The organism is Dyella sp., assembly GCF_035685805.1.
Lineage (GTDB): Bacteria > Pseudomonadota > Gammaproteobacteria > Xanthomonadales > Rhodanobacteraceae > Dyella_A.
The window spans coordinates 1-56,249 of sequence record NZ_DASSAB010000057.1; the positions used below are offsets into that span (position 1 = coordinate 1).

The window sequence follows — 56,249 nt, forward strand, 5'->3', positions numbered from 1 at the left end:
GTGCGGGTGCGCCACAGCGCGGTGGCGTAGGCCAGGCCCATGCAGAAGATCATCAGCCACTCGGTCGGCCCGCGGTCGAGCCGGTAGATGTGGTTGAGCACGAAGTAGCCGGCCGAGAACGCCACGAAGGCGAGCCCGCGACGCCAGCGGATGCCCGCCGCGCGAAACCAGAACCCGCGCGCAAGGATGTCCTCCGCGATCGACGGCACGAAGGTCGACAGCAGCAGCATCGGCAGCGCGGTGCCGAGCGCGGCGAAGCCGGCTGCGGTGAACGGCGCACCGGTGGCCACGTAGATGCCCAGCCGCTCGCCCGCGCCGATCGCGGTCGCCTTGGCGATGCAGGCCACCAGCAGCCCCGCACCCAGCCATGCGAAAGAGGCCGGCGCGCAATCCAGCGCATACGCGCCGTAGCCGCGGTAGCCGAGCCAACGCGACAGCGGCCACGCCACCACCACGCAAGCGATCATCAGCACGCCCTGCGCCAACGCGCTGTGCAGCACCCGCGCGCCAAGGCCTTCGGCGCCCTGGTACAACGCGAACAACAACACGAACACCACGCCTGCGCGAATCGCCTGCGTTCCCATGCCCGGCCCCCTTTGCGTGATCCGCGCGCAGTGTAGCCACACGCACCACCGCCGGTACGCACGATAGCTATCCCGTCAGTTGCGACCTCAGCACCGCAGCTGCGGTGCCGCCGCGCGCAGCGGCGGGTAAGGCCCGCCGCTGCGGCTTATCCCATGCATTGCGGGCGCGGTGCCGGACACTACCGCGCGGCTGCCGTCAGGCAGACCGGGCGGACGCGTCGCCCTTGGGCGGTACGGCCTGGGGACACCAGCGCAGCGCCTCGTCGAAGCGGCCTGCCCGCAGCGCCAAGGCGAAGCGCGCGCCGGCGAAATCGCGTACCGGTGGCCACTCGCCCACCGGTCGCGCGTCCGCCGCGGGCGAGGCCACGGCGGGCGAAGCGAGTCGCGCCTGCACCGCACGGTTGGCGGCAAAGCGGACGCGATGACGGCGCAGCAGCTCCGGCCGCGCATCGTCCACGTGGGCGAGCAGATACAGCCACTGACGCTCCTGCACCTCGCGCGCAAACGTGGGCTGGTGCGTCTGCAGAAAATCGATCAGCTCGCTGCGCCTGCCGCACTCCGCCAACGCATGCGCCATGGCGAGCTGCTGCAGCGGCGCGCGCAGGTCGCCGTGCGCCTGTTGCAGGGCAAGTGCGGCGTCCACCTTGCGCTGCTGCAGCAGCAGGGCAAACCACTGGCTGCGTTCGGCGGGCTGGAGCGGGTGCCCGGCCTGCTGCAGCGTGGCGAACGCGGCATCGGCTGCGGCTGCATCTCCGGTTGCGATGGCTTGCTGTGCAAGAGCACGTTGTTGCACGGCACCCGCGGGGCTTGCCACGAACACGTCCTGACGGCCTGCGCCGGCATCGCGCATCCGGCACGTGGCGTCCGGCGCGGGCGCGACGGCATCGCCAGCCAGCTTGCGCAGAAGCAACGGAGCTTCCCGCGGCGTCGCGGACCAAGCCCGGACGAGAGCGCGGTGGGCGAGCGACGGCCGCGAGCCGGCGCGCCGCCGCGAATCTGCGGCCGCCAGCGGTGCTTCACGCATTGCGCCGCCCATGGTCGGCGGCACCAGCGTGAGCGGCAGCATGATCAGGTTACGCGCCGCGCCGCGGCGCACCCGCCGCACCCGTACGTCCGGCGCGCCGGAGGCATGGGGCTCCCGTGCCGGTGCTTTCAGGGTGCAAGACCACGCAGGCGGGCACGCGGCCGCCGCATCCGGCACGTCCGGCGTCCCGGCCCGCACACACGCGAGCAGCCAGCGGGCCAGCCGCCCCAGCGGCCGCATGAACCGGTCCAGCTCCCCGGCCCCGCCCCGCTCGTGGCCGCTCCCCAGGGCGTACGCCGGCCCCAGCCCCACCAGCCGCCAACTCCTGTCCCGACCCTTGCTGTCCATGGCGCCATCCCCTGTGCTGCAAAGCAACTTCACGAGGAATCTACGAAGCGATACCGGCGGCGCAGTTGATCTTTATCACCTTGCCGTCACATTTTTGCTGATCCGGCCCGCCTACGTGGCACGCCAGGCGGCAGCCGCGAACCGCGCCACCTCAGCGGTCGTCGCGTGTCCAGATCATGCCGTCCTCCTCACGCACCGGAAAGGTGGCGATCGGCTCGTACGCCGGCGGGCAGGTGACCGCGCCGGTGCGCAGGTCGAACCGCGCGCCGTGACGCACGCACTCCACCTCGAAGCCGTGCACCTCGCCGCCGGCCAGTTCGGCGCCGTCGTGGGTGCAGACGTCTTCCACCGCGTAAAGCGTGCCGTCGATGTTGTACACGGCGATCGGCGTGTCGCCGTCCCAGGCGATCTTGAACTCGCCCGGCAGGATCTCGCTGCGCGTACCCACCTTCACCCAGCCTTCTGGCGCGCTCATGCCGTCACCTCGCCCAGCGGCTTTTCCAGCACCTCGAAACGCAGGTCGTCGCGCCGCGGAATGCCGAAGCGCTCGTCGCCGTAGGGGAACGGCTTGATCTGCCCGGTGCGGGCATAGCCGCGACGCTCGTAGAAGGCGATCAGCTCCTCGCGCTGCACGATCACCGTCATGCGCATCCGATCCACCCCCCACTGCGCGCGCGCGACCCGCTCGGCCTCGGCGATCACGCGCTTGCCGATGCCGCCGGTCTGGCGCGTGGGGTCCACGGCAAACATGCCGAAATACGCCGCGTCACCCTGCTTCTCCAGATGACAGCAGGCAAGAAGCACTGCGTCGCGCTCGGCCAGCAGCACCAGGCTGTCGGGGCGGGCGATCGCCTCGCCCACGTCCTGTGCATCGGTGCGCTGGCCGTTGAGCAGGTGGCTTTCGGTGGTCCAGCCGCGTCGGCCGGATTCACCGCGGTAGGCCGATTCGACCAGCGCCACCACGGCGGAAATATCGGCGGCGGTGGCCGCCCGGTAAACGAGTTCGTCTGCGTGCATCCGCCGATGATAATCCGCCGTCGCCCGGCATCACATGCTCCGGGCAGCCGCGCGGGCCGGTAGCGCCGCTGCGGCTCACCAATGCAGGCGCCCTCGCCGTTGGGCGTGTGGCGCAGCACCTGTGTCGCCAGCGTGCACCGTGGTTCACCGGTACGGCGAGCCGCTTCCTTTTGCCGCCAGTGGCTCTCGCTACGAGCGCATCTTGCGCAGGCTGCCAACGCGGGCGAACGGCTGGCCAATGTCCACGCCCCTTCAGACGCAACCACTTCACGAGCAAAAGCGCGCCCGGTCCCGCTGGGACCGTCGCGGGGCGGCGGTCTCCGACACCGTCTCCCAGGTGGCCACGCCGATGGCGGCGGCGACCTGCGCCAGCAGGGGTGCCTCGGCGACGTTGACCAGCCGCAGGTAGTGCATGGCCGCCATCGGCACGACCACGGGCAGAACCACCAGCAGGAAGAACAGCGACTTGGTCACGGGATCTCTCCGGAACACGCGCGCACGGCTCCGCCGTGCCACGCGCGGTGGCACGAAGTGCGCAGGGAGGTGAGGAGGTGAAGCCGCGCCGGCGGCGGAGCGTGCGCCGGCGCGTGTGCCATGCGGGCCGCAGGACGCGGCCGCGGCGGCGATCAGCCGATCTTGCGGGCGACCGCGAAGTACACCAGGTTGCCCAGGCCGGTAGCGCCGGCGAGTACGGCGATCATGCCGGGGGTGAGCTGATGCCAGTCGCCCTGCTGGATCAGCGCGAAACCTGCGGCCAGCGCCACCAGGATGATCCCCCAGCGCAGCGAGGCGTGGCGGCGGCGCACTTCCTCGCCCTGCAGCAGCGAACGGATCAGCTCTTCCGAGCCGCCGGCGCCGACCATCTTGTGGCGGAACCGCGCATCGACCACCGTCTTGATCGCATAGGTGATGCAGAGAAACAGGACGATGGGAATCAGGTTGCCGTCGATCATGGGGTGCTCCTTTGGGTTGGGTGACGGGGCCATGGATACGGGCAATGCGGCAACGGTTGCATCGCTCGAGTGCCAGCCTCGCGGTCACACCGCTCACCGCACCCGGATGGTGGCCGCGACAGATACCTGCCACGTGGTGGGTCGCGAGGACGGCTCAGCGCGCTGAGCATCGATGGTCGCTCAACTGACACCCCTCCTCGACGTCATTCCCGCGAAAGCGGAAATCCATGTTGCTCTCTGCCAAGAGAGCTGACACCCCTCCTCGACGTCATTCCCGCGAAAGCGGGAATCCATGTTGCTCTCTGCCAGGATCAGGGTCGATGACCGGCATACGCCGTTGAAAGGCTCCTCCCGCTTGCGCGGGAATGACGACTCTGAAGTGGCGCGCCGCGGGCTCCAGGCCAAAGCCATTCAGCCCCGAAGGCGAAGGACGGCAGCCCTCCCTGCGAAAGTCACCCCCGCCCATGCAACCGTTCGGCACATGCGCGTATCCATGCCCCGATGGAAGCTCGCGCCCAATGACCGACGACCGCAACCTGGTGGATGCCGCCCTGGCGAATGCGCCCGGCGCCTTCGCGCGCCTGGTGCGCGAGTACCAGGGCCTGTGCTGGCACATCATCCAGCGCATGGTGCGCAACCCGGAGGACACCCGCGAGCTGTGCCAGGACACCTTTCTCAAGGTGCACCAGAACCTGCACCAGTACCGCTACGAGAGCGCGCTGAAATCGTGGATCGGCCGCGTGGCCTACACCGTCGCCCTGCGCCACCTGGAGCGCAAGCGCATCGCGCTGGTCGATCCGCACATCGGTGACGACGAGGATTTCTCGCTGCTGGACACCATCGGCGACGGTTTCGACCTGGAAGCGAGCTGCGCCGACGAGGAAATGAGTACGCACCTGCACGCGGCCATCGACGCCCTGCCCCCGCTGCCGCGCACCGTGCTCACGCTCTACCATCTGGACGAGCTGAGCATTCCCGAGATCGCCCAGGTCACCGGCCTGGCCTCCGGCACCATCAAGAGCCACCTGTTCCGCACGCGCCTGAAACTGCGCGAGACGCTGGAAACCCGGTTGGGAGTCATGCCATGAACAAGCACCGCGATATCGATTTCTTCAACAGCCCTGCCGCCGCCCGCGAGTGGCAGGCGCAGGAGGCGGCCGCGCAGGCCGCGCGCGACGGGCGCGCCCCAGCCGATGCCCGCGAAGCCAGTTACCGGCACGTCCACGCGGCGCTGCGAGCAGACGACGCCATCGGGCTGCCGGCCGATTTCGCCGAACGGCTCGCCGCCAGCGCCGGCCCCGTGCCCACCGCCATCACGGCGCCGGAAACCGGCCTGGAAAAACAGCTCACCCGCCTGCTGCTGGCTGCGCTGGTGATCGCCGGCCTCGCGTTCGCGATGTTCGAGGGCGGCAGCTGGTTCCAGGCCGACCCGGCCGCATGGTCGGTGGCCGGCAACCCGTGGGTGCTGGCGTTGCTGGCCTGCCTGGGCGCCTCGCAGGGGGCGGAACTGCTGCGGCGGCGGATGGGCTGACCGCCCTCAGCACGGGCTCTATACATGGGCGCCCCGCTTGCGCGTTTCGCCGGCGTACGCATCACTGGCTACCGTGCGCCAAGCACATACGGGATGGCCGAATCATTCCCGAATGATCTCCACGGAGAGCTTGGCCCCAGCCACTGTCCGCCGCCACATGACGGCAACCTTTGCAGCTAACGGAACAGCCCGTTCTGGTGGAGAGCCGCGGGAATGAGATCGGCTACCTCGTCGGCGAGCGCGCTGCGCTGGGGGTTGGGCGCAAGCGTGATGGCGATCGGAATTTCCGGAAACTTCCATTCCCCAAGCACCTGCACCAGCATCCCGCGATCGACATAAGGCGCGGCGATGAAGCGAGGCAGCACGCCGAAGAGTGCCCCGCCAAGCACCGCATCGCGGATGGTTTCGTGATGTTCCACCACCAGCGGCCCACCGCATACAAGGGTGGCCCGGCGGCGCCCGCGGGTCACCGTCAGGATCTCCCACGGCGTACGCATCACCAGCATGTCCGGCGTCAGGTCCGCCAGGGTCACCGGCGCGCTCCGCTGGGCCAGCAGCGAAGGCGCGGCGTAGATCTCGCGCCGGGAGTAACCCGCCACGCGAGCACCCGGCGGTGGTCGGCCCGACGGGTGCGCCGAGATGCGGATGTCCACGTCGGCATCGCGCACCGGATCGAAGTCGATCGTGCTCCTCACCTCGATGGTGATCACACGCTCGCGCCGCAGCAGCTCGCCGGCGACACTGCCGACGATGTTCTGAGCAAGCAGCGGCGGCGCCGAGATCACCAGACGCTGCGCGACCGCAGCATCGACATTGCGCACCGCGCGCGCGCCGTCTTCAAGCAGATCCAGCGCGTGCGACACCCGCTCGTACAGAAGCTGCCCGGCCGAGGTCAGGGCAACCCGGCGCGTAGTGCGCTTGAACAGAGACTGCCCGAGCTTGGCCTCCAGGTCCGCCAGCCGCTTGCTGACGGTGGAGCGCGGCAGGCCCAACTCAACCGCCGCACGGATCAGGCTGCCGCGCTCCGCGATGGCGCGGAAAACGCGGAACTCGTTGAGGTCGTGCATGGCGCGTCACACCTTATTCGGAGCCAGCGCACGCCGGCTGATTGTTCGGGGGAATGTTCAATCAAGCCATCTTTGCCGGGCTAATCAAACCATATCGTTGCACCTATCGTCTTCGCATCCGGACGGGGGTCCGGCATCACCCGAGGATCGAAACGATGTTGAGGACCACCGTATTGCTGGCGTGCCTGCTGATCGCCGTGCCCGCTTCGGCCGCCGCGCCGGCACTTTCTTCCAAGACCCTGGCACGTATGGCGCAGGCCGCGGATCGTTCTGAAATTGTCGAGCTCAGCGCCCACTTCGACAACGCACTGGACGCCGAAGACCCGGCCAAGTTCGTCGGTACATTCACGCCCGATGGCGAACTGATCGGGTTCTGGGGCACCTCCGAGGGGCCGCAGGGCCTGCGCAAGGCATTCGAGTTCATGGTGTCCACTTTTTCCAAGGACAAGCGCCACGTCGTCACCAATCACGAGGTCACCATCCAGGGCGACCACGCCAGCATGTTCTGCTACCTCACCGTGTTCGACCGCAAGTCGCTGGCGGTGACCGGCACGGCCACCTTCACCGACGAACTGGTCAAGCACAATGGCGAGTGGAAGTTCGTGCGCCGCACGCTGCGGGCCGATCCGAACGTCGATCCGATCATCAAGTCGCTGTCGGCGGAGCACTGAACATGCGCGGCGCCATCGTGTGCGTATTGTTCGCGCTGGCAAGCGCCGGCGCGGTAGCGAGCGAGCCAGCGCGGCTGGATGTGTCGATCCCCGGCGTGGTGCCCGGCTCACGACTGCCGGAGCACTTCGCGTTCTGCCGACCCGACGGCGCGGGCCGCGTCGCGCCGGCGCCAGACCGCAGCCCGCCGGTGCATTGGAGCGCCGGCCCTGCCGCCACGCGCTCCTACGCGGTGGTGATGAGCGATCCGGACGTGCCGGCCGATGCCGCACTGGTCAACCGTGCCGACACGGTCATTGCACCGTCGGCCGCCCGCGTGAGCTTCTACCACTGGCTGCTGGTGGACCTGCCGCCATCGATGCGTTCGCTCGAGGAAGCCGCCGACAGCGAGCAGCGTGTCGTGCATGGCAAGCCGCTGATGCGTCGCGGCGAGGGGCGCCGCGGCATCAACGACTACACCGGCTTTTTCGCCGGCAGCGCCGACATGCGTGGAACTTATGCCGGCTACGACGGGCCGTGCCCGCCGTGGAACGACCTGCGGCTTCACCACTACCGTCTCACGGTTTACGCACTCGATGTCCCCTCGCTGCCGCTCGCCGACGGCTTCGACGGACGCGCACTGGTCAAGGCGCTGCAGGGGCACGTGCTGGCCAGCGGCACCACCGACAACACGTTCTCCACTCACGCGACGCTGGCGCCTTCCGGTGAGGTAGCGCACTGATGGCCCGCTTCGCGCACGGCCCAATGCACGGCTGGATGATCAACACCTACGGCTCGCCGGAAGACCTCACCCTGCTGCCGATCCAACTTGCCCCACCCACTGGCGCGGCGCTGCTGATCAAGGTGGAAGCTGCCGCACTCAATCCGCTCGACATCAAGCTGATGACCGGAGTGCTGTCCAGCTTCATGCCGACGAACTTTCCGTTCGTCCCCGGCAGCGATGTCTGCGGCCGCGTGGTCGGTGCCGGCCCCGACGCCGACTTCAGCCAGGGCGAGCGGGTGGTGGCGATGACCTCGGCACACGGCGCCATGGCCACGCATGTGCTGTGTGACGAATCGGCGTGTGTGGTGCCAGCACCGGAACAACTGTCGGCGCGGAGCCTGGCCAGCCTGCCGGAGGCGGGCATGACCGCCATGGCGGTGTTGCGCGCGGCCGGCTCGGTCGCGGGGCGCACCGTGGCGATCGTCGGTGCCACCGGCGGGGTCGGGCTCATCGCCTGCCAGCTCGCGGCCTCGCTCGGAGCCACCGTCCTCGCCACCGTGTCCCGTGCCGAGGACGAAGCGCTGGTGCGCGGCTGCGGTGCCAGCCACGTGCTGGACTATTCCCGCCTTGATGCAATCGACGCGCTTAAAACGGCGTGGCCGGACGGTGTGGACGTACTCGTCGATCTCGTGCACCAGTCCGAGGAGCTAGTGCGCTGCGCCGGCGCCGTACGCAGCGGCGGCAAGATGGTCTGCACCCTGCCCGGACCGGACCCGGCCGCCTTCGTCGGGGTGCAGGTCAGTTACGTCCGGCTGGCGCCGCACGCCCGCGACCTCGCGATGCTGGTGCACGACCTCGAGGAGAAGCGCATCACCGCGCAGGTTACGCGCAGTTTCCCGTTCCTGCGCGTGCGCCAGGCGTATGCCGCACTGGCCGCCGGTGGCGTGCGGGGCAAGCTCGTGGTGGACATGCCCTAGCTCCCTCGGGAAGCCCGCCACCCCACCCTACCCGGCCGCGTCATCGCCGCCGGGTCTCCATTCAACAGACTCCACGGAGACACCCCATGCCCGGTAGAGCACTGTCCGCCGACGATGCGGCACTGATCCTCGTCGACTTCACCGAGAACCTGTTCGGCATGTGCCGCCCTGGCACCGCCGGGCGCATCCGCCACGGCGCTATCGCGCTGGCCAAGATCGGCAAGCTGTTCCAGCTGCCCACCATCGTGCTCGGCGAGGGTGTCGGCATAGCCGGGCCGCTGGTGCCGGAGATCAACGACATGCACCGCGACGCGACGCACGTGCAGCGCAGTTCGTTCAGCGCATGGGACACATCGGCCTTCGTCGATGCAGTGAAGGCCACTGGGCGTCGTCAGATGATCCTCGCGGGCATCGCCACCGACGTTTGCGTGAGCCTCACCAGCCTGGACTTGCTGCGGAACGGTTACGAGGTGTTCGTCGTAGCCGATGCTTCCGCCGCGCCCACCGAGCAGGCGGAACTGGCTGCTCTGACCCGGTTGGCCCACGGCGGCGCGGCGCTGGTGTCGTGGGTGGGGCTTGGCGGCGAGCTCATGCGCGATTGGAAGTCGCCGCACGCCGCAGGGCTGGAGGCAATCTTCCAGGCGCACATCGGCCCGATGCTGGAGGCGCGATGAGCCTGGTACGCATCAATCGACTACGCTGCCTGGCTGGTCGCGAGGACGTGCTGGAGTCGCGACTCGCGCAGGCGCAGGATGCGGCGCAGCGCGAGCGCGGCTGCATCGGCTACCGCTGGCTGCGCTTATCCGGTGGCGACTATCTCGGCATCAGCGAATGGGCCGATGAGGCCGCCTGGACAGCGCATCTGGCGTCGCCGGCGTTCAAGCACTTTTTCGCGCTGGAGCAGGCCTCGCCCTGCACCGCCGGGCCGCCCGAGCACGACTCGGCCACCGACATCGGAGCCATGCCATGATCGACCTTTACACCTGGGGCACACCGAACGGGCAGAAGGCCTCGATCATGCTGTGCGAAACGGGACTGCCGCATCGCGTGCACCCGATCGACCTGCGCACCGGCATGCAGCGCGCACCCGCCTACCTGGCGATCAACCCCAACGGCAAGATCCCGGCCATCGTCGACCACGATCCACCGGCGCCGGTGACGCTGTTCGAGTCCGGCGCCATCCTCATCTACCTCGCCGAAAAATCCGGCCGGCTTCTCGGCGACAACGCGCGCCAGCGTGCCGCCGCCATCGCCTGGACCTTCTGGCAAGTCGGCGGCATTGGTCCGATGCTCGGCCAGTGGATGCACTTCAGTCGGGCTGCACCGGAGCCGCTGCCGTATGCCGTGGACCGGTTCCGGCAAGAGGTCGATCGCCTGCTCGGCCTGCTTGACCAGCACCTGGGTGAGCATGAGTACCTGGCCGAAATTTTCTCCATCGCCGACATCGCCAATTTCACCTGGGCGACTGCTGCCATGCGACTGCTTGGCGCTGCTGACCCCAACGCCACGGCCGGCTACACGCACATCGCACAGTGGCTGGCTCGGGTGGGCGAGCGACCGGGTGTAATCGAGGGCATGGCCATACCGGCCGTGGCCTGAGCGCGTCGCGGATGCACCGGCCGCGGCGGCACGCCGGTCGGCTCGCCCTGCCGGCGACCACTCAGTGGGCCGATGGCTCCTCTCACGTGCCCTCCCGTCGCTTCGCCGCCCTGCCAAACGATTGCCGGCGAGTGAACTGCGCTCGCCGCCGGGTCATGCCATCGGCGCCTGACATCTGTCACCGCAGCCGCCTTGCGATGCGCACTGGCCGGCAGGTTGCACACGCGCGATGCTCCCGGCCACCAATGAGGGGAGCACGCGATGGCAAGGAACCACACCCGCATCCAGCCATGGGTCGACATTGGGACCCTGGTGGGGTTGGCGCTGTTGCTGTTGCCATTGCTCACCATGGCGCACGAGCTGCTCGGTCACGCCGTCGTGTGCGTTGCCACCGGGCACCAGCCCAGCGAGCTGGGTGCGTATTACATCGAGTGTCCGGGCACCCAGGGGTGGTCGACGCGGTGGGTGGCGATGGCCGGTACTTGCGTGGATGTCGTGCTGGCTGCGCTGGCCTACATGTTCTGGCGTCGGGCGACCCGGCCGTTGCCGCGCGTGGTGGCCTGGATCGTGTTTGCCGTGAAGGGCATGGTGGCCGCCGGCTACTGGATGTTCTCCGGCGCCACCAACCTCGGCGACTGGGGGCCGGACGCGGGCGGCGGCGTGGGTCCGCTGCCGTGGCCGTGGCTGTGGCGCGCCGGGCTGTTCGTGATTGGCCTCGTTGCCTACGTCGGGGTGGTGCGCGTCGCCATCCGCATGCTCGGTGCCATGCTCGGCGGCGGTGACCACGCCGCGCGCGTGAAGCGGCAGATTGCCATGACGGTGTACGTGGTCGGCGGCGCCAGCGCGCTGCTGGTCGGCCTGTTCAACCCGCATGGCCTGGTGATCACGCTGACCTCGGCGGTGGCCGCATCGTTTGGTGGCACCGCCGGATTGTTCAACGTGGCCTACTCCCGCCGGCCGGATCTACCGGCGCAGCCGTTCGTCATCGAACGCCGTCCGGCGCTGCTCGTCCTGGGCGTGCTGGTCACCGCGGCTTTCGCGGCCGTGCTCGGGCCGACGCTCTACTTGCACTAGCGACGCGCCCAAAAGCGCGCGCCGACGCCCGCATCCATCGCGCCGGCACTCGTTCAACACCGCACTCTCACCACCCCGCCCTCCGACGCAGCACCCTCGCCACCGGGGTGGAGAGGGTGCCGCCACCGGCACGCACTTGCGTGATGGTGACGCCGCGGCGCCCTACTCCCCGCGACAGCGGTCGTCGTCGTGGCCAAAGCCGTGGCCGCGACCGTGCCCGCGACTGAACCGCTGCGGCTGGTAACCCGGCAGGTCCGCGTCCTCGAAGCCGAACACGAAGAAGCGGTTGGGGTTGTCCACGCCCTGCGGGTAGACGTCGTCGGTCACCGTGGCGAGGAAGTCGTTGTCGTTGGCGACAAACAGCGTGTGCACGCGATGGCCGTCGCGCATCACGTCCGGGCCAAACGCGATGCCCTCGATCTTGGCCGGGATCGCCTTCGGCGCCAGGCCGTGGGCGCCCAATGCGGCCACCAGGTCGAGGAAGTCCTGCTTGCTCACCGCCGCCGCGCCCAGCGCATTCGCACCGCTGAGCTGGCTCACCTCCTGCGCGTGACTGAGGTCGATACGCATCAGGTGCTTGAACACCGCGCTGCTGCCGTCGCCCAGGCCCTTGCCGTCGCGCTCGTCCACCAGGAACTCGTGGTCGTTGATCGCCACGATCTCGCTCACGGTGGTGTACTTGGGCTTGCTCGCGCTGCCCACGTTGGTCAGCGGGTAGGCGTACTGACGCGTGCGCCCGGTGGCCAGGTCCAGCTGCACGATGCGCGTGGTGGCGGCCTTGGTGCCGCCGTCCTGCAGCAGCGGGCTCTGCATGATGCCGGTGAGCGTGCGGCCGTCCGGAGAGATCGCCAGGCCTTCCATGCCCTTGTTCGCCACACGGCCGCTGGTGTTGCCGTCGATCTCGGCATCACCGGTGGGCGCGGTATGCGCCACGCCCAGCATGTCTGGCAGGCGGTAGGCCATGGTGCGCACGCCGCTGCGGCGGTCGAAGCGGTAGATGTACGGGCCGTACTCGTCGGACACGTACACCGACTCGCCGTCGGCGCTCACGCGGATGCCTTCCGGATCCAGCCGCCCGTTGAACGGCGAGCCCGAAGGCTGGCCCGGCATGGCGTTGTCCGAGCGCCCGGTGAAGTAGTTGCGGAACGGTCGGTTCAGCGCGGGCCGACCATTGGGCAGGTTCACCGCGGTGCCGTCGCCGTAGTACAGCGGAAACAGATCAGCCAGCAGCGTGGTGTCGCGCAGCCGCGGCGACAGCGTAAACGGCAGCGCCGCGCCCGGCGCGCTGGGCGAGAGCGTCATGCGCAGCGTCTGGAAGCGGTCGATGTACGAGGCCGTGTCGTCCGAGAGCGCGTTGTAGGGCGTCGCATTGGGGCCACGATCCGGCAGCGCCAGGAAGGTGTCGCAGCCGGCATAGGCCAGCCCCGAACCCAGCCCACCAAGCACGTTGCCCGGCACGTTGTTCTCAAGCACCCGCGCGGTGCGGTGCGCCAGGTCACCACCGTGACCGTCGAGCTGGCCCGCGGCGATCAGGTCCACGCCGGCAAACGCGGGACCGGCCATCGCCAGAGCAAGGGCCGCAAACAAGGCAACACGCGTGCATCGGATCATCGTGCATCTCCGCTGGAGGGGAAAAGTCCAGCGAGCGTGCATCGGGTGTGTGGCAGTGGGATGACCTTGGGGCTACGGGGCGGGAGGTGCAGCGAAAGAGGAGCTGGGGAATGGGGGCTCACGCGCCCCGGGCGGCAGGGGACGGGCCATTGCTTCAAAAAAGTACACTCTGACCCCTGTTTCGCAGGACGCGGAACCGCACTATTAGTTGCGACGCCTTGTTCCCTGACCCATTTGCGGAGAGCGTGATGTAGAAGGACGCAACACCGCACCAAGGCTGTCACTTAATGAGACGCGGGGGGTCTGGGTTTAGTGATTTTGGATGCCCTATACACGAAGTCAACCGAGCAATAAACTGACCCAAGGACGACAAACAGGGAAGCGCCGGACTATGAACATATATTTCTCAGACTACTTCTCCATATCACCAGAGGTAATGAAGGAGTATGGCGCATTTAACATTTCACTAATCAACGATTTACCAGTGTTTATAGACCCATTCCTGTTGTTTAACAGCGAAAAACCAAAATATCGAGATCTTCATCAAAAGATAATTGATTATCTCAAGTTCCTTAGAGAAATGTCAGGCAAGGGCGCAATATCTAGCGGTCTGATAAATCAATGGTTTGTATTCAAGGAAGTCAAACAGAACTGGCTCGGCTACAGCAAAGTGGGAAATAACGGATCAGGACTAGGCGCAGGCTTCGCATCGGCACTCAATGAAAATTTGACCGGAATTTTTCACAATTTCGGCGACGAGCAGATAACTAAAGGCAGCCACCTAGAGAAACTCTGCTTAATTAAAGATGGAGTAGGAAAAGACAGCATTAGCGACTTCACAACCAGCCTGATAAAAGGCTTCCTTTGCGAATATACTCAAGAATTTGCCAAAGCGCACCTCAAAAAGAGCCAAACAAAGAAAGTAAACGTCCCCCACACGGAATTCAATTACACCCTACGAAGGTGGATGCCGAGATGGTTTGATCTTCCTTTCATTGACGGCGACTTTGTACTTCTAACACCAAGAGATATCCTCACAAAGGATGATTCGTGGATAAATAAGAACGACATTATTGGAGATTTCGATGACATCGTCCTCGCGATTCCAAACGAGCAGCTTCGCGCCCAGATTAACGAGTATTTCATTCGACAGCTCCCAGAAAACCCCAGACAGCGTGAAGTCAACAAAGCAGTTGCCCGAACCCTCAGGGAGTTTCCACGCCTGATCGACCAGTACATCCGGCTCAAAGAAGATCATGGAGATAAGGCAACAGCTATAAGCGACGCAAAACTGAGGGAGGTTGAGTCGCTTTTCGTATCCAAAGTCTCGGATTTGGTAGCCGAACTTAGAGAAGGCGGTGAATTCTACAAGGAAGTTGGAGACACGTTTGAAGAAGCTTCGAGGCGGGTTGCCTTCCTGAAGCAAGTCATCGAGAACAACGATGGATATAGATTTTTCTACGTCAAGGGGCAACCTGTTAAGCGTGAATCGGACCTCCAGCTCATATTTAGATTGACTTGGTACGCATCTGATGATGACGTCAACTCTGAGGTAAACAACGGCCGAGGACCGGTCGACTACAAGATTTCGAGAGGATCCAAAGATTCCACACTGGTCGAATTTAAGCTCGCCAGCAACTCCAAGCTACGACAAAACCTGGCAAATCAGGTAAAGGTGTATGAAGCTGCGAATCAAACAAAGAAGTCAGTTAAAGCAATCCTTTATTTTTCGCACTCAGAGTACGAGTTGGTGAGGAAAGTGATGCGTGACCTAGGGCTTAAAGAAGGCCCAGATTTCTTTCTGATAGATGCACAGCGCGACAATAAGCCTTCAGCTTCAAATGTAAAGTAACGCCAAAACACAGGTCAGAGTCGACTTTCGAGTGCCTGCTTCGGCCGGAAGGCAACATCTACGGCGAATTCTGCTCCGCCTGCTCCAGAAACAAACTCTGTAGATCTCCCGCCAGATCCCGCCCGTCGCTTATCAGACGAAACTGGCACTCCTCGCCGCCGAGCGGGCAACTGCCGTCGATCACCCCGAGCACGTTGGCGGTGGCATCGATGGTCACCTGGCGGGTCAGCTCCAGAAGCACCTCCCGCTGATCGGCGGACAGATCGCGGAAGACGCTCAGCACGCGTCGCCAGTACGGATCGGAGGCCCGATCGATGTCGGTGTTCAGCAGCAGGTCGCGGTAGATGGCGTGATTTTCCTCCACGACGGCCGCGTTGAGTTGCGCTACGAAGTCGCGGGGTGTCATGAAGCCTCCAGAGTTCCGTCGCCGCTCGTCCCCGGACCGGGGGCAGGCCCCGTTATCCCACATCTGCCTCGGGTTTAGGCCGGCGCCGGGGCGCCCTGGCGAACCGGCAGTCAGTGCGCGCGCACTGCGAAGCACCGGAGCCTGACTCAATCTTCCCTGCTTCGACTCAGCGTTTGCGTCGCAAGGGGGCGCACCCGGGGCTGAGCCCGCACCGTGTTCGGCGCGGCGCCATCCACAACAAGCCCGCGGCCCGGCCCAGAGCCAGGCACACCTTCACGCCCCCACTCCCTCCAGCATCTCCACCGCCTCGGCGAAGCGCAGCTCGTCGATGTGCTGGTGCAGGCGCACCAGGGGTTCTTCGCCCAGGCGCACGGCCAGCGGGGGGAGTAGGGCCTGGAAGGCAGCGATGGCGCCGAGGTCGAAGTTGCGCAGCTGGCGCAGCAGGGCACCCAGTGCGGCGGGGTCGAGTGGGGGCTGGTCGGCACCCGGGACAGATGGCGAGAGCGCAAGCGGCGGGGCGTTGCCGAGCATGCGGCGAGCGGAGCGCTGCAGGGTGCGGAACTGCTCGCGCAGCGCGGCCATCGCGCGCGTGAGGCCCAACGCGTGGCCGCGCTCGAAGCTGGCTTCCACCTCCCCCGCCAGTCGTTCGAGGCCGCGTGCGCCCAGTGCGCCCGCGCAGCCCTTGAAGGCGTGCAGGCGCGGCGCCCACGTCGTGGCGTGTTCCGGCGTGACGGCGGCGGCGTGGGCGATGTCATCGAAGTCGTCCACCAGCCGGCGCAGCAGCGAGCGGAACAGCGCGACATCACCGCCAAGGCGCTGGCTGACGTCCGCGGCGTCGATACCGACCACCGGCGGCCACGCCGGCGCGCTGCCGGCCTGTGGCGCCGGCGCTGACAAGGCGGCGTCCGCGCGCTGCACCAGGTGCGGCGCGTGCCGGTAGATGCATTGCACCAGCGCGCGTGGATCGAACGGCTTGATCAGCATGTCGTTCATGCCGGCGGCCAGCGCGCGCTGGTGCTCGCCGGAGGAAATGCCGGCGGTGAGCGCGATCACCGGCAGCGCAGTGAGGCCGAGCCCGCTGCGAATACGGCGGGTGGCGTCGTGGCCGTCGACCACCGGCATCTGCACATCCATCAGCACCACGTCGAAGGCGTGCGGCGACTCCAGCAGCAGGTCGACGGCCTCCTGTCCGTTGCTGGCAATCACGACGTGGGCACCCTCCAGCTCCAGGATGCGCTGCGCCACCTCGAGGTTGATCGGGCTGTCGTCGACCACCAGCACGCGGGCACTGGCCAGCCGCGCGCCCTCATGGGCGGGACCGATCTCGTCGACACCAGCCTGCAGCGGCTGCGCGCAGGGCAGCAGCTCCAGCGTGACCGTGAATTCGCTGCCCTCGCCCGGCGTGCTGCGCACGTCGACCTCGCCACCCATCAGGCCGACAAGCTGCTTGACGATGGACAGGCCCAGCCCGGTGCCGCCGAAACGGCGGGTGGTGGAGGTGTCGGCCTGCACGAACGGGTTGAACAGCCGCGCGAGGTTTTCCGGCGCCACGCCCACGCCGGTATCGCGCACGCTGAAATGCAGGCGCACGCGGCCCTCCGGCGTGGTGCAGTGGCGCACGCCCAGATGGACGGCACCGTGCGCGGTGAACTTGACCGCGTTGCTGAGCAGGTTGGTGAGCACCTGCCGCAGCCGCGTGGCGTCGCCCTCGAGCACCGCGGGCAGGTCGTCCGGCGCGTCCAGCACGAAGGCGATGCCCTTGGCGTCGGTTTGCACGCGGGTGAGCGCGGTGAGCTCGGACAGCAGCGTGCCGGTGGAGAACGGCGAGCGCTCCAGGTGCATCTCGGCCGCCTCGATCTTGGAGAGGTCGAGCACGTCGTTGATGATCGCCAGCAGCGACTTGCCGGCCAGCTTGATCTTGGCCACGGTGTCCGCCTGCTGTGCATCCAGCGGCGAGCGCTCCAGCAGGTAGGACAGGCCGATCACCGCGTTCATCGGCGTGCGGATCTCGTGGCTCATGTTGGCCAGGAACTGGCTCTTGGCCTGGTTGGCGGCCTCGGCGCGTGCGGTGGCTTCGCGCAGCCGGCGGTCGGCTTCGCGCTGGGCAGAGACGTCCTGCATGATGGTGAGGCTGGTGGCGGGGCGGCCGTCGCCGGGGCGGTCGACCACGCCGGAGAGCAGCACGTCGAGCACGCGGTGGTCGCGCGTGCGCACCTGGTACTCCACGTCGCTGACGCGGCCCTCGGCGAACAACCGCGGCAGCACCTCGCGCAGCGCGCGCTCGCGCGACTCGGGCATCAGCAGGTCCGGTGCCAGCTTGCCGATGACCTCGCTGCGCTCGTAGCCGAGCTTGGCCAGCCACTGGTCGCTGACGGCGATGATGCGGCCTTCCCGGTCCACCGAGTGCAGCATGGCCGGCGTCGACTCGTACATGCGACGGGCCCGCGCTTCACTCTGTTTGAGCTGGCGCGCGGCTTCCACCCGGGCGGAGATATCGCGCACGAACTTGGTCACGCCCACCAGCTGCCCGTGCGCGTCCAGCTCCGGCACGGCGGTGATGGAGACATGCATGAGGTGGCCGTCGCGGTGCAGGCGCAGCGTCTCGAAGGTGAGCGCGGATTTGTCACCGGGCCGGGCCAGCAGGGCGGCGGTTTCGTCCTCCTGGTCGGGTGGGCGCAGGGCGCTGAGGTCGTGGCCCAGCATCTGCGCCTCGGTGTAGCCGTAGAGCGCCGTCGCGGCGGGATTCCAGCGCAGCACGCGGCCCTGTGCATCGGTGCCGATGATGGCGTCGGCGCTGTGCGTTTCCACCAGCAGGGCGCGCGCGCCTTCGGACAGCGCGGCGGCGAGTTCGCGGCGGGTGCGACGTGTTTCCAGCGCACGCGAGGCCACCAGCCCGAGCGAACGGAGCACGGCGCGCTGGTTGTCGTCGAGCCGGCGCGGCTGGCGATCGATCACGCACAGCGTGCCCACGCGCTCGCCGGCCGCAAGGGTCAGCGGCACGCCGGCGTAGAAGCGGATGTTCGGTTCGCCGGTGACCAGCGGGTTGTCGGCAAAGCGGTCGTCGTCGAGGGTTTCGGGCACTTCGAACAGCGCGTCGCCCAGCACCGCATGGGCGCAGAACGCCATGTCGCGCGGCGTCTCACTGACGCCGGGCAGGCCCACGCTGGCCTTGAACCACTGCCGGTGCTCGTCGATCAGCGAGATCAGCGAGATCGGCGTGCCGCACACCAGCGAAGCGGCCTGCACCAGCGCATCCAGCTCGGCGTCGGCCGCGCTGTCGAGCACGTCGAGCTGGCGCAGCGCGGCAATCGCTGCCGACTCATTGGCGCGCGGTGCCGCGGCCTTCACCGGCGTGCCCCGGCGCGTGCACCGTCACCGGCGCGCACGCGCGCCGGGCTCGACGGTTGCCGCGGACACGGCTGCTTGTTCCACCCACCCATCTGGCGCTCCGACATACGCGAGGTCGGCGCGTCGGCAGATCCCGGCGCACGCGGCCTTCAGGCAAACCAGCGGGCGAAGACACACTGAACCGACGACCGGGCCGCCCGCGCCTCCCGCCTGCAGGGGTTATCGGCTGCGGCGCAGAACCATTGAATGCCGGCCGGACGGCGCCGGCCGACTCTGTTTGCGGGGGTCGACGCCGCCGCCGGGGCCGCCGGAGCGTGGCGGCGGGTCGTGCGGCGCGCCGCTTCGGATCGCCGCGCTCGAGGCGAGGGTCGGCAGATGAGCCGGATACGCCGGGCTTCCCTCCTCGCTTCCGCCGGCGGCGGGAGCGCCTGTCGCCCCCGCCACCGGTCGCCGATCAACTGCGGCGGGGCGTGCGTGCCAGCAGATGGCGCAGGCCAGCCAGCGCAGCCCGGGTCGCGCGGTGAATCACCAGTGCGATCAGCGCCAAGACCGAGCCGACCACGCTCGGCAACACGCCACCAAAGGTGTACGCCATGCCGAGGATGAAACCCAACAGGTACTCGGCGCGATGGATCGGCACGAAAACGGCGATCACGAACAGGGCCTCGAACAACGCGCCGGTCACCGACTCCCTGCCGAGCGTGAAAAACACCGCCAGCAACACGCCGTAGCAAAGTCCTCCGGCCAAACCGATCAGCGCAGGCCGCCCTGCCGTTGCGCCTTGCGATGCCACGCGTCGCTGCACACGACCGAGCAGCAGCCAGCCCATGCATGGCAGCACCAGCGCGCCCCAGCCGTTGGAGATGGCCGGCATGTCCGCGCGGCCTAGAAAATGATGGCTGGCAACGCCGCCATGCGTGTATTGCCAACCAAGGAAGGCCCACTCGGCCAGCGCAACGCACGCCGTAATGGCGATGCGTACCCGCGAAAGCTGCCGCTCGTCCATGGCTCACCCCTTTGCCTGAAAAGATCGCCACGGCAGCGCCGCCCGCCGACGGCACCATGCGCCCCGACGCATCATCATTGGCACGGATGTCCTCACCCAGTGCCGTTCGTAATCGGCGATCGGCACGCGTCGCTGGAGGGCGCTGGCGTCATGGTGGGTCCATGACGCGCGATCTTCGAACTGCTTCAGGCAGACAGCGTGGTCTCGATCCAGTCCCGCGCAAACCCCTCCAGGCTTTTCCGCGCCGGCACGCTGACCCCGCACACGCGCACCCACGCATCTGCCGCGACGATGAACGCCTGCCGCGCCTGATTCGTCGCCTGTCGCGCCGTCGCCTGCTGCTGGCGCAGACGCACCAAGTGCGGCGATGGCGGCCCCGGCCGCACGAACTTCTGGTCGCGCCGCAGCGCATCGGCCACCTGAGTCGTGCTTACCGCCGCGCGATGCACCGCCTCGCTCGCTTTCAGCAGCGCGTGCAGTGCCTCGCGCTTGGGCGGCGTGTCGACGAGCTCTGCCGGCAGGTCCGCGAAGTCGCCGGCATCGAGCCGGGCCAGCGCGGCGGTGTGGGGAAAGATGGCGGGAGTGGTCATGGCCGCTTGTTGGCGAGGGGAGCGCGCAGCGTGGCGCATGGACGCCCGGCCCGCCACAGAAAAGCGTGCCGGATAGCCCCGGCACGACTCACGGGCCGACGCGTTGCCCCGTCGAATGCGGCTGCGCCGGCCGCGCTCAGCCGTCGCAGCCGGCGCGCTCCACCGACCAGATCACGTTCTGGATCTTCCACTTTCCGAGTTCGCGCACGAGGTCGAATTGCTGGTTGCCGCAGTGAACGACCTTGCCATCGATGGCAAAGCGGTAGCGCCCCCACACCACGGCGATGTCGCCGTGCACCTGCACCTGCGGGGCCAGCATGCGCTCGACATAACGCTCCGGACCCGGCGTCGCGTCGGCGTAGGCGGACAGAGCTGCATTACGTACCACCACATGTCTACCTGGCTGATGGAGCAGCACCGTGGCAGTGCCACCGGGCCGAAGATGACGGAGCGTGCCGGGCTGGTCGCGCGCCGAGACCGCGGCCAGCGTCGCGTCAACTTCGGCCAGCACCGCCCGCTACTCCGCTGTACGTGATGGCACTGCGGCTGCGGCCGCACCGGCCACATGCGACATCGCGAGGAGCATGAGCGTGGAAACAAACCGATAGCGCATAGCCATGCCGGTCTCCGATATGCGACGCCAGAGTCGCCTGGCACGGCCATTGTGCCGGTGCCCGATATAGCCATGCCGGCTCCGGTGGCAGGGCGTCAACCTGCCACCGTGCACCAGCGCAGCAAGCGGCCCCGGCGCCCTTCCCGTCCGACTGCCCTCCTGCGGCGAACCCGGCTCAGAAGCCCGGCGGACGCTCCCCGGCCACCGCCACCTTCGCCTCCAGCGCGCGGCCCACCCGGCCCAGCGTGCCCTCCTCGAACAGGCGACCGACCAGCGTGACGCCATAAGGCACGCGCTGCGCCGTGGCCAGCATGGGGCGCGGATGCTCCGGATCCGGCGCCCAGTCGCTGCGCACCTGGTTCACTTCCACGAAGCCGGTGCGCAGGGTGAGCGACGGCTGGCCGGTCATGTTGGAGATCACCATCATCTCGTCGCGCAGGGATGGCACCAGCAGCAGGTCGACTTCGCCCATGACGCGCGCCATCTCCTGTGCCACCTTGCGGCGCAGGCGATCGGCCTGCACGAAGTCCACCGCCGAGAGGAAGCGCGATTCGCGGAACAGGTTGGGCCAGGAGTCGGCGGTCTGCTCGCTGAGCAGGTCGGCGCGGCCGGAGAGCGTGAGCTCCTCGAACGCGGCGCCGGCTTCGGCGAACAGCAGCAGGTTGAGGTCGTCGTAGGGCCAGTTGGGCAGCGACACTTCGGTGGGCACCAGGCCGAGCGAACGCAGCCGGTCGAGCGCGGCGCGGTCGAGATCCGTGGCCGGGGCTTCGGTCATCCAGCCGGGGAAGTAGCCGACCTTGAGGCCCTTGATCGACGCGGCGGCGTCGTAGTCCAGGTGCGCAGCGACGCTGGCGCTGTCGCCCGGATCGGTGCCGCGGATGGTGTTGAGCACCAGCAGGGTGTCTTCGACGGTGCGGGCGATGGGGCCGAGCTTGTCCATCGTCCAGCACAACGTCATTGCGCCGGTGCGCGGCACGCGGCCGTAGGTGGGGCGCAGGCCGGTGGTGCCGCAGCGCATGCACGGGCTGATGATGCTGCCCTGGGTTTCGCTGCCGATGGCGAACGCCACCAGGCCCGCTGCCGTGGCCGAGGCCGGGCCTGCGCTGGAGCCGGAGGAGCCTTCCTGCGGCAGCCACGGGTTCATGGTCTGGCCGCCGAACCAGATGTCGTTGAGCGCCAGCGCGCCCAGGCTGAGCTTGGCCACCAGCACGGCGCCCGCTTCGTTGAGCTTGCGGGTGACGGCGCCGTCGTCCTTGGGCACGCGATCCCTGAACGGCTCGGCGCCGTAGGTGGTGGCGATGCCGGCGGTATCGAGCAGATCCTTCGCACCCCACGGCATGCCGTGCAGCGGGCCGCGGTAGTGGCCGGCGGCGATCTCCTTGTCGGCCTGCGCAGCCTGCTTCAGCGCGTGCTCCTCGCACAGGGTGATGACGCAGCGCAGCTGCGGATCGAAACGCTTGAGGCGGTCGAGGTAGATCCTGGTCAAGCGCGTGGAGGTGAGCTTGCGCGCGCGAATCCATTCGCCGAGCTGGGCGACGGAGGCGAAGGCGATGTCCTCGTCCTTCGCCGGCAGCGGGGTGGCGGCGACCTTGGACGGCACGAAGCGATCGCGCGCGGGGCCAACCTGCGTCCGCCCCATGGCGGGGAACCAAGTCGTTGCCGGGGCCAGCCCGTCTTCCAGCGCCACCTTGCGCGGGCCGGTGCGGCGCTCCAGCAGGGCGGCCATGGAGGTGGGCCAGTTGGATACGGCCATGGCGCGCTGCGCCTCGGTCATCGTCACCTGCTGCAGCTTCTCCGCCTCGGCGAAGGTGGCGGTGGTGAGCTTCGGCCCCACCGGCGGCGCGGTGTTGAACGCGCCGGGCGAGCCGGGCGGCGGCGTGGTGGGCGCGGGGTTCTCGCCGGTCTGCGCCAGCGCGCCACCGGCCACCACGGCACCCAGCAAGCCGAGCGGCGCCTGGGTAAGGAAATCGCGACGAGTCTTCATGGTTCTCCCCGATGCGCCCCCGAAGGAGCGCGTTGCTGACGATGCTGGTGCCGGCGCCGCGTGGCGCTCAGGCGGCTTCCGGGCGGGCCGGAACGGCTGCTCACTGTGGACGAGCGCCGGGGCGCGCACAACTGGACTTAGGTGAGGTGGAAAGGCGCAGCGCGCTGATGCCATGCGGGCCGTGCTTGCCCCGGGTTGGGGGCGCCGCAGGATCTCAGGGGGCGGACCTTCCCTGCCGGACGCGAAGGCGCGACATACCGAGGCCGCGCCCGATGAACCGCCACGCTCGACCTGGCCGGCCGCCGCCCTCGCCGTTGCGGCCCCGGCTCATGACCTCCTGAACACCTTGCCGCGACTGGCTTCCGGCGGCTTGCGACAGGCGCTGCGCTGCCGTTGCACCGGTGCGTCGGCTCCCGGCCGCGCTGCCATCGACGTGGCCGGCACGGCACGCCCCGCGACACGGGCCGCTGACGCCCTGGCATGATCGACCGGCGTCTCCGATACCGGGGCAACATCGCGCCACCGGCGTCAAGCCGCCGCCGGGGGCGCCGATAACGGCGGTGACGGCATCGGCTCGACCAGCGACCACACGCTTCTGGTGGTCACCGGCGACGTTCCAATCATCTGGGCTTGCGGGAGTCACAGCGTGTTCCATCCCTTGGACTGGCTCGGTCACCGGCTGGCGCGGTTCCTGGCCAAGCCGCGTGCGGTGGAAACGCACTTCAGCACCTCGGCGTTCAACCTGCTGATGGCGTCGCTGAAAAAGGGCGATGTGTTGCTGGTGGAAGGCAGCAGCCGCTTCAGTACCGCGATCAAATACCTGAGCCAGTCGAGCTGGTCGCATGCCGCGCTTTACGTGGGCGATGCGCTGATGGCGAGCCACCCGCGACTGGGGCCGCACGTGTTGATCGAGGCCGACGTCACCGATGGCGTGCGTGCCGTGGCGCTGCACAGCTACCAGGGTGCACACACCCGCATCTGCCGCCCGGTAGGCCTGAGCGGTCCCGAGGTCGATGCGGTGATTGCCCATGCGGCGCACCGGCTTGGCCAGCGCTACGACGTTCGCAACATCATCGACCTGATGCGCTACCTGATGCCCACGCCGCCGGTGCCGGGGCGCTGGCGCCGACGCATGCTGGCACTCGGTGGCGGCGAGCCCACGCAGGCGATCTGCTCGTCGCTTATCGCGGCCGCCTTCCAGAGCGTGCGCTACCCAATCCTGCCGTTCGTGGACCGCAGCTACCGCGCGCAGCGCGGCGCGCGCCAGGCGCGCCGGGAGATCCTGCGGATCCGGGATTCACGGCTCTATACCCCGCGTGACTTCGACATCTCGCCGTACTTTCGCATCGTCAAGCCGCTGCTGGAAAACGGCTTCAACCTGCACCAGATCCGCTGGGCCGAACCGGCGCTGGACGACAGCCACGAAGAGCGATCACCGGACCACGGCGCGGCGGCGCTGCCATCGGCATCCGCGGAGACGGCACCGGACAACTGAGGGCGATCGGCCGCGCGTGGCTCCGCATCGCCATGCGCTGCCGAGGCAGCCGATGTGGCGACCAGCCGGCCAGGGGGCGCGCCGGCCCGTCAACTCGCGGTTGCTGCGTGAGCGATGCCACCAGCCACTGCCGCCTGCTCGGGGTCCGGCATGGGACGGTCGGGGCGTGCAAGAGCGCCCCTGCCCGGCCGTCGCTTCGCCTGCTGCCGCGAATGCGTCGACAGCCACCCGGCTGCGCCGTCCGAGGCCTGGGCGTGCCGACGGAGACGACGCGCAGCGAAAGAAAAGCGTCTCGTGCGCGTGTCGGCGGACGGTTCACCCGGTTACAACCCATCGCTGCCGACACGCCGCAGGCGACCACTGCGGATAACCTGCCCGCAACGCGCTACAACGGCTTTTCGGGAAACGTCGATTTGTAGCAGCCCGGCTCGTCGTACCTGCAACCCAACCCAAGGAACGCCCATGAAATACCTCGGCCTCGCCTACTTCACCCCCGAGAAATTTGCCGCGCTGGCACCCGACGCCGTGAAAGCCATCGTGAGCCAGTGCCCGGCCATGGACGAGAAGATGCGCGCCACCGGCAAGGTGCGGGTGTCCGCCTCGCTGGGCGACCTGGAAAACTGGCGCACCCTGCGCCCGCGCGCCGGCAAGACGCAGATCACGGACGGGCCTTACATCGAGTCGAAGGAAGTGGTGGGCGGCTTGTTCATCATCGAGGCGGACAGCCACGACGAGGCCCTGCGCATCGCCGCCATGCACCCTGCGGCGCAGATCGGTGAGGAAGGCGACTGGGCGGTGGAGTTGATTCCGATCGACTTCTATCTGGAGCCGTGAGGGCTCGGGTGCTGGAGAAACTGCGCAGGTCGCATCGAGCTCCCACGCGCCAACGGCGCTGAGGGCTATGCGTTGGCGACGCAGCCCGCCTCCTGTGACAGGCTCCCCAGTGACCCGGCCCGCGCGCGTTCGGCCACGGGAAGGTGCGGGTGGATGAGCGCTCCTGCATACTCGCCGCCAACATTTGGGGCCGGTCTGCACGTGCGGAAACGTGATCTTCCAGCCCCTCGCCCATCAGGACTAGGCCCATGGACAGAGGCTCGCGGGACGCTGGCGCACCAGCGGAGTACACCACGACGGAGATCCTTGATCTGACGGTCGAGGCAAATCTCGTCACGGCGCCGGGTGCTGGCATCAACACCTACGAGCTCAGGAACGAGCTTTTGCAGCAACGACGGCTGGCGCGCGTGCGCTACAAGAACGGTGTCACCTTGCCGGCATCGGCAAAGAAACTCCGCGCCGACGCGAACCGCAAAGCAAGACATTCCCGGACGCTGGCGCGCAACGTCTCCAAGGCAACCGGCACCACCAAGCACGCCCAGGCCGATGCGCATCACATCGTTGCAGCCGCGGACAAGCGCGCGGCCCGGTCGAGAAGCCTGCTCTTCCGCTGGGGCATCGGCATCAACGATGCGGACAACGGCGTCTTCCTGCCCAAGAACTGGTCATTTGCGCCGCCCGGGCTTGAAGAAGCAACCGCCCATGAGGTCATCCACACGACCGCGTACCACTTGGCAGTGACCGCGCGACTTGCTCTGACAAAACCATCCAACCAGACCAACGGAAGGTTGGCATTGCAGGACATCCGTTACGACATCCTCCATGACGACTTCGAGTACTGAGCTGATGGACGCAACGGTCTGGGAACTCAAGAGCGGCTCGGTCAACGACTACGCTCCGCTGGTCTTCGCCAGCGAAGAGGACGTGGAATCGGGCATGTTCGATACCGCGGGCGCCCCCCTCGCCTGGGCGAAGAGGCCCCAGCTTGAGGTGTTCGTCGAATCGGGAAAGAAAAAGCCGAAGCCGCTGGCCGATGTCAGCGCACTGACTCCCGGCGCGCTCGCGATGAACGATCGGGCCAAGGCGGTGTTGGAACCTTTCCTCACCCGTTTCGGCCAGTTCCTCGCGATGGACTGCGCGGGGCACACGCGCTGGTTCTACAACGTGACCAACCTTATTGCCTGCATCGACCCGGAGCGGTCGACGCGGCGACCCAGCGGATCGATCTCAAAAGAAGCGTTCTTCGAGCACGCGGTGCCGGTCGATGCGAGCGTGTTCAAGGATCCACTGACGGCCGCAGCCTCTATTTACGTCAATGCGGCGGGCAAGGAAGCCTTGGAGCGGCTCCTGGCGAAAGCAGGCATCACTGGCCTCGCCTTCGCCGAGCCAGGACCACCGCCGAAGAGATCCCGTCCCCACGCATGACCGAGTCCTTATATTCAGGGCCGGTCGCTATCCGTACGCGCTGATGTGCTTTCCTCGGTGCCCTGGCTGCGAGCAATGTCCCGCACCGGCCGCACCCGGGTCAGCCGCGCATGCGCTTCATTCCTGCCGCTTAATCGGCGTGCAGCGGACCGAATCAGCTTCTCCCAGCGGGAAAGCGCTGCGTAATTCGCGTAGACGACGCGCTGCTCTGTCTCGGAGCAATCGTGCTCAGGTGCGTTGCACAGGCACCAACGGAAAGCGGTCTGAACTCTGCGAACCCAGCGGAGCGGCCGCCGGCAAGTCCGCGGCGCACACGCCATCACTCGTCCACCGGGGGCGTCGGCGCCGCTCGATCAGGCGTCCAGCAGCTGCCCCACCTTCGCGTCCTTCTCCGCCCACAGCGCGTTGACCCACGCCTGGAAACGCTCGCGGAAGGCAGGGTCGTTTTCGTAGTCGCCGCGCAGAGCCGGATCGATAATGCGCTGGCGGATGTGCACGCGAATGTCGCGGACGCGGCCGGCGATCAGATCCATCATCGAGCCGGCGCCCTGGGCGTAGACGATGGTGACGTCGACGATGGCGTGCAGGCCCTCACCCATCGCGTCCAGCACAAAGGCGACGCCGCCGGCCTTGGGGCGCAGCAGGTGCGTGTAGGGCGAGCCCTGGGCGTCGTGCTTGGCGCGGGTGAAGCGCGTGCCCTCGACGAAGTTCATCACCGACACCGGCATGTGGCGGAATTTCTCGCAGGCCTTGCGGGTGGTCTCGCGATCCTTGCCGGCCAGCTCGGGATGCTTCGCCAGCTCCTCGCGCGAGTGGCGCTTCATGAAGGGGAAATCCAGCGCCCACCAGGCCGGCCCCAGCAGCGGCACCCAGATCAGCTGGCTCTTGAGGAAGAAGCGCAGGAAAGGGATGCGCCGGTTGAACACCTTCTGCAGCACCGGGATATCGACCCAGCTCTGATGGTTGCACAGCACCAGGTAGTTGCCGTCGCGCGTGAGACCCTCCAGCCCATCGATGCGCCAGCGGGTGCGGGTGAAGACATCGAACAGCGCGCTGTTGACGGCGATCCAGCTCTCGGCGATGGCGACCAGCGCGCGCGACAGCGCCACGCGTAACGCATGAATCGGAAGCACCACCTTGAGCAGCGCCAGCGCGAACAGCGGCAGCACGTGCACGATCGTGTTGACGAGCAGCAGGAGGATGGCGAGGGGGATACGCAGGAACGCGGGCAGTGAGGCGAGCATGGGGGCACCGTCTGGGGTAGAGGACAGCTTAGCGCGGCGCTGCGATTGTGGCCTGACGCTCGTCAGGTGCAGTCGGAATCGCCCGCGATCGGGTGCGGGGGCCAAACGGCGCTTGCGCAGGGAACGCGCTGCGTAACGGAACAATGGTGCCGGCGCGGTCGTGCAGGTGAAGGAAAGCGTCGCGGATCGGGCGTCGCGCGAGCGCCCGGTTCGCCTTGTCGTCATTCCCGCGGAAGCGGGAATCGAGATGCCCGTCCGCCTGAAGATCACCATGGATTCCCGCGTGCGCGGGAATGACGGTGAGGGATGTGGCAGCGCTCGGGCGTGGGTAGAGCGTCGCTTGGGACGGAGCCTGGGAACGCTCGGGCCTACCGTGGCGTCATTCCCGCGGAAGCGGGAATCCAATGGCCCTCGCCCTCGAGATCACCAAGGATTCCCGCGTGCGCGGGAATGCCGGTGAGGGCTGTGGCAGCGCTCGGGCGTGGGTAGAGCGTCGCTTGGGACAGAGCCCGGGAACGCTCGGGCCTACCGTGGCGTCATTCCCGCGGAAGCGGGAATCCAATGGCCCATCAGCCCCAAGATCACCATGGATTCCCGCGTTCGCGGGAATGACGGCGAGGGGTGTGACGGTGCTCGGGGCGGTGGAACATCGCCTGGTATGCGGCCCGAGAACGCTCCGGCCTGTCTTGGCGTCATTCCCGCGAAAGTGGAGATCCGATTGCCCTTCGCCCTCGAGATCGCCATGGATTCCCGCGTGCGCGGGAGTGACGGTGAGGGATGTGGCAGCGCTCGGGTGTGGGTGGGGCGTCGCTTGGGACGGAGCCCGGGAACGCTCCGACCTTCCTTGGCGTCATTCCCGCGGAAGCGGGAATTCAATGGCCCATCAGCCCCAAGATCACCATGGGTTCTCGCGTGCGCGGGAATGACGGTGAGGGGTGTGGCCGCACTCGGGTGTGGGTGGAGCGTCGCTTGGGAAAAAGCCCGGGAACGCTCCGGCCTTCCTTGGCGTCATTCCCGCGAAAGCGGGAATCCAATTGCCTCGCCCTCAAGATCACCATGGATTCCCGCGTGCGCGGGAACGACGGTGAGGGGTGTGGCAGCACTCGGGTGTGGGTGGAGCGTCGCTTGGGACGGAGCCCGGGAACGCTCCGGCCTTCCTTGGCGTCATTCCGCGGAAGCGGGAATTCAATGGCCCATCAGCCCCAAGATCACCATGGATTCCCGCGTGCGCGGGAATGTCGGCGGGGGGTGTGGCAGCGCTCCCGGTCTGATGGAGCGTTGCCCGGATGGGGCCTCAGAACTCCGGCCACCCTTGGCGTCATTCCCGCGGAAGCGGGAATCCAATGGCTCTTCGCCCTCGAGACCGCCATGGTTTGGCGCGTTCGCGGGAACGACCGGTGTGGGTGCCGGAATGGCGAAGGAGGCAAGGGCCGAAGTAGCGCCGGGACGGCCGCGGCTGAGGCGGCGCGCGCCGGCGCCAGGACGTCACATCAACAGCTTGCGCACCTTCACCAGCGCCTCGACAAATGCATCCACTTCTTCGCGCGTGTTGTAGAACGCCAGCGAGGCGCGCAGCGTGGCGGGTACGTCGTAGAACTGCATCAGCGGGTGGGCGCAGTGGTGGCCCGAGCGCACCGCGATGCCCTGCAGGTCGAGCAGGGTGGCCAGATCCGTCGCCTGGGCGCCGTCGATGAGAAACGAGATCACCGATTCCTTCTCCGCCGCCTCGCCGAAGATGCGCAGGCCCGGCACCTCGCGCAGCCGCTCGGTGGCATAGGCGAGCAACATCTGCTCGTGCGCGTGGATCGTTTCGAAGCCGAGCGACTGGTAGTAGTCGACGGCCGCGCCAAGCCCGACGAAGCCGGAAATGTTCGGTGTGCCGGCTTCGAACTTGTGCGGTGGTTCGGCGAAGGTGGTCCCGTCGAAACGCACCTCGCGGATCATCTCGCCGCCACCGAAGAACGGCGGCATCGACTCCAGGTGCTCCTTCTTCGCCCACAGCGCGCCGGTGCCGGTGGGCGCGAGCATCTTGTGGCCGGTGAAGGCATAGAAGTCGCAGCCCAGCGCCTGCACGTCGACCGGGCGATGCGGCAGTGCCTGGGAGCCGTCCACCAGCAGCGGGATACCGCGCTTGCGGCACTCGCGGGCGATCTCGCGCACCGGGTTCACCGTGCCGAGCACGTTGGAGACATGGGTGACGCAGGCGAGCTTCACTTCCGGCGTGAGCAGGTCGAAGAAGCGCTCCACGATCAGCTCGCCACGCTCGTTGATCGGCGCGGCCTTGACCGTGGCACCGGCGCGCTGGGCGACGAGCTGCCACGGCACGATGTTGGCGTGGTGCTCCATTACGGTAGTGAGGATCGCGTCGCCCGCTTTCAGGCGGGGCAGCGCGAAGCTGTAGGCGACCAGGTTGATCGCCTGGGTGGTACCGGAGGTGAGCACCAGCTCGTTGCGGGAGCCGGCGTTGATGAAGCGGGCGAGTTTGTCGCGCGCGCCCTCGTAGGCGTTGGTCGCCTCTTCGCCGAGCAGGTGCACGGCGCGCGACACGTTGGCGTTGTGCTCGCGGTAGTGCTGGTCCATCGCCTCGATCACGCAGGCCGGCTTCTGGCTGGTGTTGGCGTTGTCGAAGTAGACCAGCGGCTTGCCGTGCACGGTGCGCGCGAGCAGCGGGAAGTCCGCGCGGATGCGCTGGATGTCGAGGGCGGGGGCTTTGACGGCGGCGTTCATGGCGTATCCGGTGGTGGGCTGCGGCGCGTTCGTGGGTTTCCGGCGAAGTGGATTTCCTGCCCCGGCCCCGCCTGACGGCGAAGGCGCCGGGGTGCAGCGTCAGGATTGCGGCAGATGCTGGGCGACCAGCTCGGAGAGGTGTTCGCGCAGCGCGTCATTGGGCAGATCGTCCAGCACCGCGCGACAGAACGCGGCGGTGAGGATGGCCCGTGCCTGCAGGTGCGGCACGCCGCGCGAGCGCAGGTAGAACAGGGCCCGCTCGTCCAGCTGGCCGATGGTGGCGCCGTGTGCGGCCTTGACCTCGTCGGCGTGGATCTCCAGCTCGGGCTTGGTGTCGATCTCGGCGCGCGCCGAGAGCAGCAGGTTCTTGTTGCTCAGGCTGGCGTCGCTGCCGTCCGCGCCGGGCGCCACCAGGATCGCGCCACGGAATACGCCGCGCGAACGGTCGTCGGCCACGCCCCGCCAGACCGAGTCCGACGCGGTGTTCAGCGCCTTGTGGCGGATCATCATCTGGGTGTCGGCATGCTGGCGCCCGTGCAGCACGAACGCGCCGCGCGTTTCCAGCCGCGCGCCGTCGCCAGTCAGCTCCGCCTCCAGCTCGTGGCGGCTCATGGCGCCACCGAGCTCCAGCCCGTGGACGGTGGCATGCGACTGCGCGTGCTGGGTGATCCGGTGCCGGCGGATCAGGCTGCTGCCGGCGGCCGCCAGCTGCAGCGCCGCGTGGCGGTAGCGGGCGTCGCGGGCCAGCGTGATGTCGGTGACCAGGGTGCCGAGGTGGGCGTGCGCTCCGCTGGTGGTGTGATGCTCCACCACCGACAGCTCGGCGCCCTCGCCCAGTTCGATCACGTTATGCAGGTGCCAGGTGACGTCGCCTTCGGCGGCGGCGCCCACGAAGCACAGGTGCACGGGCTCGGCCACCTTCACGCCGGGCGCCACCCGCAGCACCACGCCGTCGCGCGCGTAGGCCGCATTGAGCTGCACGAACGCGTCGCCGGCACCCTCGTGGCGCGTGCCGAGCGCGTTGCGCAGCGATTCCGGATCGGCCCGCAGCACCTGGGCGAGCGATTGCACGCTCAGCCCATCCGGCAGCCCCTCACGTCGGGAAAGATCCTCACGCAGTGCGCCATTGACGAATACCAGCCGGGGCCCGTTCACGCCCGGCAGCGCCAGCGTGGATGGATCGACCGCGCGGGTGGCGATCTTCGCGTCGCCCAGGCTGAAGCCGCGCTGGTCCAGCGCGCGCAGCGGCGAGTACTTCCAGGCTTCGACGCGGGTGTCGGGCAGGCCCGTGGCGGCGAATGCCTCGCGGTTGTCGTGGCGTGCCTGGTCGAGCCAGTCCACGCCGCTGGGCACGAGTTCCTCCGCCAGCTGCGAGATGTAGAACGGCGTGGGCACCGCATGCTTCATACGGCGGCTCCGGCCGGCTCGCCGTGCTGGCGCAGCCACGCGTAACCCTGCGCCTCGAGCTTGTGGGCGAGCGTCTTGTCGCCGCTCTCCACGATGCGGCCGTCCGCCAGCACGTGCACGAAGTCCGGCTCGATGTAGTCGAGCAGGCGCTGGTAGTGCGTGATCATCAGCACCGAGCGCTCGGGCGAACGCTGGGCGTTGACGCCGTGGGCGACCTGCTTGAGCGCGTCGATGTCCAGGCCCGAATCGGTCTCGTCCAGAATCGCGAGCCTGGGTTCCAGCACGGCCATCTGGAAAATCTCGTTGCGCTTTTTCTCGCCACCGGAGAAGCCCTCGTTGACGGCCCGGTGCAGCAGCTCGTCGGAGATCTGCAGGTCCTTGAGCTTCTCGCGCACCAGCTTGAGGAACGCCATCGAGTCCAACTCTTTCTCGCCGCGCGCCTTGCGCTGCGCGTTGAGCGCCGTGCGCAGGAAGTAGGTGTTGTTCACTCCGGGGATTTCCACCGGGTACTGGAAGGCCAGGAACACGCCGGCCGCAGCGCGCGCCTCCGGCTCCATTGCCAGCAGGTCCACGCCGTCGAAAGTGACCGAACCGGCGGTGACCTCGTAGCCCTCGCGACCGGACAGCACGTTGCCCAGCGTGGACTTGCCGGCGCCATTGGGGCCCATGATGGCGTGTACTTCGCCGGGCCGGATGGTGAGGCTGAGCCCCTTGAGGATGTCCTTGCCCTCGACGCGGGCGTGCAGGTTGTCGATGGTCAGCGTGGTCATGGGATGGCCTGGTAAATGACGTGCAAAAAAAAGGTGGAACGCTCAGCAAACGGGCGGCGCGGTGCGCGCCAGCGCCGCCATCGCATCGCCGGTGACGCGGCAGCCTAGCCACTCGGGTGTGAGCACCGCGCCGAGGGATTGATAGAACGCGATCGACGGCTTGTTCCAGTCCAGCACCGACCACTGCAGCCGCGGCAACGACTGCTCGACACAGCGCGCGGCGAGGTGGGCGATCAACGCCTTGCCCAGTCCGTTGCCGCGGAAGGCCGGGCGCACGAACAGGTCTTCGAGATAGATGCCGGCGCGGCCGCGGAAGGTGGAGTAGTTGTAGAACCACAGCGCGAAGCCGGCGACCTCGCCGTTCCATTGCGCGATGTCGCAGTGGGCGCGGGGCGTGTCGCCGAACAGGTCGCGTGCGATGTCTGCCTCGCTGGCGTCCACCTCGTGCAGCAGCTTCTCGTAGTCGGCCAGCTCGCGGATCAGTGCGAGGATCTCGGGCACGTCGTGCGGTTGCGCGGGGCGCAGGCGCACGCCAGTGGGGTGCGTTCCGTCCGTCACTGCAGTGTGTCCTTGTGCTTGATCGATCCGCTGCATACGTCGCCTTCTTCCACGCCGTCCAGCCACGCCCTGAGTTGCGCCGTGCGCTGCTCGGTCAACCGCGCCTTCTGCTGGCTTTCGCACATCGGGAACGCCGAGCCGTACTGCACGCCCGCCTGCTGGCCCGGCGCGAGCGGAAAGCGCGCGCCCAGCTCGGTATCGCGAAAAGCGAGCCAGGCACGCTGTGCGGTTTTCAGGCGAGCGAGGAACAGGGGCTGGTCGGCGTACTTGGCCACGATCGCCCGCCACACCCGGTTCAACTCGGCATCGGCCTGGGCGAATCCGGCGCCGGCACAGGCGTTCAGCCCGGCCTGCGTCTGCTCCGCACGGCAATCGCCCGGGGCTTCGCCGGCGTACACGCCGGGGGCCGCAGCCGGCGCGGCGACGAGCAACCAGACGACGATGCGACGCCTCATCCCACCCCTCATCCCACCGCGCCTTCCAGCGAGACCTCGAGCAGCTTCTTGGCCTCCACCGCGAACTCCATCGGCAGCTCCTTGAACACCTGCTTGCAGAAGCCGTCGACGATCATCGACACGGCGTCTTCCTCGCCGATGCCGCGGGCGCGGCAGTAGAACAGCTGGTCGTCGGAGATCTTCGACGTCGTCGCCTCGTGCTCGACGATCGCGGTGGGGTTCTTCACCTCCATGTAGGGGAAGGTGTGGGCGCCGCACTGCTTGCCGATCAGCAGCGAATCGCACTGGGTGTAGTTGCGCGCGTTGTCGGCGCCCTTCTCCACCTTGACCAGCCCGCGGTAGCTGTTGGAGCTCTTGCCGGCCGAGATGCCCTTGGAGACGATCTTCGACTTGGTGCCCTTGCCGAGGTGGATCATCTTGGTGCCGGTGTCGGCCTGCTGGTGGTGATGCGTAAGCGCGACGGAGTAGAACTCGCCCACGGAACGGTCGCCGCGCAGCACGCAGCTGGGGTATTTCCAGGTGATCGCCGAGCCGGTTTCCACCTGCGTCCAGCTGATCTTGGAATCATCGCCGCGGCAGTCACCGCGCTTGGTCACGAAGTTGTAGATGCCGCCAACGCCGTTCTCGTCGCCGGGGTACCAGTTCTGCACGGTGGAGTACTTGATGTTGGCGCGCTCGAGCGCGACCAGCTCGACCACCGCCGCGTGCAGCTGGTTCTCGTCGCGCTGCGGTGCGGTGCAGCCTTCCAGGTACGACACCTGGGCGTCGTCCTCGCAAATGATCAGGGTGCGCTCGAACTGCCCGGTGTTCATTGCATTGATGCGGAAGTAGGTCGACAGCTCCATCGGGCAGCGCACGCCCTTGGGCACGAACACGAACGAGCCATCGGAAAACACCGCGGAGTTGAGGGCGGCGAAGTAGTTGTCGCCGGCGGGCACCACCGACCCGAGGTACTGCTTGACCAGCTCCGGGTGTTCGCGGATCGCCTCGCTCATCGAACAGAAGATCACCCCGGCCTCGGCCAGTTCCTTGCGAAAGGTGGTGCCGACCGAGACCGAGTCGAACACCGCGTCCACCGCCACGCCGGCGAGCTTGGCCCGCTCGTGCAGCGGCACGCCGAGCTTTTCGTAGGTTTCCAGCAGCTTGGGGTCGACCTCGTCCAGCGATTTGGGGCCTTCCTTCGGCGCGGCGTAGTAGCTGATCGACTGGTAGTCGATCGCCGGCACCTTGAGCTTGGCCCAGTCCGGCGTGGGCATGGTCAGCCAGTGGCGATAGGCCTTGAGCCGCCACTCGGTCATCCACTCCGGTTCCTGCTTGCGCGCGGAGAGCGCGCGCACGATGTCTTCGGAGAGGCCCGGCGGCAGATAGTCGGTCTCGATGTCGGTGACGAAGCCGGCCGCGTAGCGACGACCCAGCGCCTCGATCACCTCGGCGTTGTCGACCGGTGCGATGGTTTCGGTATGTTCGCTGGTCATGCGATGGTCCTGCCCTTGATCTCGCTGATGGCGATGGTCGCCTGCGCCGGACGGACCGGCGGCCTGAGCATGTCGGCCAGACTCACGCCACGCAGGGCGCTGTCGAGCACGTCGTTGATCTGTCGCCAGCTGCCGCGCACGCCACAGCGGGATTCGCGGTCACACTGGCCGTCGGTGCTGCATTCGGTCATGCCGATACGCCCTTCCATGGCCTCGACGATCTCGGCCAGGTTGATCTCGCTGGCTGGCCTCGCCAGGCGATAGCCGCCGTTGACGCCGCGGAACGAGTCGACCAGCCCGGCGTGACCGAGCGACTTCAGCAGCTTGCTCACCGTGGGCAGCTCCAGGTGCGTCTCGTCGGCAATCTGGGCGGTGCTCAGCACGCTGTGCGGATGCGCAGCGATGCAGGTCATCACCACGGCGGCGTAATCGGTGAGGCGGCTGACACGGAGCATGGCAAGCGGGCCCGGTTAATCAAGACCAAAATGGTACGGATTTGGGCCCCGATGGTCAATCCGACAGCACGTCGCAGCGCTCCCTTGTTGCACCAGCAGCGTGCTAACCACCGCACCCGGAACGCGCGCGCCGTCGTCCTGGTCGCGCTACAGACGGGCCCCCGCCCAGCTTTCGCGGACTGTTGCCGGCGGATGAGCCCGCTGGCACGCAATCTGCTGTGTCGCAACAAACAAGCGCCGCACGGGGAGCAAGGCACGCCATGAAGTGGATCACCGCGATCATCAAACCGTTCAAGCTCGACGAGGTGCGCGAGGCGCTGGCCGAGGCCGGCGTGCAAGGCATGACCGTCACCGAGGTCAAGGGTTTTGGTCGCCAGCACGGCCACACCGAGTTGTATCGCGGGGCCGAGTACGTGGTGGATTTCCTGCCCAAGCTGAAAATCGAGATCGCCGTGAGCGACGAGGTCGCCGAGCGCGCGATCGAGGCGATCAGTTCCACCGCGCGCACCGGCAAGGTGGGCGACGGCAAGATCATGGTGTTCGACCTGGAGCAGGTGATCCGCATCCGCACGCAGGAGGTCGACGCCGATGCGCTTTGACGTGCGGGGAGCGGGGAACCGGGAACGGGGAACGTGGCGGGCAAGGGCGAGTGTCAGCTTGCTCGCTCTGACGGTCGCCCTGTTCTTCACCATGCCGGCGATGGCGCAGGGCGATGCGCCCAAGCTCGACAGCGGCGACACCGCCTGGATGCTCACCGCTTCCATGCTGGTGCTGCTGATGACGATCCCGGGACTCGCGCTGTTCTACGGCGGCATGGTGCGCGCCAAGAACCTGCTGTCGGTGCTGATGCAGTGTTTCGCGATCACCTCGCTGGTGACCGTGCTGTGGATGGTCTACGGCTACTCGCTGGCCTTCAGCACCGTCGGCATGCACGCCGGCCAGGTGGATCTGCACTCGATCGTCGGCGGGCTGGACCGCTTCATGCTGGCCGGGCTGAAACCGGACTCGCTCTACAACACGGTGCCGGAAAGCGTGTTCGTGATGTTCCAGCTTACGTTCGCGATCATCACCCCGGCGCTGATCATCGGCGCGTTCGCCGAGCGCATGAAGTTCAGTGCGCTGCTGTGGTTCACCGGGTTGTGGCTGACCTTCGTCTACCTGCCGATGGCGCACATGGTGTGGAGCGGCCCGGGCTCGCTGCTGGGCGACCTGGGCGTGCTGGATTTCGCCGGCGGCACCGTGGTGCACATCAACGCGGGCATCGCCGGCCTGGTGGCGTGTTTGGTGATCGGCAAGCGCAAGGGCTACCCCACCACGCCGATGCCGCCGCACAACCTTGGCTACACGGTGATCGGCGCCAGTCTGTTGTGGCTGGGCTGGTTCGGCTTCAACGCCGGCTCGGCGGTGGCCTCCAACGGCAGTGCCGGCATGGCGATGCTGGTGACGCAGATTGCCACCGCCGGCGCGGTGATCGGCTGGACCGCGGTGGAGTGGTTCGTGCACAAGCGCCCCAGCGTGCTGGGCGCGGTGTCCGGCGCGGTGGCCGGGCTGGTGGCGGTGACGCCGGCCTCGGGCACCTGCGGCCCGGGCGGCGCGCTGGTGCTGGGGTTGATTGCCGGTGCGGCGTGCTTCTTCACCGCCACCAAGCTGAAGAACAAGCTGCGCTACGACGACTCGCTGGACGTGTTCGGCGTGCACGCCATCGCTGGCATCGTCGGCGGCCTGCTCACCGGCCCGCTGGCCTCGGCCACGCTTGGCGGCTTCGGCAACGTCGCCTCGCTGGGCGGCCAGCTGTGGATCCAGGCCAAGGGCGTGGGCTTCACCATCACGTGGAGCGCGGCGCTGAGCTACGCGATCCTCAAGCTGCTCGACCTGTCGATCGGCCTGCGCGTGGATGCCGAGCAGGAGCAGATCGGGCTGGATCTGTCCCAACACGAGGAGCGCGCGTACAACCTTTGACGGGGGCAGCCGCGGCAGGCTCAGCCGCGGCTGCGGCCACCGCAGCGCGCGATGAAGTCGGCCGCCGGCACCGGGCGGCCCAGGTGGTAGCCCTGGCCGAAGTCGCAGCCCATCTCGGCCAGCAGCGACTGGGTGCCGCCATCCTCGATGCCCTCGGCCACCGCCACCAGATCCAGGTGGTGGGCCATGTCGATGATGGCGCTGACCAGCCGGGCAGCGCGGGCGTCATCGTGGATGCCACGCACCAGCGAGAGATCGATCTTCAACTCGGTGGCGGGAAATTTGCTCAGGTAGGCGATGCTGGCGTAGCCGGTGCCGAAGTCGTCGATGGCCACGCCGATGCCCCGGTCGCGCAGGCGCCTGAGCAGGCTCACCGTCTGGTCCAGGTCATGCACCAGCGCCGTCTCGGTAATTTCGGCGATGACCCGCTCGGGCGCTACGCCCCAGATGCCCAACGCACCGGTCAACTTTTCCACCAGCCCCGGCTGGTTGAAGGCGCGCGGCGAGAGGTTGATGGCGAACTTGAGGTCCGGCACGTGGTTGAGCGCGGCGGCGTGGCGCAGGGTGGTGTTGATGCTCCAGCTGGTCAGCGCGGTAATCAGCCCGCTCTGCTCGGCGAACGGCACGAAGTGCCCCGGCCACACCTCGCCATGCTGCTCGGCGGTCCAGCGCGCGAGCGACTCGGCACCGGCGATGCGCCCGGTCTGCAGGTTCCAGATCGGCTGCAGGAACGTGTTCAGGCGATTGTTCTCGATCGCTTCGCGCAGCTCCTCGTAGCTGATCACGGCCTGCTCGTCGGAGCGGCCGTACACCGCATGCTGCCCGCCCTGGCGCAGCGCCTCGTGCAGCGCCAGCTCGGCGCGACGGCACAACACCTCCGGATCGGTGCCGTGGTCCGGATGCAGCGCGATGCCCATCACCGGGCGGCCGCGCCACGGCTGTCCGCGATCCTGCACGGGCAGGTCGAACGCCTGGGTCAGGCGGGTGGCCGCGAGCAGCGCGTGCTGCTCGTTGCGCATGTGCGGCAGCACGACCATGTAGAGGTCGTAAGCGACGCGGAACACGCGATCGACCGGACGCAGCGCCGCCGCGATCATCTTGCCGACGCTGTCGGCGGCGCTGTCGCCGGTGGCATAACCCAGCCGCAGCGCGCGATCGCGCAGCCCCTCGACCATCACCGCCAGCACGGCGGCACGATCAGCGCCATCGCCGCGGCCGTCGGCGACCACGGCAGCGATCGCCGCACACACCTCGTCCCGGTTCAGCACGGACCGCGCCCGCGCGACGAGGCCCCGGTGCGGCGGCAGGTCATTGCAGGAACAGGTCGGCAGCGTCGATGCCGTAGGCACCGGGGATCAGGCTGCGACGGATGTGCACCATCGGACCATCGGGGTTCTGGTTCATCAGGTCCACCACCTGGAAGGTGGTCAGCGGCAACTTGTCCGGCGTGCTCAGGATGACCACGCGGGGCGTCAGGCGGCGCGCCTGGTTCTGCGCCATCACCACCGCCACTTCGCCGGTGGTCAGCTCGACCATCGAGCCGGTGGGGTAGACCCCGAGACAAACCTGGAACTGCTCGACCAGCTCGGCCTGGAACAGTACATCGCGCGCCAGGTAGATCTGGCGCAGCGCGTGATGGCGCGCCAGCGGCCGCCGGTGCGGACGGTCGCTGATCAGGGCGTGGTAGGTGTCGATCATCCCCAGCATGCGCCCCACCAACGGGATCTCCACGCCCACCAGCGCGGCCGGGTAACCGCTGCCGTCATGCCGCTCGTGGTGGGTGCGCAGGATATCGATGACGTCGATGTCGCTCAGGCTCGAGTCCTTCACGATGGCCAGGCCATGGTCGACGTGCGCGTGGATTTGCGCCATCTCTTCGGGCGACAGCGGATCGGGCCGCTGCAGCAGTGCCTCCGGCACCCGCGTCTTGCCGATGTCCATCAGCAGGCCGCCGGCGGCAAGGCTGACGATGGTCTCCTCGGCAAACCCCATGTGGCGCCCGAAAGCCGCCGCCAGCGCGCTGCAATTGACGGCGTGGCTGTAGGAGTCGTGGTCGTGCCGACGCAGCCCTTCCACCCAGAAGAACGCGTCGGCGCTGCGCAGCACGCTGGCGACCAGCGGCCGCACCGCGCGCTCGACTGACTCCACCGGCAGTTCGCGGCCCTGGAGCACGTCCTCGAACACCTGCTGCACGCCGGCCACCGCGTTCTCAAGCGCTTCGCGCGCACGCGGCACTTCGTCGTCGAACGACACCTGGTCGAGGTAGCCCACCTGGGTCTGGAAGCGTGAGGCAGACAGCTCGGTGCGGCGGAGCATCTGCATCGAGCCGTCCGGCGTGAGCTGCCGGCGCGCGTCGACGTAGACGAATTCGCACATCTCGCGCAGCTTGGCGATATCCGAGGGCGTCATCAGCTGCAGCCCCTGCAGCGGAAAGTCGGTCGACTCCCACGGCAGGTCCAGCCGCGACACGAACATGCCCAGTTCGAGGTCGGCGACTTCGACGCGACATTCCTCCAGCTCAGAAGCCATGGCGCGGCCTGGGCGAGAAACAGTGGCGGACGGTCATGGGGAACATGAAGGGCATCGGGGGAAAATCACGAAAAGAGCGGGCACCTGCGTCTGCATCGGCATCCGCCCGCCATCCTTGAACATCAGGGGAGGTGAGCATGCGTCGGCAGCGCCGCCGCGCGCAACAGGCGATAGCGGGGCCTCGGCGCGCGTGCCCCGGGGACCCATCCGCACTGCCCCCGTCGCGCGCCGCGTCACGCGAGGAAATCCGCGCGGCTAGACTGGCGCTTTCACTCCGTCGACGTTCCGCATGCCCATGCCCTCCTCCACCGACCGTGCCGCCGAACGCCTCGCCTGGCTGCGCGCCACGCTCGGCGACGACACGCTGACGCTGGCCAGCGCCTCGGCCGATGCCAGCTTCCGCAGCTACTGGCGTACCCACCACCAGGGCCGCAGCTGGATCGTGATGGACTCGCCACCTGCGCTGGAAGACCCCGCCCCGTGGCTCGCCCTGGGGCAGCGTCTCGCCGAGGCGGGGCTGCACGTGCCGGAAGTCCGCGCCGCCGACCTGCAGCGCGGCTTGCTGCTGATCGAGGATCTCGGTACGCGGATGTACCTGCCGGAACTGTCCGACGCCACGGTCGACCGGCTCTACGGCGACGCGATGGCGGCACTGTTGCGCATGCAATCTGCCTGCGGCACCGACGGCCTGGCGCCGTACGATCGCGCGTTCCTCGCCCGCGAGCTGGCGATCATGCCGGAGTGGTTCCTCGGCCGGCACCTGGGGCTGATCCCGGACGACGACGAGCAAGCCACACTCGACCATGCCTTCGCCGCCCTGCTGGACAACGCGCTGACGCAGCCCACGGTGTTCGTCCACCGCGACTTCCACAGCCGCAACCTGCTGGTGCTCGACGGCGATGTCCCGCTGGCCAGCCCCGGCATCATCGATTTCCAGGGCGCCCTGGCCGGGCCGATCACCTATGACCTCGCCTCGCTGCTGCGCGACTGCTACATCACCTGGCCGCGCGCGCGGGTCGAAGCGTGGGCCGAGGGCTACCGCCTGCAACTGCGGCGCGCGGGACTGATCGGCGACGCAGTGGACGAGACCACCTTCCTGCGCTGGTTCGACCTGACCGGGCTGCAGCGGCACATCAAGGTGCTGGGCATCTTCTGCCGGCTGCACTACCGCGATGGCAAGCCGGGCTATCTGGCGGATCTTCCGCGCGTGTTCGACTACGTGATCGAGGTCGCTGCCGGCTACCCGCAACTGCAACCGCTGGCCGACCTGCTGGCGCGCCACGCGGGCTCGCGCGACCTCACCCGCCCAACGGGGATGCCCGCATGAGGCACGCGCTGATCTTTGCTGCCGGCCTGGGCGAGCGCATGCGTCCGCTCACTGACCGCACGCCCAAGCCGCTGCTGGTCGCTGGCGGCAAGCCGCTCATCGCGTGGCATCTGGAAAAGCTCGCCGCGATCGGCGTGAACTACGTGGTGATCAACACCTCGCACCTGGCCGAGCAGTTTTCCGAGGTGCTCGGCGACGGCTCGCGCTGGGGCCTGCGCATCCGCTATGCCTACGAGGGCCCCACGCCGCTGGAAACCGGCGGCGGCATGCTCAATGCGCTGCCGCTGCTGGGGCCCGAACCCTTTCTGGCCATCAATGGCGACATCTGGACCGACTTCGATCTTGCCGCCCTGCCCGCAGAACCGCGCGGCGCCGCCCACCTGGTCATGGTGGACAACCCGGCGCACCACCCGCAGGGGGATTTCTTCCTGGATGCGCAGGGTCGCCTGCACGACAGCGGCACACCGCGGCTCACCTTCGCGGGGATCGGCGTGTATCGCCACGGCATTCTCGACGGCTGGCAGGCGCTTTCGGATGCATCGTCCGCGGCGCGGCGTCCGGCCCGGTTCGCACTTGCTCCGCTGCTGCGCCTGGCCATGGCCAGAGGCGACGTGGACGGCATCCATCATCGCGGCGCCTGGACCGATGTCGGCACGCCGGATCGACTGGAGCAACTCGACGCGCAGCTAGGCCACCGCTGATCGGCCTCAACCCGCCTTGACGGCGGGCGCAGCAGCAACGATCGCAGGCGAACCGTCGGTCCGGGGCGCCTCGACCCGGGTGGACGATGGCGCGTTGTCGACGCCCGCCGCGGGCGTGCTGTCGGAGGTCGACGGACGCACGGTCGGGGGCATCGGCGGCAGCAACGACGGCTGGGGCGGCAGCCGCGTCAACTCCGGCGCTTTCGCCGCATCCTCGGCCTGCTTGGTCATCACCACGATGCTGATGCGCCGATTGATCGCCGCGCCCGGGTTGTTCTTGTCAAACGGTACCGAGGCGGCCAGGCCCACCACCCGGGCGATCTTCTGATCCAGCAGGCCGCCGTCGATCAGCGAACGTCGCGCCGCGTTGGCCCGGTCTGCCGACAGCTCCCAGTTGCCGTAGTGGTGATCGCTGCTGTACGGCGCGTCATCGGTGTGACCGGAGATGCTGATCCCGTTGGGCACGGAGTTGATGAAGCCGGCCAGCTCGTGAAGGATGTCCACGGTATAGGGCTTCAACCCGGCGCTGCCCAGGTCGAACATCGGCCGGTTCTGCTTGTCGACGATCTGGATGCGCAAGCCCTCGGAGGTGATGTCCAGCAGCAGCTGGTCCTTGAACGGAGCCAGCGCCTGGCTGCTCTGGATGGCTGCGTTGAGCTGCTGCATCAGTTCGTCGAGGCGCTTCTTTTCCTGCTGGCGCGCGAGCTTCTCGGCATCGGCCACGGACGCGGCGGGCTTGGCGTTGTGGCGGTCGTTGCCGGGCCCGTGCGACATGTCCATCGCGCCGCCCAGCTGGATCGCGCTGTCGCTGGCGCCGCCCGGTCCCATCTGGCCCGGCGGCGCCATGGTCGCCTGGCCCTGGGACATGCTCGGGTTGGTGAAGTATTCGGAGATGGCCGCTTTCTGCTGGCGCGTGCCCTGCCCGAGGATCCACATCACCAGGAAGAACGCCATCATGGCGGTGACGAAGTCCGCATACGCGACCTTCCAGGCGCCCCCGTGATGGCCTGCCGAGATCCGCTTGATCTTGCGGACGATGATGATCGGCTGGTCTTCCTCGCTCATCCCCGTGCCCCGTTGAGGTGGGCCTCGAGATCGAGGAACGTCGGTCGGGCGTGCGAGGACAGGCTCTTGCGGGCGAACTCGACCGCCACCTTGGGGTTGTAGCCGCGCAGGTTGGCAATCAGCGCCACCTTCACGCACTCGAACGCCTTGCTGTCCTCTTTCACCTTGCCTTCCATGGCCGCCGCGAGCGGCCCGACGAACCCGTAGGCGAGCAGGATGCCGAGGAACGTGCCGACCAGCGCCGCGGCGATGTGCTCACCGATCGCCGAGGTGTCGCCGCTGATCGAGCCCATGGTAATGACGATGCCGAGCACCGCCGCGACGATGCCGAAGCCGGGCAGCGCATCCGCCATCTTCGCCACGGCGTGCGCGGGTGCTTCCGCCTCGTGATGGTGCGTCTCCAGCTCGTAGTCCAGCAGCGGCTCGAGCTCGTGCGCATTCATGCTGCCGCTGACCATCAGGCGCAGGCAGTCGGTAATGAAATCGACCAGGTGGTGCTCGCGCAACAGGCGCGGATAGGCAGTGAAGATGGAGCTCGCCTTCGGGTCCTCGATATGGGCCTCGAGGCCGAGCAGCCCCTCCTTGCGGATCACGCTGAAGATGTCGTACAGCAGCGAGAGCAGATCGATGTAGTCCTGCTTCTTGTACTTCGGGCCCTTGAACAGGCCCAGCGTGTCCATGATCGACGCCTTGACGATCTTGGGCGAATTGGCCGTCAGGAACGCGCCGAACGCGCCGCCGCCGATGATCAGGAATTCGTATGGCTGCCACAGAGCCAGCAAATGCCCATGCGAAAGTACGTAGCCTCCGGCCACGCAAGCCAGCACGACCAGCGCCCCAATGATTACCAACATAACGGCTGCTCCTGCCTGCTGTGTTTTGCCTCTCCACGGCTATCGGCGCGGGCGCGTCGAAGTTGAGTGATGCGGGACACATCCGCGCAATGAAAAAGCCCGGCCGAAGCCGGGCTTTTTGTCGCAGCAGGAACTTGCGCCTCAGGGGCGGCGCGCCAGCTCCGGGTTTTCCTTGGTCACCGGCATCAGGTCCTTCTTCGACACGCCCAGCCACAGCAGGATCGGGCTGGCCACGAAGATCGACGAGAGCGTGCCGACCACGATGCCGATCAGCATCGTCACCGCGAAGCCTTCCACCGCCGGACCGCCGATGAAGTACAGCGCCGCCATGGTGATGCCGGTGAACAGCGAGGTGATGATGGTGCGCGACAGCGTGGTGTTGATCGAGCGGTTGAGGATCTCCTCCGGCTCGGCCTTGCGCGCGAGGCGGAACAGCTCGCGGATACGGTCGAACACCACCACCTTGTCGTTGATCGAGTAGCCGATCACCGCCAGCACCGAGGCCAGCACGGTGAGGTCGAACTCGCGCTGCACCAGCGCGATCACGCCCAGCGTCACCAGCACGTCATGCACCTCGGTGACCAGCGCGGCGATCGCGAAGCGGCGCTCGAAGCGGATCCACAGGTACAGGCCGATGCCGATGATCACGAAGATCGCCGCGATCGAGCCGTCGCTCTTCACCTCGTCGCCCACCGCCGAGGTGACAAAGCTGTGGCTGGTCATGGCCACGCCCGGGTTCTCGCTCTTGAGCGCAGCCAGCACGTCGTTGGCCACCTTGTCGGCCTGGACCGAGCTGCTTGGCCTGGCCGCGGACTCGCCCTCACCGGCGGCGTCTTCCTTGGCCTGCAGGCGGATCGACATCTGGCGCGAACCGCCCAGGCTCTGCACCAGCGGGTTCTCGAAACCGTGCTTCTGCAGCGCCGCGCGCACCTGGCCGACATCGGTGGGCTGCTGGTAGGCCACTTCCACCGAGATGCCGCCGGTGAAGTCCAGCGCGTAGTTGAGCCCCTTGGTGAAGATCAGGCCGATCGAGGCGAGCATCAGCAAGACGGCAATGCCGATGCTGTATTTGCGCATGCCCAGAAAGTTGACGTTGGCGTTGTGGTTGAAGATTTCCATCAAACATTCCTTCAGGGGATCCCGGCCATGGATGGCCGGTCGCGTAACGGAACCATCCGCCACGCGGAGCCCGGGTCGGCGGTGCGCCGGACCGGGCGAATCGCCGCTGGCCCACGACGGGTCAGCGGCGACACAACAACTACACCGACAGCGTCTTGAGCTTGCGGTGGCCGTGGATCAGCGCAGTGATGGCATGCGTGACCGTCACCGAGGTGAACATCGAGGTCAGGATGCCGATCAGCAGCGTGATGCCGAAGCCGCGGATCGGGCCCGAGCCCATGGTGGTCAGCGCCAGCGCCGCGATCAGGTGGGTGACGTTGGCGTCCAGGATGGTCGCCCAGGCTTTCTCGTAGCCGGCGCGGATCGAGGCATGCGGGGTGGAGCCGTTGCGCAGCTCCTCGCGGATGCGTTCGCAGATCAGCACGTTGGCGTCGATCGCCATGCCCAGCGTCAGCACGATGCCGGCAATGCCCGGCATGGTCAGGGTGACGCCGATCATCGACATCACCGCCACCAGGATCACCAGGTTGAAGAACAGCGCGATGTCCGCCACCAGGCCGAACAGCTTGTAGTAGACCGCCGCGGCCAGCAGCACCAGCGCCAGGCCCAGCAGCACCGCCTTGAAGCCCTTGTTGATGTTGTCCTGGCCCAGGCTCGGGCTCAGTGCCGACTCGGAGACGATGTCCACCGGCGCGGCCAGCGAGCCGCCCTTGAGCAGCAGCGCGAGCTCGGACGCTTCCTTCGGGCTGGACAGGCCAGTGGTCTGGAACTGCTTGCCGAACACGCCCTGCACGGTGGCGTCGCTGATCACCTCCTCGGTGATGCGCGGCACGCGTACTTCCTTGCCATCGACCATCTTGGTGTCGGTGACGCGCTCCACGTATACCACCGCCATCGGCTTGCCGACGTTGGCGGTCGTGTAGTCGAGCATCTTCTTGGCGCCAGCGGCGGTCAGCGTCACGTCCACCTTGGGCTGGCCGGACTGCTGGTCGGTGCCGGAGGAGGCGTCGGCGAGCTGGTCGCCGCTGACGATGATCTGCTTGCTCACCAGCACCGGACGGTTGGTGCCGCGCTCGCGATAAAGCCGCGCATTGGGCGGAATGTTGCCGGTGCGGGCAGCCTCCTGGGCCTGCGGGTCACCGGGGCGGCCGATACCCGGGTGATACTCCAGCGTGGCCACGGCGCCGATCACCTTCTTCGCCTCGGCCGGGTTCTGCATGCCGGCCAGCTCGACCACGATCTGGTTCTCGCCCTGCTGCTGGATCACCGGCTCGGACACGCCCAGTGCGTTGACGCGGTTGCGCAGCGTGCCAACGTTCTGCTTGATCGCGCCCAGCGCCAGCTCGCGCAGCTTGGCCGGCTTGACCACGGCATTGAGCATGAACCGGTCGCCGGTGGCGTCGCCGTTGTCGACGTTGAGGTCGGGGTACTCGCTGGTGATCGCGGTGGCTGCCGCGTTGCGGTCGGCGTCGGAGCGGAGCGCCACCACGATGCCCTGGCCGCGGGTGGGTGCACGCACCACCGAGTCATAACGAATGTTCTTCTGACGCAGCAGGTTGCGGATGTCGTCCGCGTACCGCTCTTCCTGCTTGTCGATCACGCTGTCCTGGTCCACCGCCATCAGGAAGTGCACGCCGCCCTGCAGGTCCAGGCCCAGCGGCATCGACTTGGCGTGGATTGCGCGCAGCCAGCCCGGCACCGTCGGGGCGAGGTTCAGCGCCACGGTGTAGTTGTCGCCCAGCGCGGCCTTGATCACGTCCGAGGCGCGGGCCTGCACGTCGGCATTGCTGAAGTTGGCAACCAGGTGGTCGCCGTCGATCGCCAGCCCGGTGTAGGCGATCTTCTGCTTGGCCAGCGCCTCGGCCACCTTCTGCTGCACGGTGGCATCGATCGGTGCGCCGTGGCTGGCCTGCACCTGCACCGCCGGCACCGGCGGGAAGGCGTTGGGCAGCGCATAGACGATGCCGAACACCAATACGAGCGCAACCAGCGCATATTTCCAGCGGGGGAAATCACTCATGCCTTGCATCCATCCAAGCCACACGGGAGTGCGGCATAACGTCGAAACGAGAACGGCGCGCCGGGAGGCGCGCCGTGGGAGGTCAAGCCGACTTCAGCGAGCCCTTGGGCAGCACCTGCGACACGGCACCCTTCTGCACGCGCACCTTCACGTTCGGTGCGATCTCGACGGTGAGGAAGCTCTCGCCCACTTCGTCCACGCGGCCGGCGATGCCGCCGTTGGTGACCACCTCGTCGCCCTTGCTGAGCGCCGAGAGCATCGCGCGGTGCTCCTTCTGGCGCTTCATCTGCGGGCGGATCATCAGGAAATAGAACACCACGAACAGACCGATCAGCGGCAGGAACGTCATGATCGGGTTCGGCGCGGCGGCCGGAGCGGCCTGGGCGATCACGGAGGTCATCGGAAAAATCATCGGTTTGTCTCGCAAGTGGCGGCCCCGACAGCAGTTTCTGCCGAATGCCTGAAAAAAGATCCCGGATTATGCCATGCGCCCCCAGGGGCTGCACTGCACCTTCACACACATGGCGACCTGTAAGAGCGTGCCGGAGCGCATTGGTTCCCGACCGTCCACGGCGCGCCGCGGGCCTGCGTCGCAAAGGCCGGGCCAGGGCATGCATTGCGGCGCTCGCAGACACAGTTGCCCTCGCTGCCCGCCGCGCCCCCGGCCCCGCGAGCCGCAGCCGCAGCCGCAGGACGGCGCGCTAGGGGGCGCGCCGAAGGGCGTAAAACTGCGCGGTGAAGTCGTCCAGCGACCGACTCTCGATCGCCGATCGCAGCCCCGCCATCAGCCGCTGGTAATGCCGCAGGTTGTGCATCGTGGCGAGCTGGCTGGCGAGAATCTCGTTGCAGCGGTCCAGATGGCGCAGGTAGGCGCGGCTGAAGCCGTTGGCGCAGGCGTAGCAGTCGCAGCCTTCCTCGATCACCCGCGTGTCCATCGCGAACTTGGCATTGCGGATGCGCAGCGTGCCCTCGGGCACGAACAGGAAGCCGTTGCGGGCGTTGCGGGTGGGCATCACGCAGTCGAACATGTCGATGCCGCGGCGCACCGCTTCGACGATGTCTTCCGGCCGGCCCACGCCCATCAGGTAGCGCGGCTTGTCCGCCGGCAGCAGCGACACGGTGAAATCCAGCGTGTGGTTGCGCTCGGCTTCCGGCTCGCCGACCGCGAGGCCGCCGACTGCGTAGCCGTCGAAGCCGATGTTTACCAGCCCTTCGGCCGAACGCCGGCGCAGCGGCTCGTACACGCTGCCCTGCACGATGCCGAACAGGTTGTTGGGATTCTTCAGCTCGTCGAACGCACGCCGCGAGCGTTCGGCCCAGCGCAGGCTCAGCTCCATCGACTCGGCGGCGACCTTCTCGGTGGCCGGGTACGGCGTGCACTCGTCGAAGATCATCGCGATGTCCGAATCCAGCACGGTCTGGATCTTCATCGACACTTCGGGCGACAGGAACACCTTGGAGCCGTCCACCGGCGAGGCGAAGGTCACGCCCTCCTCGGCCAGCTTGCGCTTGTGCGCCAGCGAGAACACCTGGAAGCCGCCCGAGTCGGTGAGGATCGGCTTGTTCCAGCCGATGAACTTGTGCAGCCCGCCGAACTGCTCGACGATCTCCAGCCCCGGCCGCAGGAACAGGTGGAACGTGTTGCCGAGGATGATCTCGGCACCGATGTCGACGATGTCGCGCGGCGTCATCGCCTTCACCGAGCCGTAGGTACCCACGGGCATGAAGGCGGGCGTCTGCACCGTGCCGCGGCCGAAGGTCAGCTGCCCGCGGCGGGCCGCACCGTCGGTGGCCGCGAGATCGAAAGTCATGGAAGTCATCCGGCCATTGTAGCGGTGACGCCGACCGCCCTGGCTCCGCCCACGGGTGGCGGGCAGAGCTCAGGCGCGCGCGCCACTCTCCGCTCTGTGCTCGCGGAGAGTGGCGCGTATGCCGCTCAACCGACGCCACAACGGTCAGGCCGCGGCGGGCGCAGCCGTGGCCTGTCGTCGAACGGGCCAAACCCACCCATCTCGCCGGTTGTTCAGTACCCGTGCCCTACCGAGGCATTCCCGTGCTGCTGGCTGATCTGCGCCCGGCCGACGGCGAACTGTGCCGCTTGCTGTGCCTGCTGCTGATCGTGGGCTTGCACCCGTTGCATGGATTCCTGCTGCGCCGGGGCCGGCTTCGCCAGATCGACCTGTGCCAAGGCACCCGGCGGCCAGGACGCCGCAAAGCTCGCGATGCCTTTCTGGTCGTCGACAAATACGTGCGCGAGCTTGTTCGCTTCTATGCGGCCCATGTGGCAGGCGGCCGTGAACTGCACCAGCCGATCTTCCGACGCCCCCGGAAGCCGTTGCCGCAACGCGTTGTAGAGGACGTGCTCCGGGTGGCCGGGGTCGCTGTAGGAGCGCGGCACCTGGGCCTGCATCGGCGCGCGGATCGTGTGCTCCAACGCCGGAGATTCCTGTGCCGCGCGAGGACCCGCCCCGGATGCCCCTTCCCGGGATGATGCCGCCGTGGCGGCGCGCTCCGGCACATCCGCCTGCAGTTGAGCGTGCTGCCGGGCGATCAGCTCACGACCGTAGGCCGCGTTGACCGCCATGGCCGATGCCTGCTGGCTGGCGAGGCGACCGCGCTCGTCCTCGCCAGGGCGCACCTGCTCGGTAACCGGTGCGATGTACGCGGGGAGCGCAACGGTGCGCTCAAAGCTTCCCACTCCCGTCGCGGTCCAGCGGTTTCCCGTAACGGGATCGGTAAAGCGCTCCTCGCTCGGCAGCTTCAGGGCGTGCGTTACCGCATCCGGCATGGGGCCGAGCGCGCTCCAGCCTCTGCCTATGTGATCCATCACATAGGCCTGGGCGACGTCCTCGGCATAGTGCTCGTTGTTGAACTGGCGATTGGCGGCAAGCTGATCGAGCTGCCGCCCCGTGTCGCCATCGGCTGTCTGGCCATACGTCGGGGCGGGAATCTCGAATGGGCTCGGCGCATGCGGCAAGACCACTTTCTCCACCCAGCCATTGTCGGTGGCCTGCCAATGCCTGCCGTCGAGCGTGATGTTTCCGGTGTCCTGCAGCACCGGCTCGGCCAGCATCAACGATGTCACCGCGCTCGACCGTCGGTACTCGAGATGCGGCACCTGCCCCTCGGGGGCCGGGTTACGGTTCTCCTGGATCGTCGGCAGGTGAAAGGCGCGCAGGCTGAGCCGGCTCTCGCTGTTCACCCACTGGCCTTCCTCGTACGCGTAGGTGACGCCGTCGCGACCGACCTGGTGATTGAGCCGGTGCTCGGTGACCCTATTGGCAATCTCCTCGCCCGCGAACGCTCCAAGCACGCCACCGACTGCGCCGGTGACGAAAGCCCCGGGGCCGGTTTCGGAGCCCGCCAGGAGCCCATAGCCGGCGCCGGTGACTATCCCGCCCAGCACCCCGCCGGCGGTCCGACCTTCATACCGCCGCAGCAGTGCATCCGCGCCGAGTTGGTTGCCCTGCGAGGTAAGCGCCTGGTATTGCTCGGCGGTGCTATAGCCGTCGTACAGCGCCGCGGCGACTGCGACGCCGCTCGTCGCTCCCTTGATCGCTATGCCAACTCTGCGCTCGGCCTGCAGCGCCAGGCTGTTGTCGATATAGCCCACGAATTCCGGAGCGGTGAACAATCTGCGATTGGGCACCAGCACCTGCTCGGCGCCGCCGGAGCGAACGAACTGTCCGCCGAGTTCGGACGTGGGCGCCACATGGCTGATGAAGACCTCGGTCGGCGCCAGAGGCCGCGCCTCGTCCATCCGATACCACGCCGATTCGCTCTTGGCAGGGAGGCCGAAAGAGTCGTGCAAGCTCCTGCCACTGGCAAATGCCTCGTCAATCACCGACTGCCTTGCGAAATAGGGCGAATACGGCGACACCTCTGCGCCTACGGCCGTGAGCTTGACGAGTGGTTCGTTGGTGACTTCCATCCGCGGGAGTTCGCGGCCGGACGTGAGCTGACCAAGTGCCCGGTCTTTTATGAGATCGGTGGATGCGTTTGGCGTCGCATCAATGAGAAGCTGCCGAAATATCTTTCCTTCGTCGGTTTCGAGATATGTGAGCGCTTCCTCCTCACTGACACCATGAGTCTCGAAGGTCTCAGCTTTTTCAATCACATCATGGTGCTGCCGCCTAAGCCTTTCTGAAACAAGCTCGAATTGGCTCATGGCTACGCCCCGCCCTTCTTGGCGACTTGCATTGCCGCGGTGTCCGCATTTATGCGTTTCTCTTGCTCCGTCAGGCCTCCCCTGATTTCAATCGAAAACGCGACGTAGGCCTCATCGACGCTTGGATCTTGATAGGGAATGTAGACACCGTCGCCAAAGTTGTAGGCTCCGGGAACTTTTCTTCTCTCGATGGGCTCCAGCACCCGCTGGGCCTTGGCATCCTCGATTAGCGGAGACAGTGCGCGCAGGAGACCTTGCACTTCCTCGCTCTCGGGATACTGCTGAAGTACCCACTCCAGATGCTCGGCCGCAGCCTTGAGCTTGATGGGATCGATGGTCTGGGTCATGGGCGCTATTCCTTGAGCGACTTGGGCGGTTGGCCAGCAAACGCGGCGCGCCAGCGGAAGGACCAAGCAGCGCGCGGCCGCTCAATCCTAGCTTTTCCGGTGAGCGACGGTTATGCCACGCCCGCACGCCTGAGCGTAGGCGCAGGCCGCTACGGCGGACGCTTCATGCCGAAGCGGTCGCGGGTGGTGGCGTACCACGGGCCACTGAGCCGGCCGACCAGGTCCAGCTTGGCGGGATCGACGTGGCGCGGGTCCGCCAGCATCGCGTCGTCGACGTGCGCCAGCAGCACGCGGGCGAAGATCAGGAAGTGGCGCGGGTCGTGCGCCGGGTACGGCTTGATCTCGGCCACCTCGCACTCGAACGCCACGGGCGCCGCCCGCAGCCGGGGCACCGCGACGCGGTCGCCCGCCACGGTCGACAGCCCGAGCTGGTCGATCTCGCTGACGTCGTGCGGCAGCGTGGCGGCAGTGGCGTTCATGCTCTCGGCGAGCGGCTGGCTGACCAGGTGAATGATCAGCTGGCCGCTGTCGCGGGCGTTGACCAGACTGTCCTTCAAGCGGCCATCCGGCAGTCGCCCCACGCTGAGCATCAGCGTCGGCGGCTCGTCGCAGACCACCTGGAAGAAGCTGTATGGCGCAAGGTTGCTCACGCCTGCCTTCGACACCGTCGACACCCACGCGATCGGGCGCGGCGTCACCGTGGACGCGAGCCAGCGATAGGCTTCGTCGGCGGTCAGTTCGGCGAAATCCAGCTGCATCGGCACGGCCCCGTCGGCGTGATCCAAACCCCGCAGTGTAGCGACGCTCTGCGCACTGCTGACGAGGCCCTCGGGTCGCAGCGTCGAGTGCCGGCAAAGTGAACACGCCGGGCATCTGGATGACCCGCAAACACGCCCGCTTTCGCTGACTCCCGACCCGCGCCGCCGACAACCCGTCCCGCGCGGTGCCCCGCGCGGCCGTACGCCCCGTCAGGCAAAGGCGTCGAGCAGCCCCTCGGTGCTGACCGAGGCGACGCGCTCGATCACGGCGTCGCCAGCTTCACCTGGTTCACCACGACCGGGGAAGCTTCCTTCGGAGCGCCCCTCGCTGCCGGCCTGGCGCTGACCCACGTCGGCCTGCCCCAGCGACAGGCCGTGCTGGGCCAGCAGCGCATCGAGCTGCGGCAACGTCTGCTGCAGCGCGTGCACCGCAGCCGGATGCTGCGCGGCAAAAGTCACGTCGACCTGGCCGTTGTGCTGCACGCTCACCTTCACGTCGAGCTGGCCCAGTTCTTCCGGGTGCAGGCGGATCTTTGCCTGCTTGATGTCCTGACCGCCGAGCCATGCCACTTGCTGCCCCAGCTCGTGCGCGAACCCCGCGCTGGCCACGGGACTGGTGATCTGCAATGCGTGCGGGGGCATTACGCCGGTATTGGCCGTGGGCTGCGGCGCGGCACCGGCCAAAAGGGAAAGATCCTGCAGCGCGTGTTCATCGGACGGCTTGTGCGCCAGCCCCTTGCCCACGCCGCCGGCGAACGCCTCGGCCAGCGCGGTGGCGTTGGCGGTCAACGCGGCTGGCGGCTGCGCAAGGGCCGGCGCGGCCTCACCCGCGTCGCCGGACGCCGTCTCGGCCAGGCCCGGAGCCGGGAGATCGGCTGCGCCGGCCGCGGTAGCCGGGGTGCCCAGCGATGCCTTGAGCGCGCTTGCCGCCAGGACCTTGGCCGCGCCGCCGGTGGCGAGCGAGGCTGCCGCAGGTGCGGCCTGCCCCAGCAGCGCCAGCATGGCGCTGGCGACGGAGCTGCCGTCGGCCAGCGGTGTGTCGTCGTCGGACAGGGCCGGCTTCGTCGCGCTCGCCGCCAAGTCGGCCGACGCGTCGCCCGCTGCATGCGGCACCGTGTCCGACGGTGCGACCGCGTCATCCTGCGCCGCCGTGGAAGCCCTGGCAGCGTTGTCCGTGGCATCTGTCGCGGGCCCGCGATCGGCACCGACGCGATCAGGGGTGGCCTGCGCAGAGCGCGGATCCTGCTGCTGGCGCGCAGCATCCAGATGATCGTCGAAGGCGCGCGCGCGATCGAAGCCGCCGCGCGTGTCAGCGGCAGGGCTAGAGCTGGCCGGCGGCGCGATCGCGACGCTCACGGAGAGGGCGGCAGGGGCTGGCATGGGAACCTCGTCGGAAAATCGTCGGCTGGGCCGGGGCCCGGAATACGCAGCAAGGTTCGCGCCAGCACCGTGCTCATGACGAGCGTTCCGGGCCGGCCGGGCGCCGGTACTGCATGCGCTCGTCCACCTCGGACTGTTCGCGGCGGTCTTCCGCCTTGCGCGCCTGCTCGCGGTATCCACTGACCACGCTGTCGAGCGCTTTCTCGCGGGCGTGGGCGTCGCGCCACTGTGCGCGGGCGAGTTCGAGCTGGCGTTGCTGGCGCTGCACGTCAACGCGCTGCTGTTCGATGGCGCGGTCGATCCGCTCCACGAACTGCTGACGGTTGAGCAATGCGGTGACGCTCACGCCGCTGCCGGGACCACCGCCAGCGGCGTAGTCGGCGCGATAGCGTTTGAGCTCGCTCAGCTGCAGCTCGGCCTTGGCCAGTCGCTGCTGCTGCTCGGCCAGCTGCTGCATGGCGTCCTCGCGGCGCTTGTGCGCTTGGTCGACGGCCGGCTGCAGGCGGTCCGCACGCGACGCACTCATGCCTCGCCGTCGCCGGTGAGGGTGCGCAGGGCCTCGATGCCCTTGGCCAGGGTCATCGGCTCGTCGACCTCCTGCTGCAGGAACGCACGCAGGCGCGGCCACATCACGATGGCGCGGTCCACCTGGGGATCGGAGCCCTTCTGGTAGGCGCCCACCGCGATCAGGTCGCGCTGCTGGCGGTACGCCGAATAGATCTGGCGGAACCGCTGCGCCGCCTGCATGTGCTCGCGCCGGGCCACTGCCGGCATCACGCGACTGATCGATGCCTCGATGTCGATCGCGGGGTAGTGACCCGACTCGGCGAGGTCGCGCGACAGCACGATGTGGCCATCGAGGATCGCGCGCGCCGCATCGGCGATCGGATCGTGGCGGTAGTCGTCGCCTTCGGTCAGCACGGTGTAGAACGCGGTGATCGAGCCGACGCCCTGCGCGTCGTTGCCAGCGCGCTCCACCAGCGCCGGCAGCATCGCGAACACCGACGGCGGATAGCCCTTGGTCGCTGGCGGTTCGCCGATGGCCAGTGCGATCTCGCGCTGCGCCTGGGCGTAGCGGGTGAGCGAATCCATCAGCAGCAGCACGCGCAGGCCGCGGTCGCGAAACCATTCGGCAATGGCCGTGGCGTACTGCGCGCCGCGCAGGCGCTTGAGCGGCGGCGCATCGGCGGGCGCGGCCACGATCACCGCGCGGCGGCGACCTTCCTCGCCCAGCGTGTGCTCGACGAATTCCTTCACCTCGCGACCGCGTTCGCCGATCAGGCCGACGACCACGACATCGGCGTCGGTGTATTTGGTCATCATGCCGAGCAGGGTCGACTTGCCCACGCCGGAGCCGGCAAACAGGCCGAGCCGCTGACCGCGTCCGACGGTAAGCAGCGCATTGATCGCGCGCACGCCGGTATCAAGCGGAGTGTCGATGGGCTTGCGCGCCATCGGGTTGATCGGCTCGCGCTTGAGCGCGGCCTGTTCGTCGGTTTCCAGCGCGCCGAGGCCATCGAGCGGAATGCCGTCGGCGCCGATCACCCGACCGAGCAGGCCGTTGCCTACCGGCAAGCCGCCGTTGCGCGAACACGGGCGCACGCGCGCATTGGGCAGCACGCCGTGCATCTCCCCGACCGGCATCAGCAGCAGGCGCTCATCGGCAAAGCCGACCACTTCGGTATCCAGTTGCTCGCCGTCGGCGGCATCCACCAGGCAACGCGAACCCAGCGCCGCCTCGCAGCCCTCGGCCTCGAGCGTGAGGCCGACCACCCGGCGCAGCCGCCCTTCGACGGTGAGCGCCGGCACCAACTCGGCACGGCGCGCGCGACGCGCCAGCTGCTCGCGCCAGCGCGCGCCGCGCAGGTCCAGCGGCTCGGCGCTCACGGTGTCGCGGTCCGTGCCGCCGGCTTGCGGCGCAGTCGGGTGGCAGAAAGATCGCGCAACCGGTGTACCCCCGCGGGACGGGGGGATCGCTTGGGCTGATGCGCGGCCTCGTCGAGGGAGGAAGACGGGACGGCCAGCTTCGCGGGGGCGCACCAGAGGCGCGAAAACGGAACGCCGCGACGCCAGCGGCGCAGCAGCGTGCGAAACGAAATCATCGGGCGGAACACCACCAGGCGCGCGCGCTCGGCGAGCCGCTGGTCGCGACACTGGCGCTGCTGCGCGCGGCAGCTCGTGCGTTCAAGCACGTCGGTGGCGCGAGCCGGTGCGATCTCCA

55 protein-coding genes (1 of these 55 running past the window's edge) are annotated in these 56,249 nt (G+C 67.8%); 18 read left to right on the forward strand and 37 right to left on the reverse strand.

Annotated elements, in window-relative coordinates:
- From VFG40_RS16240 to VFG40_RS16265, 6 genes are all read right to left on the reverse strand, one after another.
- Positions 1-584, reverse strand: a 584-nt coding sequence (locus VFG40_RS16240; protein WP_324899425.1) for a CPBP family glutamic-type intramembrane protease, incomplete at its 3' end; no start/stop codon positions are given.
- Between the two features lie 196 nt (positions 585-780).
- Positions 781-1,494, reverse strand: a complete 714-nt coding sequence (locus VFG40_RS16245) for a hypothetical protein (RefSeq protein WP_324899427.1) — start codon at positions 1,492-1,494, stop codon at positions 781-783.
- A gap of 613 nt (positions 1,495-2,107) precedes the next feature.
- On the reverse strand, positions 2,108-2,431 hold the full coding sequence (locus VFG40_RS16250; RefSeq protein ID WP_324899429.1) for a non-heme iron oxygenase ferredoxin subunit: 324 nt from the start codon (positions 2,429-2,431) through the stop codon (positions 2,108-2,110).
- Positions 2,428-2,973 carry a GNAT family N-acetyltransferase gene (locus VFG40_RS16255; protein ID WP_324899431.1) on the reverse strand — a complete coding sequence of 182 codons (546 nt, stop codon included), beginning with the start codon at positions 2,971-2,973 and terminating at the stop codon, positions 2,428-2,430. Before VFG40_RS16255 ends, VFG40_RS16250 begins: the two co-directional genes overlap by 4 nt.
- 267 nt (positions 2,974-3,240) lie before the next feature.
- Positions 3,241-3,447 carry a hypothetical protein gene (locus tag VFG40_RS16260; RefSeq protein WP_324899433.1) on the reverse strand — a complete coding sequence of 69 codons (207 nt, stop codon included), beginning with the start codon at positions 3,445-3,447 and terminating at the stop codon, positions 3,241-3,243.
- A 152-nt stretch (positions 3,448-3,599) separates the two neighbouring features.
- Positions 3,600-3,926, reverse strand: a complete 327-nt coding sequence (locus VFG40_RS16265; protein ID WP_324899435.1) for a hypothetical protein — start codon at positions 3,924-3,926, stop codon at positions 3,600-3,602.
- A gap of 518 nt (positions 3,927-4,444) precedes the next feature.
- On the opposite strand from VFG40_RS16265, the gene VFG40_RS16270 reads away from it, so the two are divergent.
- On the forward strand, positions 4,445-5,014 hold the full coding sequence (locus VFG40_RS16270; protein WP_324899437.1) for an RNA polymerase sigma factor: 570 nt from the start codon (positions 4,445-4,447) through the stop codon (positions 5,012-5,014).
- Positions 5,011-5,457, forward strand: a complete 447-nt coding sequence (locus VFG40_RS16275; protein WP_324899439.1) for a hypothetical protein — start codon at positions 5,011-5,013, stop codon at positions 5,455-5,457. Before VFG40_RS16270 ends, VFG40_RS16275 begins: the two co-directional genes overlap by 4 nt.
- A gap of 176 nt (positions 5,458-5,633) precedes the next feature.
- Here VFG40_RS16275 and VFG40_RS16280 read toward each other — a convergent pair whose 3' ends face one another.
- Positions 5,634-6,524: a LysR family transcriptional regulator gene (locus VFG40_RS16280; RefSeq protein ID WP_324899441.1), complete on the reverse strand. Its 891-nt coding sequence runs from the start codon at positions 6,522-6,524 to the stop codon at positions 5,634-5,636.
- A 155-nt stretch (positions 6,525-6,679) separates the two neighbouring features.
- Between VFG40_RS16280 and VFG40_RS16285 the strand changes: the two genes are divergently transcribed.
- From VFG40_RS16285 to VFG40_RS16315, 7 genes are all read left to right on the forward strand, one after another.
- Positions 6,680-7,195: a nuclear transport factor 2 family protein gene (locus VFG40_RS16285; RefSeq protein ID WP_324899443.1), complete on the forward strand. Its 516-nt coding sequence runs from the start codon at positions 6,680-6,682 to the stop codon at positions 7,193-7,195.
- Between the two features lie 2 nt (positions 7,196-7,197).
- Positions 7,198-7,914: a YbhB/YbcL family Raf kinase inhibitor-like protein gene (locus VFG40_RS16290; RefSeq protein WP_324899445.1), complete on the forward strand. Its 717-nt coding sequence runs from the start codon at positions 7,198-7,200 to the stop codon at positions 7,912-7,914.
- Positions 7,914-8,873 carry an NADP-dependent oxidoreductase gene (locus VFG40_RS16295; protein ID WP_324899447.1) on the forward strand — a complete coding sequence of 320 codons (960 nt, stop codon included), beginning with the start codon at positions 7,914-7,916 and terminating at the stop codon, positions 8,871-8,873. Before VFG40_RS16290 ends, VFG40_RS16295 begins: the two co-directional genes overlap by 1 nt.
- An 86-nt stretch (positions 8,874-8,959) precedes the next feature.
- Positions 8,960-9,547: an isochorismatase family protein gene (locus VFG40_RS16300; RefSeq protein WP_324899449.1), complete on the forward strand. Its 588-nt coding sequence runs from the start codon at positions 8,960-8,962 to the stop codon at positions 9,545-9,547.
- Complete coding sequence (locus VFG40_RS16305) at positions 9,544-9,843, forward strand: putative quinol monooxygenase (protein ID WP_324899451.1); 300 nt, start codon at positions 9,544-9,546, stop codon at positions 9,841-9,843. The genes VFG40_RS16300 and VFG40_RS16305 overlap by 4 nt, the downstream gene beginning before the upstream one ends.
- Positions 9,840-10,472 (forward strand): glutathione S-transferase family protein, encoded by a 633-nt coding sequence (locus VFG40_RS16310; protein WP_324899453.1) that lies wholly within the window; start codon positions 9,840-9,842, stop codon positions 10,470-10,472. Before VFG40_RS16305 ends, VFG40_RS16310 begins: the two co-directional genes overlap by 4 nt.
- 261 nt (positions 10,473-10,733) lie before the next feature.
- Entirely contained in the window at positions 10,734-11,546 is an 813-nt protein-coding gene (locus tag VFG40_RS16315; RefSeq protein WP_324899455.1) for a hypothetical protein, read from the forward strand.
- Between the two features lie 162 nt (positions 11,547-11,708).
- Here VFG40_RS16315 and VFG40_RS16320 read toward each other — a convergent pair whose 3' ends face one another.
- Positions 11,709-13,157: an esterase-like activity of phytase family protein gene (locus VFG40_RS16320; RefSeq protein ID WP_324899457.1), complete on the reverse strand. Its 1,449-nt coding sequence runs from the start codon at positions 13,155-13,157 to the stop codon at positions 11,709-11,711.
- A 391-nt stretch (positions 13,158-13,548) separates the two neighbouring features.
- Between VFG40_RS16320 and VFG40_RS16325 the strand changes: the two genes are divergently transcribed.
- Positions 13,549-15,009 (forward strand): DUF8370 family protein, encoded by a 1,461-nt coding sequence (locus VFG40_RS16325; RefSeq protein WP_324899459.1) that lies wholly within the window; start codon positions 13,549-13,551, stop codon positions 15,007-15,009.
- A 58-nt stretch (positions 15,010-15,067) separates the two neighbouring features.
- Here the strand turns inward: VFG40_RS16325 and VFG40_RS16330 are convergent, their stop codons facing one another.
- From VFG40_RS16330 to VFG40_RS16355, 6 genes are all read right to left on the reverse strand, one after another.
- On the reverse strand, positions 15,068-15,415 hold the full coding sequence (locus tag VFG40_RS16330) for a hypothetical protein (RefSeq protein ID WP_324899461.1): 348 nt from the start codon (positions 15,413-15,415) through the stop codon (positions 15,068-15,070).
- Positions 15,416-15,688: 273 nt separating this feature from the next.
- Positions 15,689-18,763, reverse strand: a complete 3,075-nt coding sequence (locus VFG40_RS16335; RefSeq protein WP_324899463.1) for a PAS domain S-box protein — start codon at positions 18,761-18,763, stop codon at positions 15,689-15,691.
- Positions 18,764-19,217: 454 nt separating this feature from the next.
- Positions 19,218-19,769, reverse strand: a complete 552-nt coding sequence (locus VFG40_RS16340; protein ID WP_324899465.1) for a hypothetical protein — start codon at positions 19,767-19,769, stop codon at positions 19,218-19,220.
- Between the two features lie 185 nt (positions 19,770-19,954).
- Positions 19,955-20,359, reverse strand: coding sequence for a hypothetical protein (locus VFG40_RS16345; protein WP_324899467.1), 405 nt, complete (start codon positions 20,357-20,359; stop codon positions 19,955-19,957).
- 136 nt (positions 20,360-20,495) lie between these two features.
- Positions 20,496-20,870 (reverse strand): DUF4440 domain-containing protein, encoded by a 375-nt coding sequence (locus VFG40_RS16350; protein WP_324899469.1) that lies wholly within the window; start codon positions 20,868-20,870, stop codon positions 20,496-20,498.
- A 277-nt stretch (positions 20,871-21,147) separates the two neighbouring features.
- Positions 21,148-22,956: an amidase gene (locus VFG40_RS16355; protein ID WP_324899471.1), complete on the reverse strand. Its 1,809-nt coding sequence runs from the start codon at positions 22,954-22,956 to the stop codon at positions 21,148-21,150.
- 646 nt (positions 22,957-23,602) lie between these two features.
- Between VFG40_RS16355 and VFG40_RS16360 the strand changes: the two genes are divergently transcribed.
- The 4 genes from VFG40_RS16360 to VFG40_RS16375 all read left to right on the forward strand — a co-directional run bounded on the left by VFG40_RS16360 (position 23,603) and on the right by VFG40_RS16375 (position 26,710).
- A complete protein-coding gene (locus VFG40_RS16360) occupies positions 23,603-24,451 on the forward strand; it encodes a YiiX/YebB-like N1pC/P60 family cysteine hydrolase (protein WP_324899473.1) in 849 nt (282 codons plus the stop codon).
- Between the two features lie 462 nt (positions 24,452-24,913).
- Positions 24,914-25,285, forward strand: coding sequence for a YciI family protein (locus tag VFG40_RS16365; protein WP_324899475.1), 372 nt, complete (start codon positions 24,914-24,916; stop codon positions 25,283-25,285).
- Positions 25,286-25,533: 248 nt separating this feature from the next.
- Positions 25,534-26,127: an AHH domain-containing protein gene (locus VFG40_RS16370; RefSeq protein ID WP_324899477.1), complete on the forward strand. Its 594-nt coding sequence runs from the start codon at positions 25,534-25,536 to the stop codon at positions 26,125-26,127.
- Positions 26,108-26,710, forward strand: a complete 603-nt coding sequence (locus tag VFG40_RS16375) for a hypothetical protein (RefSeq protein ID WP_324899479.1) — start codon at positions 26,108-26,110, stop codon at positions 26,708-26,710. The genes VFG40_RS16370 and VFG40_RS16375 overlap by 20 nt, the downstream gene beginning before the upstream one ends.
- A 353-nt stretch (positions 26,711-27,063) precedes the next feature.
- Here VFG40_RS16375 and yihG read toward each other — a convergent pair whose 3' ends face one another.
- From yihG to VFG40_RS16415, 8 genes are all read right to left on the reverse strand, one after another.
- Positions 27,064-27,954: a 1-acylglycerol-3-phosphate O-acyltransferase, YihG family gene (gene yihG / locus VFG40_RS16380; protein ID WP_324899481.1), complete on the reverse strand. Its 891-nt coding sequence runs from the start codon at positions 27,952-27,954 to the stop codon at positions 27,064-27,066.
- Positions 27,955-29,439: 1,485 nt separating this feature from the next.
- Positions 29,440-30,681, reverse strand: coding sequence for a cysteine desulfurase (locus VFG40_RS16385; RefSeq protein ID WP_324899483.1), 1,242 nt, complete (start codon positions 30,679-30,681; stop codon positions 29,440-29,442).
- A gap of 99 nt (positions 30,682-30,780) precedes the next feature.
- Complete coding sequence (gene sufD, locus VFG40_RS16390; protein WP_324899485.1) at positions 30,781-32,088, reverse strand: Fe-S cluster assembly protein SufD; 1,308 nt, start codon at positions 32,086-32,088, stop codon at positions 30,781-30,783.
- The gene (gene sufC / locus VFG40_RS16395) at positions 32,085-32,858 is read right to left on the reverse strand and encodes a Fe-S cluster assembly ATPase SufC (protein ID WP_324899487.1); all 774 of its coding nucleotides are present in this window, start codon (positions 32,856-32,858) and stop codon (positions 32,085-32,087) included. Before sufC ends, sufD begins: the two co-directional genes overlap by 4 nt.
- 42 nt (positions 32,859-32,900) lie before the next feature.
- The gene (locus VFG40_RS16400; RefSeq protein WP_324899489.1) at positions 32,901-33,416 is read right to left on the reverse strand and encodes a GNAT family N-acetyltransferase; all 516 of its coding nucleotides are present in this window, start codon (positions 33,414-33,416) and stop codon (positions 32,901-32,903) included.
- Positions 33,413-33,871, reverse strand: a complete 459-nt coding sequence (locus VFG40_RS16405; RefSeq protein WP_324899491.1) for a lysozyme inhibitor LprI family protein — start codon at positions 33,869-33,871, stop codon at positions 33,413-33,415. The genes VFG40_RS16400 and VFG40_RS16405 overlap by 4 nt, the downstream gene beginning before the upstream one ends.
- A gap of 8 nt (positions 33,872-33,879) precedes the next feature.
- Positions 33,880-35,346 (reverse strand): Fe-S cluster assembly protein SufB, encoded by a 1,467-nt coding sequence (sufB, locus tag VFG40_RS16410; RefSeq protein ID WP_324899493.1) that lies wholly within the window; start codon positions 35,344-35,346, stop codon positions 33,880-33,882.
- Entirely contained in the window at positions 35,343-35,801 is a 459-nt protein-coding gene (locus tag VFG40_RS16415) for an SUF system Fe-S cluster assembly regulator (RefSeq protein WP_324899495.1), read from the reverse strand. The genes sufB and VFG40_RS16415 overlap by 4 nt, the downstream gene beginning before the upstream one ends.
- 260 nt (positions 35,802-36,061) lie before the next feature.
- Here VFG40_RS16415 and VFG40_RS16420 point away from each other — a divergent pair, with 260 nt between their 5' ends.
- Both VFG40_RS16420 and VFG40_RS16425 read left to right on the forward strand, forming a co-directional pair.
- On the forward strand, positions 36,062-36,400 hold the full coding sequence (locus VFG40_RS16420; RefSeq protein ID WP_324899497.1) for a P-II family nitrogen regulator: 339 nt from the start codon (positions 36,062-36,064) through the stop codon (positions 36,398-36,400).
- Between the two features lie 91 nt (positions 36,401-36,491).
- Complete coding sequence (locus VFG40_RS16425) at positions 36,492-37,760, forward strand: ammonium transporter (protein ID WP_324899575.1); 1,269 nt, start codon at positions 36,492-36,494, stop codon at positions 37,758-37,760.
- 20 nt (positions 37,761-37,780) lie between these two features.
- Here VFG40_RS16425 and VFG40_RS16430 read toward each other — a convergent pair whose 3' ends face one another.
- Both VFG40_RS16430 and VFG40_RS16435 read right to left on the reverse strand, forming a co-directional pair.
- Complete coding sequence (locus VFG40_RS16430; RefSeq protein ID WP_324899499.1) at positions 37,781-39,028, reverse strand: putative bifunctional diguanylate cyclase/phosphodiesterase; 1,248 nt, start codon at positions 39,026-39,028, stop codon at positions 37,781-37,783.
- Positions 39,029-39,068: 40 nt separating this feature from the next.
- Positions 39,069-40,289 carry an HD-GYP domain-containing protein gene (locus tag VFG40_RS16435; RefSeq protein WP_324899501.1) on the reverse strand — a complete coding sequence of 407 codons (1,221 nt, stop codon included), beginning with the start codon at positions 40,287-40,289 and terminating at the stop codon, positions 39,069-39,071.
- A gap of 295 nt (positions 40,290-40,584) precedes the next feature.
- On the opposite strand from VFG40_RS16435, the gene VFG40_RS16440 reads away from it, so the two are divergent.
- Both VFG40_RS16440 and murU read left to right on the forward strand, forming a co-directional pair.
- Positions 40,585-41,616, forward strand: a complete 1,032-nt coding sequence (locus tag VFG40_RS16440) for an aminoglycoside phosphotransferase family protein (RefSeq protein ID WP_324899577.1) — start codon at positions 40,585-40,587, stop codon at positions 41,614-41,616.
- A complete protein-coding gene (murU, locus tag VFG40_RS16445) occupies positions 41,613-42,317 on the forward strand; it encodes an N-acetylmuramate alpha-1-phosphate uridylyltransferase MurU (RefSeq protein ID WP_324899503.1) in 705 nt (234 codons plus the stop codon). Before VFG40_RS16440 ends, murU begins: the two co-directional genes overlap by 4 nt.
- A gap of 6 nt (positions 42,318-42,323) precedes the next feature.
- Here the strand turns inward: murU and motB are convergent, their stop codons facing one another.
- The 13 genes from motB to VFG40_RS16510 all read right to left on the reverse strand — a co-directional run.
- A complete protein-coding gene (gene motB / locus VFG40_RS16450) occupies positions 42,324-43,382 on the reverse strand; it encodes a flagellar motor protein MotB (protein ID WP_324899505.1) in 1,059 nt (352 codons plus the stop codon).
- Positions 43,379-44,236 carry a flagellar motor stator protein MotA gene (motA, locus tag VFG40_RS16455; RefSeq protein WP_324899507.1) on the reverse strand — a complete coding sequence of 286 codons (858 nt, stop codon included), beginning with the start codon at positions 44,234-44,236 and terminating at the stop codon, positions 43,379-43,381. Before motA ends, motB begins: the two co-directional genes overlap by 4 nt.
- Before the next feature lie 141 nt (positions 44,237-44,377).
- Positions 44,378-45,355: a protein translocase subunit SecF gene (secF, locus tag VFG40_RS16460; RefSeq protein ID WP_324899509.1), complete on the reverse strand. Its 978-nt coding sequence runs from the start codon at positions 45,353-45,355 to the stop codon at positions 44,378-44,380.
- Positions 45,356-45,494: 139 nt separating this feature from the next.
- Positions 45,495-47,375: a protein translocase subunit SecD gene (gene secD / locus VFG40_RS16465; RefSeq protein ID WP_324899511.1), complete on the reverse strand. Its 1,881-nt coding sequence runs from the start codon at positions 47,373-47,375 to the stop codon at positions 45,495-45,497.
- 82 nt (positions 47,376-47,457) lie between these two features.
- Entirely contained in the window at positions 47,458-47,787 is a 330-nt protein-coding gene (gene yajC / locus VFG40_RS16470; protein ID WP_324899513.1) for a preprotein translocase subunit YajC, read from the reverse strand.
- Positions 47,788-48,076: 289 nt separating this feature from the next.
- Positions 48,077-49,195 (reverse strand): tRNA guanosine(34) transglycosylase Tgt, encoded by a 1,119-nt coding sequence (gene tgt, locus VFG40_RS16475; RefSeq protein ID WP_324899515.1) that lies wholly within the window; start codon positions 49,193-49,195, stop codon positions 48,077-48,079.
- Positions 49,196-49,398: 203 nt separating this feature from the next.
- Positions 49,399-51,543, reverse strand: a complete 2,145-nt coding sequence (locus VFG40_RS16480; RefSeq protein ID WP_324899517.1) for a hypothetical protein — start codon at positions 51,541-51,543, stop codon at positions 49,399-49,401.
- Between the two features lie 2 nt (positions 51,544-51,545).
- Positions 51,546-51,890, reverse strand: coding sequence for a hypothetical protein (locus tag VFG40_RS16485; RefSeq protein WP_324899519.1), 345 nt, complete (start codon positions 51,888-51,890; stop codon positions 51,546-51,548).
- Positions 51,891-52,039: 149 nt separating this feature from the next.
- Positions 52,040-52,648, reverse strand: a complete 609-nt coding sequence (locus tag VFG40_RS16490; RefSeq protein WP_324899521.1) for a flavin reductase family protein — start codon at positions 52,646-52,648, stop codon at positions 52,040-52,042.
- 210 nt (positions 52,649-52,858) lie between these two features.
- The gene (locus VFG40_RS16495) at positions 52,859-54,028 is read right to left on the reverse strand and encodes a flagellar hook-length control protein FliK (protein WP_324899523.1); all 1,170 of its coding nucleotides are present in this window, start codon (positions 54,026-54,028) and stop codon (positions 52,859-52,861) included.
- 73 nt (positions 54,029-54,101) lie between these two features.
- On the reverse strand, positions 54,102-54,554 hold the full coding sequence (fliJ, locus tag VFG40_RS16500) for a flagellar export protein FliJ (protein WP_324899525.1): 453 nt from the start codon (positions 54,552-54,554) through the stop codon (positions 54,102-54,104).
- Positions 54,551-55,915 (reverse strand): flagellar protein export ATPase FliI, encoded by a 1,365-nt coding sequence (fliI, locus tag VFG40_RS16505; RefSeq protein WP_414649322.1) that lies wholly within the window; start codon positions 55,913-55,915, stop codon positions 54,551-54,553. The genes fliJ and fliI overlap by 4 nt, the downstream gene beginning before the upstream one ends.
- Positions 55,912-56,249: the 3' portion of a hypothetical protein gene (locus VFG40_RS16510; RefSeq protein WP_324899527.1), read on the reverse strand. The gene runs 106 nt beyond the window's last position; only the last 338 of its 444 coding nucleotides appear in the window; the start codon falls outside the window, past its right edge; the stop codon is at positions 55,912-55,914. Before VFG40_RS16510 ends, fliI begins: the two co-directional genes overlap by 4 nt.

Bases quoted from the DNA above. Each gene is read 5' to 3' on its own strand.
- tgt (WP_324899515.1), bottom strand. From the start codon at position 49,195: ATGACTTCCATGACTTTCGATCTCGCGGCCACCGACGGTGCGGCCCGC.
- VFG40_RS16290 (WP_324899445.1), top strand. From the start codon at position 7,198: ATGCGCGGCGCCATCGTGTGCGTATTGTTCGCGCTGGCAAGCGCCGGC.
- VFG40_RS16435 (WP_324899501.1), bottom strand. From the start codon at position 40,289: ATGGCTTCTGAGCTGGAGGAATGTCGCGTCGAAGTCGCCGACCTCGAA.
- VFG40_RS16375 (WP_324899479.1), top strand. From the start codon at position 26,108: ATGACGACTTCGAGTACTGAGCTGATGGACGCAACGGTCTGGGAACTC.
- VFG40_RS16385 (WP_324899483.1), bottom strand. From the start codon at position 30,681: ATGAACGCCGCCGTCAAAGCCCCCGCCCTCGACATCCAGCGCATCCGC.
- VFG40_RS16330 (WP_324899461.1), bottom strand. From the start codon at position 15,415: ATGACACCCCGCGACTTCGTAGCGCAACTCAACGCGGCCGTCGTGGAG.
- VFG40_RS16345 (WP_324899467.1), bottom strand. From the start codon at position 20,359: ATGACCACTCCCGCCATCTTTCCCCACACCGCCGCGCTGGCCCGGCTC.
- VFG40_RS16300 (WP_324899449.1), top strand. From the start codon at position 8,960: ATGCCCGGTAGAGCACTGTCCGCCGACGATGCGGCACTGATCCTCGTC.
- secD (WP_324899511.1), bottom strand. From the start codon at position 47,375: ATGAGTGATTTCCCCCGCTGGAAATATGCGCTGGTTGCGCTCGTATTG.
- VFG40_RS16325 (WP_324899459.1), top strand. From the start codon at position 13,549: ATGAACATATATTTCTCAGACTACTTCTCCATATCACCAGAGGTAATG.
- VFG40_RS16355 (WP_324899471.1), bottom strand. From the start codon at position 22,956: ATGAAGACTCGTCGCGATTTCCTTACCCAGGCGCCGCTCGGCTTGCTG.
- VFG40_RS16305 (WP_324899451.1), top strand. From the start codon at position 9,544: ATGAGCCTGGTACGCATCAATCGACTACGCTGCCTGGCTGGTCGCGAG.
- VFG40_RS16270 (WP_324899437.1), top strand. From the start codon at position 4,445: ATGACCGACGACCGCAACCTGGTGGATGCCGCCCTGGCGAATGCGCCC.
- murU (WP_324899503.1), top strand. From the start codon at position 41,613: ATGAGGCACGCGCTGATCTTTGCTGCCGGCCTGGGCGAGCGCATGCGT.
- VFG40_RS16440 (WP_324899577.1), top strand. From the start codon at position 40,585: ATGCCCTCCTCCACCGACCGTGCCGCCGAACGCCTCGCCTGGCTGCGC.
- VFG40_RS16495 (WP_324899523.1), bottom strand. From the start codon at position 54,028: ATGCCAGCCCCTGCCGCCCTCTCCGTGAGCGTCGCGATCGCGCCGCCG.
- VFG40_RS16415 (WP_324899495.1), bottom strand. From the start codon at position 35,801: ATGCTCCGTGTCAGCCGCCTCACCGATTACGCCGCCGTGGTGATGACC.
- VFG40_RS16490 (WP_324899521.1), bottom strand. From the start codon at position 52,648: ATGCAGCTGGATTTCGCCGAACTGACCGCCGACGAAGCCTATCGCTGG.
- VFG40_RS16250 (WP_324899429.1), bottom strand. From the start codon at position 2,431: ATGAGCGCGCCAGAAGGCTGGGTGAAGGTGGGTACGCGCAGCGAGATC.
- VFG40_RS16265 (WP_324899435.1), bottom strand. From the start codon at position 3,926: ATGATCGACGGCAACCTGATTCCCATCGTCCTGTTTCTCTGCATCACC.
- VFG40_RS16320 (WP_324899457.1), bottom strand. From the start codon at position 13,157: ATGATCCGATGCACGCGTGTTGCCTTGTTTGCGGCCCTTGCTCTGGCG.
- sufB (WP_324899493.1), bottom strand. From the start codon at position 35,346: ATGACCAGCGAACATACCGAAACCATCGCACCGGTCGACAACGCCGAG.
- VFG40_RS16340 (WP_324899465.1), bottom strand. From the start codon at position 19,769: ATGGACGAGCGGCAGCTTTCGCGGGTACGCATCGCCATTACGGCGTGC.
- VFG40_RS16405 (WP_324899491.1), bottom strand. From the start codon at position 33,871: ATGAGGCGTCGCATCGTCGTCTGGTTGCTCGTCGCCGCGCCGGCTGCG.
- VFG40_RS16255 (WP_324899431.1), bottom strand. From the start codon at position 2,973: ATGCACGCAGACGAACTCGTTTACCGGGCGGCCACCGCCGCCGATATT.
- motA (WP_324899507.1), bottom strand. From the start codon at position 44,236: ATGTTGGTAATCATTGGGGCGCTGGTCGTGCTGGCTTGCGTGGCCGGA.
- VFG40_RS16370 (WP_324899477.1), top strand. From the start codon at position 25,534: ATGGACAGAGGCTCGCGGGACGCTGGCGCACCAGCGGAGTACACCACG.
- VFG40_RS16480 (WP_324899517.1), bottom strand. From the start codon at position 51,543: ATGAGCCAATTCGAGCTTGTTTCAGAAAGGCTTAGGCGGCAGCACCAT.
- VFG40_RS16485 (WP_324899519.1), bottom strand. From the start codon at position 51,890: ATGACCCAGACCATCGATCCCATCAAGCTCAAGGCTGCGGCCGAGCAT.
- VFG40_RS16310 (WP_324899453.1), top strand. From the start codon at position 9,840: ATGATCGACCTTTACACCTGGGGCACACCGAACGGGCAGAAGGCCTCG.
- VFG40_RS16280 (WP_324899441.1), bottom strand. From the start codon at position 6,524: ATGCACGACCTCAACGAGTTCCGCGTTTTCCGCGCCATCGCGGAGCGC.
- fliJ (WP_324899525.1), bottom strand. From the start codon at position 54,554: ATGAGTGCGTCGCGTGCGGACCGCCTGCAGCCGGCCGTCGACCAAGCG.
- sufC (WP_324899487.1), bottom strand. From the start codon at position 32,858: ATGACCACGCTGACCATCGACAACCTGCACGCCCGCGTCGAGGGCAAG.
- yihG (WP_324899481.1), bottom strand. From the start codon at position 27,954: ATGCTCGCCTCACTGCCCGCGTTCCTGCGTATCCCCCTCGCCATCCTC.
- VFG40_RS16285 (WP_324899443.1), top strand. From the start codon at position 6,680: ATGTTGAGGACCACCGTATTGCTGGCGTGCCTGCTGATCGCCGTGCCC.
- VFG40_RS16315 (WP_324899455.1), top strand. From the start codon at position 10,734: ATGGCAAGGAACCACACCCGCATCCAGCCATGGGTCGACATTGGGACC.
- sufD (WP_324899485.1), bottom strand. From the start codon at position 32,088: ATGAAGCATGCGGTGCCCACGCCGTTCTACATCTCGCAGCTGGCGGAG.
- VFG40_RS16295 (WP_324899447.1), top strand. From the start codon at position 7,914: ATGGCCCGCTTCGCGCACGGCCCAATGCACGGCTGGATGATCAACACC.
- VFG40_RS16365 (WP_324899475.1), top strand. From the start codon at position 24,914: ATGAAATACCTCGGCCTCGCCTACTTCACCCCCGAGAAATTTGCCGCG.
- secF (WP_324899509.1), bottom strand. From the start codon at position 45,355: ATGGAAATCTTCAACCACAACGCCAACGTCAACTTTCTGGGCATGCGC.
- VFG40_RS16420 (WP_324899497.1), top strand. From the start codon at position 36,062: ATGAAGTGGATCACCGCGATCATCAAACCGTTCAAGCTCGACGAGGTG.
- yajC (WP_324899513.1), bottom strand. From the start codon at position 47,787: ATGATTTTTCCGATGACCTCCGTGATCGCCCAGGCCGCTCCGGCCGCC.
- VFG40_RS16275 (WP_324899439.1), top strand. From the start codon at position 5,011: ATGAACAAGCACCGCGATATCGATTTCTTCAACAGCCCTGCCGCCGCC.
- VFG40_RS16425 (WP_324899575.1), top strand. From the start codon at position 36,492: ATGCCGGCGATGGCGCAGGGCGATGCGCCCAAGCTCGACAGCGGCGAC.
- motB (WP_324899505.1), bottom strand. From the start codon at position 43,382: ATGAGCGAGGAAGACCAGCCGATCATCATCGTCCGCAAGATCAAGCGG.